Annotated in this window: 55 protein-coding genes and 1 riboswitch (1 of these 56 cut by a window edge); of the genes, 34 read left to right on the top strand and 21 right to left on the bottom strand. The window is 61.3% G+C overall.

The window, feature by feature from the left end; genetic code table 11:
- From ACOQOQ_RS16525 to ACOQOQ_RS16500, 6 genes are all read right to left on the bottom strand, one after another.
- Positions 1 to 2,683 carry the 5' portion of an efflux RND transporter permease subunit gene (locus ACOQOQ_RS16525; protein WP_420568073.1) on the bottom strand. The gene continues 518 nt to the left of window position 1, outside the view, so 2,683 of the gene's 3,201 nt are visible here — the first part of the coding sequence; it begins with the start codon at positions 2,681 to 2,683; its stop codon lies off the left edge, out of view.
- Complete coding sequence (locus ACOQOQ_RS16520) at positions 2,676 to 3,638, bottom strand: efflux RND transporter periplasmic adaptor subunit (protein ID WP_420568072.1); 963 nt, start codon at positions 3,636 to 3,638, stop codon at positions 2,676 to 2,678. The genes ACOQOQ_RS16525 and ACOQOQ_RS16520 overlap by 8 nt, the downstream gene beginning before the upstream one ends.
- A gap of 158 nt (positions 3,639 to 3,796) precedes the next feature.
- Positions 3,797 to 4,534 (bottom strand): peptidase, encoded by a 738-nt coding sequence (locus ACOQOQ_RS16515; protein ID WP_420568071.1) that lies wholly within the window; start codon positions 4,532 to 4,534, stop codon positions 3,797 to 3,799.
- 31 nt (positions 4,535 to 4,565) lie between these two features.
- Positions 4,566 to 5,381, bottom strand: coding sequence for a transglutaminase family protein (locus tag ACOQOQ_RS16510; protein ID WP_420568070.1), 816 nt, complete (start codon positions 5,379 to 5,381; stop codon positions 4,566 to 4,568).
- Positions 5,382 to 5,385: 4 nt separating this feature from the next.
- Positions 5,386 to 6,321, bottom strand: a complete 936-nt coding sequence (locus ACOQOQ_RS16505; RefSeq protein ID WP_420568069.1) for an alpha-E domain-containing protein — start codon at positions 6,319 to 6,321, stop codon at positions 5,386 to 5,388.
- 4 nt (positions 6,322 to 6,325) lie between these two features.
- Positions 6,326 to 7,756 (bottom strand): circularly permuted type 2 ATP-grasp protein, encoded by a 1,431-nt coding sequence (locus ACOQOQ_RS16500; protein WP_420568068.1) that lies wholly within the window; start codon positions 7,754 to 7,756, stop codon positions 6,326 to 6,328.
- A 239-nt stretch (positions 7,757 to 7,995) separates the two neighbouring features.
- On the opposite strand from ACOQOQ_RS16500, the gene glpD reads away from it, so the two are divergent.
- The 3 genes from glpD to ACOQOQ_RS16485 all read left to right on the top strand — a co-directional run bounded on the left by glpD (position 7,996) and on the right by ACOQOQ_RS16485 (position 11,643).
- A complete protein-coding gene (gene glpD / locus ACOQOQ_RS16495; RefSeq protein ID WP_420568067.1) occupies positions 7,996 to 9,540 on the top strand; it encodes a glycerol-3-phosphate dehydrogenase in 1,545 nt (514 codons plus the stop codon).
- A gap of 38 nt (positions 9,541 to 9,578) precedes the next feature.
- Positions 9,579 to 11,069 (top strand): glycerol kinase GlpK, encoded by a 1,491-nt coding sequence (gene glpK / locus ACOQOQ_RS16490; protein WP_420568066.1) that lies wholly within the window; start codon positions 9,579 to 9,581, stop codon positions 11,067 to 11,069.
- A gap of 64 nt (positions 11,070 to 11,133) precedes the next feature.
- Positions 11,134 to 11,643 (top strand): alkylphosphonate utilization protein, encoded by a 510-nt coding sequence (locus ACOQOQ_RS16485; protein WP_420568065.1) that lies wholly within the window; start codon positions 11,134 to 11,136, stop codon positions 11,641 to 11,643.
- Positions 11,644 to 11,711: 68 nt separating this feature from the next.
- On the opposite strand, the gene ACOQOQ_RS16480 is transcribed toward ACOQOQ_RS16485, so the two are convergent.
- Positions 11,712 to 13,247 carry an acetolactate synthase large subunit gene (locus ACOQOQ_RS16480; protein WP_420568064.1) on the bottom strand — a complete coding sequence of 512 codons (1,536 nt, stop codon included), beginning with the start codon at positions 13,245 to 13,247 and terminating at the stop codon, positions 11,712 to 11,714.
- A 73-nt stretch (positions 13,248 to 13,320) separates the two neighbouring features.
- Positions 13,321 to 15,033 (bottom strand): methionine--tRNA ligase, encoded by a 1,713-nt coding sequence (gene metG, locus ACOQOQ_RS16475; RefSeq protein ID WP_420568063.1) that lies wholly within the window; start codon positions 15,031 to 15,033, stop codon positions 13,321 to 13,323.
- A gap of 192 nt (positions 15,034 to 15,225) precedes the next feature.
- Here metG and ACOQOQ_RS16470 point away from each other — a divergent pair, with 192 nt between their 5' ends.
- From ACOQOQ_RS16470 to ACOQOQ_RS16460, 3 genes are all read left to right on the top strand, one after another.
- Complete coding sequence (locus tag ACOQOQ_RS16470; RefSeq protein ID WP_420568062.1) at positions 15,226 to 15,657, top strand: hypothetical protein; 432 nt, start codon at positions 15,226 to 15,228, stop codon at positions 15,655 to 15,657.
- Between the two features lie 91 nt (positions 15,658 to 15,748).
- Positions 15,749 to 16,795, top strand: a complete 1,047-nt coding sequence (locus ACOQOQ_RS16465) for an aldo/keto reductase (protein WP_420568061.1) — start codon at positions 15,749 to 15,751, stop codon at positions 16,793 to 16,795.
- Between the two features lie 71 nt (positions 16,796 to 16,866).
- Positions 16,867 to 17,766, top strand: a complete 900-nt coding sequence (locus ACOQOQ_RS16460; protein ID WP_420568060.1) for an EamA family transporter — start codon at positions 16,867 to 16,869, stop codon at positions 17,764 to 17,766.
- On the opposite strand, the gene ACOQOQ_RS16455 is transcribed toward ACOQOQ_RS16460, so the two are convergent.
- Both ACOQOQ_RS16455 and ACOQOQ_RS16450 read right to left on the bottom strand, forming a co-directional pair.
- On the bottom strand, positions 17,729 to 18,436 hold the full coding sequence (locus ACOQOQ_RS16455; protein WP_420568059.1) for an NUDIX hydrolase: 708 nt from the start codon (positions 18,434 to 18,436) through the stop codon (positions 17,729 to 17,731). The two genes, ACOQOQ_RS16460 and ACOQOQ_RS16455, sit on opposite strands and share 38 nt — an antisense overlap.
- A gap of 21 nt (positions 18,437 to 18,457) precedes the next feature.
- Positions 18,458 to 18,844, bottom strand: a complete 387-nt coding sequence (locus tag ACOQOQ_RS16450) for a DUF983 domain-containing protein (RefSeq protein ID WP_420568058.1) — start codon at positions 18,842 to 18,844, stop codon at positions 18,458 to 18,460.
- Between the two features lie 252 nt (positions 18,845 to 19,096).
- On the opposite strand from ACOQOQ_RS16450, the gene ACOQOQ_RS16445 reads away from it, so the two are divergent.
- The 4 genes from ACOQOQ_RS16445 (at position 19,097) to ACOQOQ_RS16430 (ending at position 21,206) form a co-directional block, all read left to right on the top strand.
- Positions 19,097 to 19,669 carry an EF-hand domain-containing protein gene (locus ACOQOQ_RS16445; RefSeq protein ID WP_420568057.1) on the top strand — a complete coding sequence of 191 codons (573 nt, stop codon included), beginning with the start codon at positions 19,097 to 19,099 and terminating at the stop codon, positions 19,667 to 19,669.
- 75 nt (positions 19,670 to 19,744) lie between these two features.
- A complete protein-coding gene (locus ACOQOQ_RS16440) occupies positions 19,745 to 20,329 on the top strand; it encodes an RNA polymerase sigma factor (protein ID WP_420568056.1) in 585 nt (194 codons plus the stop codon).
- The gene (locus ACOQOQ_RS16435) at positions 20,322 to 20,690 is read left to right on the top strand and encodes a dihydroorotate dehydrogenase (RefSeq protein WP_420568055.1); all 369 of its coding nucleotides are present in this window, start codon (positions 20,322 to 20,324) and stop codon (positions 20,688 to 20,690) included. The genes ACOQOQ_RS16440 and ACOQOQ_RS16435 overlap by 8 nt, the downstream gene beginning before the upstream one ends.
- A gap of 3 nt (positions 20,691 to 20,693) precedes the next feature.
- Positions 20,694 to 21,206: a periplasmic heavy metal sensor gene (locus ACOQOQ_RS16430; RefSeq protein ID WP_420568054.1), complete on the top strand. Its 513-nt coding sequence runs from the start codon at positions 20,694 to 20,696 to the stop codon at positions 21,204 to 21,206.
- A gap of 33 nt (positions 21,207 to 21,239) precedes the next feature.
- Here the strand turns inward: ACOQOQ_RS16430 and ACOQOQ_RS16425 are convergent, their stop codons facing one another.
- On the bottom strand, positions 21,240 to 22,667 hold the full coding sequence (locus ACOQOQ_RS16425; protein WP_420568053.1) for a diguanylate cyclase domain-containing protein: 1,428 nt from the start codon (positions 22,665 to 22,667) through the stop codon (positions 21,240 to 21,242).
- A 114-nt stretch (positions 22,668 to 22,781) separates the two neighbouring features.
- Here ACOQOQ_RS16425 and ACOQOQ_RS16420 point away from each other — a divergent pair, with 114 nt between their 5' ends.
- Positions 22,782 to 23,066 carry a DUF3572 domain-containing protein gene (locus tag ACOQOQ_RS16420; protein WP_420568052.1) on the top strand — a complete coding sequence of 95 codons (285 nt, stop codon included), beginning with the start codon at positions 22,782 to 22,784 and terminating at the stop codon, positions 23,064 to 23,066.
- A 1-nt stretch (position 23,067) separates the two neighbouring features.
- On the opposite strand, the gene ACOQOQ_RS16415 is transcribed toward ACOQOQ_RS16420, so the two are convergent.
- Positions 23,068 to 23,523, bottom strand: a complete 456-nt coding sequence (locus ACOQOQ_RS16415) for a MarR family winged helix-turn-helix transcriptional regulator (protein ID WP_420568051.1) — start codon at positions 23,521 to 23,523, stop codon at positions 23,068 to 23,070.
- A gap of 113 nt (positions 23,524 to 23,636) precedes the next feature.
- Between ACOQOQ_RS16415 and ACOQOQ_RS16410 the strand changes: the two genes are divergently transcribed.
- The 4 genes from ACOQOQ_RS16410 (at position 23,637) to ACOQOQ_RS16395 (ending at position 27,815) form a co-directional block, all read left to right on the top strand.
- Positions 23,637 to 24,332: an HAD family hydrolase gene (locus ACOQOQ_RS16410; protein WP_420568050.1), complete on the top strand. Its 696-nt coding sequence runs from the start codon at positions 23,637 to 23,639 to the stop codon at positions 24,330 to 24,332.
- Between the two features lie 87 nt (positions 24,333 to 24,419).
- Entirely contained in the window at positions 24,420 to 26,192 is a 1,773-nt protein-coding gene (locus tag ACOQOQ_RS16405) for a hypothetical protein (protein WP_420568049.1), read from the top strand.
- A gap of 68 nt (positions 26,193 to 26,260) precedes the next feature.
- The gene (locus ACOQOQ_RS16400) at positions 26,261 to 26,848 is read left to right on the top strand and encodes a heme NO-binding domain-containing protein (RefSeq protein WP_420568048.1); all 588 of its coding nucleotides are present in this window, start codon (positions 26,261 to 26,263) and stop codon (positions 26,846 to 26,848) included.
- A gap of 1 nt (position 26,849) precedes the next feature.
- A complete protein-coding gene (locus ACOQOQ_RS16395) occupies positions 26,850 to 27,815 on the top strand; it encodes a diguanylate cyclase domain-containing protein (protein ID WP_420568047.1) in 966 nt (321 codons plus the stop codon).
- Positions 27,816 to 27,868: 53 nt separating this feature from the next.
- On the opposite strand, the gene ACOQOQ_RS16390 is transcribed toward ACOQOQ_RS16395, so the two are convergent.
- Complete coding sequence (locus tag ACOQOQ_RS16390; RefSeq protein WP_420568046.1) at positions 27,869 to 29,590, bottom strand: hypothetical protein; 1,722 nt, start codon at positions 29,588 to 29,590, stop codon at positions 27,869 to 27,871.
- Between the two features lie 137 nt (positions 29,591 to 29,727).
- Between ACOQOQ_RS16390 and ACOQOQ_RS16385 the strand changes: the two genes are divergently transcribed.
- On the top strand, positions 29,728 to 30,405 hold the full coding sequence (locus ACOQOQ_RS16385) for a thiamine diphosphokinase (protein ID WP_420568045.1): 678 nt from the start codon (positions 29,728 to 29,730) through the stop codon (positions 30,403 to 30,405).
- Here the strand turns inward: ACOQOQ_RS16385 and ACOQOQ_RS16380 are convergent.
- A complete protein-coding gene (locus ACOQOQ_RS16380; RefSeq protein WP_420568044.1) occupies positions 30,386 to 31,759 on the bottom strand; it encodes an L-serine ammonia-lyase in 1,374 nt (457 codons plus the stop codon). The two genes, ACOQOQ_RS16385 and ACOQOQ_RS16380, sit on opposite strands and share 20 nt — an antisense overlap.
- A 181-nt stretch (positions 31,760 to 31,940) precedes the next feature.
- Between ACOQOQ_RS16380 and rpiA the strand changes: the two genes are divergently transcribed.
- From rpiA to ACOQOQ_RS16345, 7 genes are all read left to right on the top strand, one after another.
- Positions 31,941 to 32,729 carry a ribose-5-phosphate isomerase RpiA gene (rpiA, locus tag ACOQOQ_RS16375; protein WP_420568043.1) on the top strand — a complete coding sequence of 263 codons (789 nt, stop codon included), beginning with the start codon at positions 31,941 to 31,943 and terminating at the stop codon, positions 32,727 to 32,729.
- Between the two features lie 37 nt (positions 32,730 to 32,766).
- Complete coding sequence (locus ACOQOQ_RS16370; RefSeq protein WP_420568042.1) at positions 32,767 to 33,300, top strand: hypothetical protein; 534 nt, start codon at positions 32,767 to 32,769, stop codon at positions 33,298 to 33,300.
- A gap of 37 nt (positions 33,301 to 33,337) precedes the next feature.
- Positions 33,338 to 34,702, top strand: coding sequence for a glutathione-disulfide reductase (gor, locus tag ACOQOQ_RS16365; protein ID WP_420568041.1), 1,365 nt, complete (start codon positions 33,338 to 33,340; stop codon positions 34,700 to 34,702).
- Between the two features lie 74 nt (positions 34,703 to 34,776).
- A complete protein-coding gene (gene hflK / locus ACOQOQ_RS16360; RefSeq protein ID WP_420568040.1) occupies positions 34,777 to 35,922 on the top strand; it encodes an FtsH protease activity modulator HflK in 1,146 nt (381 codons plus the stop codon).
- Between the two features lie 3 nt (positions 35,923 to 35,925).
- Positions 35,926 to 36,804, top strand: coding sequence for a protease modulator HflC (gene hflC, locus ACOQOQ_RS16355; RefSeq protein ID WP_420568039.1), 879 nt, complete (start codon positions 35,926 to 35,928; stop codon positions 36,802 to 36,804).
- Complete coding sequence (locus tag ACOQOQ_RS16350) at positions 36,801 to 36,998, top strand: DUF2065 family protein (RefSeq protein ID WP_420568038.1); 198 nt, start codon at positions 36,801 to 36,803, stop codon at positions 36,996 to 36,998. The genes hflC and ACOQOQ_RS16350 overlap by 4 nt, the downstream gene beginning before the upstream one ends.
- Positions 36,999 to 37,203: 205 nt before the next feature.
- Positions 37,204 to 38,667: a DegQ family serine endoprotease gene (locus ACOQOQ_RS16345; protein ID WP_420568037.1), complete on the top strand. Its 1,464-nt coding sequence runs from the start codon at positions 37,204 to 37,206 to the stop codon at positions 38,665 to 38,667.
- A gap of 70 nt (positions 38,668 to 38,737) precedes the next feature.
- On the opposite strand, the gene ACOQOQ_RS16340 is transcribed toward ACOQOQ_RS16345, so the two are convergent.
- Positions 38,738 to 39,265, bottom strand: coding sequence for a peptidoglycan-binding domain-containing protein (locus ACOQOQ_RS16340; RefSeq protein WP_420568036.1), 528 nt, complete (start codon positions 39,263 to 39,265; stop codon positions 38,738 to 38,740).
- A gap of 179 nt (positions 39,266 to 39,444) precedes the next feature.
- Here ACOQOQ_RS16340 and ACOQOQ_RS16335 point away from each other — a divergent pair, with 179 nt between their 5' ends.
- Positions 39,445 to 39,768, top strand: coding sequence for a 2Fe-2S iron-sulfur cluster-binding protein (locus ACOQOQ_RS16335; RefSeq protein WP_420568035.1), 324 nt, complete (start codon positions 39,445 to 39,447; stop codon positions 39,766 to 39,768).
- Complete coding sequence (locus tag ACOQOQ_RS16330) at positions 39,768 to 40,475, top strand: FG-GAP repeat domain-containing protein (RefSeq protein ID WP_420568034.1); 708 nt, start codon at positions 39,768 to 39,770, stop codon at positions 40,473 to 40,475. Before ACOQOQ_RS16335 ends, ACOQOQ_RS16330 begins: the two co-directional genes overlap by 1 nt.
- A gap of 7 nt (positions 40,476 to 40,482) precedes the next feature.
- On the opposite strand, the gene ACOQOQ_RS16325 is transcribed toward ACOQOQ_RS16330, so the two are convergent.
- Together ACOQOQ_RS16325 and purD are read right to left on the bottom strand one after the other, a co-directional pair.
- Complete coding sequence (locus ACOQOQ_RS16325) at positions 40,483 to 41,082, bottom strand: LuxR C-terminal-related transcriptional regulator (protein WP_420568033.1); 600 nt, start codon at positions 41,080 to 41,082, stop codon at positions 40,483 to 40,485.
- 116 nt (positions 41,083 to 41,198) lie between these two features.
- Entirely contained in the window at positions 41,199 to 42,461 is a 1,263-nt protein-coding gene (purD, locus tag ACOQOQ_RS16320) for a phosphoribosylamine--glycine ligase (RefSeq protein ID WP_420568032.1), read from the bottom strand.
- A gap of 73 nt (positions 42,462 to 42,534) precedes the next feature.
- Here purD and xseA point away from each other — a divergent pair, with 73 nt between their 5' ends.
- Positions 42,535 to 44,094, top strand: coding sequence for an exodeoxyribonuclease VII large subunit (gene xseA, locus ACOQOQ_RS16315; protein ID WP_420568031.1), 1,560 nt, complete (start codon positions 42,535 to 42,537; stop codon positions 44,092 to 44,094).
- Between the two features lie 9 nt (positions 44,095 to 44,103).
- Here the strand turns inward: xseA and ACOQOQ_RS16310 are convergent, their stop codons facing one another.
- Positions 44,104 to 45,123, bottom strand: a complete 1,020-nt coding sequence (locus ACOQOQ_RS16310) for an alkane 1-monooxygenase (RefSeq protein WP_420568030.1) — start codon at positions 45,121 to 45,123, stop codon at positions 44,104 to 44,106.
- 142 nt (positions 45,124 to 45,265) lie between these two features.
- Positions 45,266 to 45,655, bottom strand: coding sequence for a hypothetical protein (locus ACOQOQ_RS16305; RefSeq protein ID WP_420568029.1), 390 nt, complete (start codon positions 45,653 to 45,655; stop codon positions 45,266 to 45,268).
- Between the two features lie 112 nt (positions 45,656 to 45,767).
- Between ACOQOQ_RS16305 and ACOQOQ_RS16300 the strand changes: the two genes are divergently transcribed.
- From ACOQOQ_RS16300 to ACOQOQ_RS16280, 5 genes are all read left to right on the top strand, one after another.
- Positions 45,768 to 46,400: a lysoplasmalogenase family protein gene (locus tag ACOQOQ_RS16300; protein WP_420568028.1), complete on the top strand. Its 633-nt coding sequence runs from the start codon at positions 45,768 to 45,770 to the stop codon at positions 46,398 to 46,400.
- 57 nt (positions 46,401 to 46,457) lie between these two features.
- Positions 46,458 to 47,573 (top strand): signal recognition particle-docking protein FtsY, encoded by a 1,116-nt coding sequence (gene ftsY / locus ACOQOQ_RS16295; protein ID WP_420568027.1) that lies wholly within the window; start codon positions 46,458 to 46,460, stop codon positions 47,571 to 47,573.
- Positions 47,574 to 47,796: 223 nt separating this feature from the next.
- Entirely contained in the window at positions 47,797 to 48,231 is a 435-nt protein-coding gene (locus tag ACOQOQ_RS16290) for a hypothetical protein (protein ID WP_420568026.1), read from the top strand.
- Positions 48,228 to 49,130 (top strand): EamA family transporter, encoded by a 903-nt coding sequence (locus ACOQOQ_RS16285; protein WP_420568025.1) that lies wholly within the window; start codon positions 48,228 to 48,230, stop codon positions 49,128 to 49,130. The genes ACOQOQ_RS16290 and ACOQOQ_RS16285 overlap by 4 nt, the downstream gene beginning before the upstream one ends.
- Positions 49,131 to 49,132: 2 nt before the next feature.
- A complete protein-coding gene (locus ACOQOQ_RS16280; RefSeq protein ID WP_420568024.1) occupies positions 49,133 to 49,744 on the top strand; it encodes an inner membrane-spanning protein YciB in 612 nt (203 codons plus the stop codon).
- 70 nt (positions 49,745 to 49,814) lie between these two features.
- Here ACOQOQ_RS16280 and ACOQOQ_RS16275 read toward each other — a convergent pair whose 3' ends face one another.
- The gene (locus ACOQOQ_RS16275; RefSeq protein ID WP_420568023.1) at positions 49,815 to 50,522 is read right to left on the bottom strand and encodes a glutathione S-transferase N-terminal domain-containing protein; all 708 of its coding nucleotides are present in this window, start codon (positions 50,520 to 50,522) and stop codon (positions 49,815 to 49,817) included.
- A 22-nt stretch (positions 50,523 to 50,544) separates the two neighbouring features.
- A complete protein-coding gene (locus ACOQOQ_RS16270) occupies positions 50,545 to 51,483 on the bottom strand; it encodes a DUF726 domain-containing protein (RefSeq protein ID WP_420568022.1) in 939 nt (312 codons plus the stop codon).
- Positions 51,484 to 51,595: 112 nt separating this feature from the next.
- A riboswitch (SAM riboswitch) is annotated at positions 51,596 to 51,672 on the top strand.
- A gap of 61 nt (positions 51,673 to 51,733) precedes the next feature.
- Between ACOQOQ_RS16270 and ACOQOQ_RS16265 the strand changes: the two genes are divergently transcribed.
- From ACOQOQ_RS16265 to ACOQOQ_RS16255, 3 genes are all read left to right on the top strand, one after another.
- Complete coding sequence (locus ACOQOQ_RS16265; RefSeq protein ID WP_420568021.1) at positions 51,734 to 52,915, top strand: aminotransferase class I/II-fold pyridoxal phosphate-dependent enzyme; 1,182 nt, start codon at positions 51,734 to 51,736, stop codon at positions 52,913 to 52,915.
- 115 nt (positions 52,916 to 53,030) lie between these two features.
- Positions 53,031 to 54,128: a GTP cyclohydrolase FolE2 gene (gene folE2 / locus ACOQOQ_RS16260; protein WP_420568020.1), complete on the top strand. Its 1,098-nt coding sequence runs from the start codon at positions 53,031 to 53,033 to the stop codon at positions 54,126 to 54,128.
- 250 nt (positions 54,129 to 54,378) lie between these two features.
- On the top strand, positions 54,379 to 54,942 hold the full coding sequence (locus ACOQOQ_RS16255) for a hypothetical protein (protein WP_420568019.1): 564 nt from the start codon (positions 54,379 to 54,381) through the stop codon (positions 54,940 to 54,942).
- Positions 54,943 to 54,949 lie beyond the last annotated feature (7 nt).

The raw sequence follows: 54,949 nt of genomic DNA, 5'->3' as shown, positions 1-54,949 counted from the left end.
ACTCGTCCTCGGGTTGCCCATAAAGGCTGATGGCGGGCTTGGTGCCTTCGGCCCAGTCCATGTCATCCAGTGCGGCGGCGACGTCGATCATGCCGTATAGCGGCGCTTCGAAGTTTCCGGCCAGCTCGGCTGTGACCATTTCGGCATAGCGGCCATTGTGACGGAAGATCGGGAAGGAGGCGTATTCTTCGCTGACCTCGATCACGTCGCCCAGTTCCACGACGCCGCGCGCGCCGGGCAGGACGTTGGCGGGGATGGGCGTGGACAGAAAGGTTTCATCCAGCACGCGCAGGCCCTTGTCCCGTTTGATCATGATCGGGATGGGGTGGCGCCCCTCGCCGCGGTGCGAATAGCCCACGGTTTGGCCAGCATTCAGCAGGGCGATCGTGTCGAACACATCCTGTTCCTGGACCTGGAAAAATTCCAGATTGTCAGTGTTGACCGTGGCGCGCAGGCGGCGCGGCTGGGTGCCAAAGCTGTCGTCCACATCCACCACGTAGGGCACGGTTTCAAAGGCCGCACGGATCTTGGTGGCCGCTTCACGGCGCGCCTCGGGGGTGGGGCCATAGACCTCGGCCAGCAGCGTCGCCATCACCGGGGGGCCGGGTGGGGGTTCAACCGTTTTCAGGCTGGTTCCGGCGGGTACGTCGATCTGGTTGATCATCTGGCGGATCTCCAGCGCCAATTCGTGGCTGGAGCGTTCGCGGTCATGTTTCGGCGTTAGCAGGATCTGCACGTCACCCATATGAGGCCGTTCGCGCAGATAGTAGTGCCGCACCAAGCCGTTGAAATTAAAGGGCGCGGCGGAACCGGCATGGGTCTGGGCCGAGACGACCTCGGGCAGGTCCATCACCATGCGCGCGATGGATTGGGCCACGGCGTCGGTCTGTTCCACGCTGGTGCCCTCGGGCATGTCGATGACCACGGACAGTTCGGATTTATTGTCAAAGGGCAGCAGTTTGACGGTCACGTCCTTGGTGTAAAGCGCGCCCAAAGAGCCGAAGGACAGCACCGCCGTGATCAGAAGAAAGCTCAGGCTGATGCCCTTGGATTTCAGGATCGGGCGCGCGATGGCGGCATAGGCGCGGCCCATCACACCGCCGTCATGACCACCGTGATCACCGCCTTCGGCATGGGCCGGGGCCTTGCCCGCAACCTTGAGCATCAGCCAGGGCGTGATCATCACGGCCACGAAAAAGCTAAAGATCATCGCGGCACTGGCATTCGACGGAATGGGCGACATATAGGGCCCCATCAGCCCCGACACGAACAGCATCGGCAGCAGGGCGGCCACAACGGTCAGCGTGGCGACGATGGTGGGGTTGCCCACCTCGGCCACCGCGTCAATCGCAGCCTGCTTGCGCTCGCGTCCGTCCTTCATGCCCCAGTGGCGGGCGATGTTTTCGATCACCACGATGGCGTCATCGACCAGAATCCCGATCGAGAAGATCAGCGCGAACAGCGACACCCTGTTCAGCGTGTAGCCCATGATCCAGGCCGCAAACAGCGTCAGCAGAATGGTCACGGGGATGACAATCGCCACCACGATGGACTCGCGCCAGCCGATGGCCAGCAGCACCAAGCCGATGATCGACACGGTTGCCAGACCAAGGTGGAACAGCAGCTCGTTGGCCTTTTCATCGGCGGTTTCGCCATAGTCGCGGGTGATCTGAACCTCGATCGTGTCGGGGATCAGGTGGCCCTCGGCCATGTGAACCTTGTGCAGGATTTCCTCGGCGACGACGACGGCATTGGCGCCTGCACGCTTGGCCACGGCCAGGGTGACGGCGGGCGCGCGGTAAATCTGCCCATCATGTTTGGAGACATTGGCGGTGATCTGGTCCGAGGTATCCCCGATGAATTCCACATCCGCCACGTCACTGACATAGACAGGGCGCGCATCGCGGGTGGTGACCAGCAGGCTGGCGATCTCGGCCGGGGTGGTCAGGGTTTCGCCCGCCACAAGGTCGATCATCTGGCCGCCATCCCGCAGCTTGCCGGTGTTCAGGGACTTGTTCGCGCCCTGCACCTTGCCCGCCAGCTGTTGCAGCGTCACGCCATACAGCGCCAGCCGGTCCGGGTCGGGGGTGACGCGGATCGCCTCGGGGGCTTCTCCGACCAGATAGGTCAGGCCCACATCGCCGATTTTGGACACCTCGGCGCGCAGCTCGCGCGCGATGCGGGTCAGGTCATTGGCCGTGATGTCGTCATGTCCCGGTTTGGGCGACAAAGTCAGCGAGACAATCGCCACGTCATCAATCCCGCGCCCCACGATCAGCGGTTCGGGGATGCCCACGGGGATGCGATCCATATTGGCGCGGATCTTGTCATGCACCCGCAGGATGGCCGCATCCGCCGAGGTGCCCACCACGAAACGCGCGGTAACCATGGCGCCGTCATCCTCGGTTTGCGAGTAGACATGCTCAACGCCATTGATGCCCTTGACGATGGTCTCCATCGGTTCGGTGACCAGTTTGACGGCGTCAGGCGCCTTCAGGCCGGGGGCCTGCATGTGGATGTCTACCAGCGGAACCGAGATTTGCGGCTCTTCTTCGCGGGGCAAGGTGATCAGCGCCACGATCCCCACGGCCAAAGCGGCGATGATGAACAGCGGCGTCAGCGGAGAGGTGATGAAAGCGCGCGTCAGCCCGCCCGCAATGCCCAGTTTTTGCGGCTCACTCATGGCTGGCCTCTTTGGCATCGGTCAGCACGTCACCTGCGTTCAGGCCGGTCAGAATTTCCACCATGCCATCCTGGGCCACGCCAGGAACGACAGTTTTAAGGATCGGGGCTCCACCCTGAAGAACAGCTACGAAATCAAGGCCTTGGCGTGTGATCAGCTTGTCCTGTGGGATCACCAAGGCCATGCGTTCCCCGACCGGGATGCGCACGAGAACACGCGCATCGACAAAGGTATCGGGCAGACCAGCAACCTCGACATCGGCGATCACACGGCCGTTTTCGATCTGGGGATAGACGCGCACCAATGTGCCGGTCGCGCCCTCGATCTGGATGTCGGCGCCGACCTGAAGCGCGGTGGCGTGGCGCTCGGGGATGGCAAGGCGCAGGAAGAACCCGCCACCACCAACTGTGGCTACGGCCTCGCCCGGCATCAGAACAGCGCCCTTGGTGACGGGTACGTCCAGCACACGGCCCGCAGCAGGGGCCAGAACGGTGCCCTCGGCGGCTTGTTGTTCAATGACGCGGCGGTTGGCGGTTGTGGCCTCGATCTGGCCGGTCAGAACCTCGACCTGGGTGCGCAGGGCGTCCAGCCGCTGCACGGTGGTGACGCCGCGCGCCAACAGCTCTTCTCCGCGGGTCAGTTCAGCCTCGGCGTTCTCCAGCTGCGAGTTCAGCGACTGCAGCTGCGCATCAATCGCGCCCAGTTGAAAGTTCAGCTTTTCATCCACAATCCGGGCTAAGGCCTGTCCGGCAGTGACCTGATCGCCCTCGGTCACCTCAAGCGCAACCAGTGTGCCGCCGATCCGGGCACGGGCGGGAACGCGGTCGCGCGCTTCGATCCGGCCATAGACAGCTTTCCATTCAGTGACAGGAGTTGGGGCCAGCGGGGTGTCCGACTGGGCCATCGAGGCCAGCGGCAGCAGACCAAGCGCCAGGGCTTTCAGCAGAGGTTTCATCGTCGGGGTCCTTTCGGCTTGGGTTGCAAGCTTACACATTCTGAAAAAAGAATATGTTATGGCGACTGAAATATCAAGCCCCCACGCATACACCCGGAAAATACTGTTACGAGTCGTGCCACGCACGGTGACCCGGCGCTTTGCGATAGGTCAAGCGGTCAGTCGCTGAACGTAAACTCGGGCAGGACGGTAAAGGCTTCGCGCAGCGCATCGCCCCATCCGCTGGAAATTTCGTTGAAATAAGGGTCATCCGCATCAACCCGGAAGGTGCGGCCGATCTTCATGCTGTCCTTTTCATAGACATGCACGTCCAGCGGCGGCGCAACAGACAGGTTTGCCTTTATGGTCGAGTCAAAGCTGACCAGCAGTAACTTGATCGCTGCTTCGAAGGACATATCCGGGTCATAGGCACGCAGGATGATCGGACGGCCGTATTTCGTCTCGCCAATCTGGAAGAAGGGCGTATCTGCGCCGGCCTCGACAAAATTGCCCTCGGGATAGATCAGGAACAGGCGCATTTCGCCGTCACCGACCTGACCGCCCACCAACAGCGTGGCGTTGAAGGCGCTGTCGGCGCGCTGGCCGGCATCCGCGTTTGCGGCAATCACCTCTTTCAGCGTGCGCCCCACCAGTGTGGCCACCTGGAACATCGAACTGGCCGATAGAATATCTGGGTCACGCTCGGCCACCTCTTTCGAGCGTTCTGACAGGATGCTGATCACCGCCTGAGTGGTGGCCAGATTGCCCGCGCTCATGATGGTGATGGCGCGCTCGCCCGGGATTTCCCACGTTGTCATCTTTTTGAACGTCGAGATATTGTCCACACCCGCATTGGTGCGGGTATCGGACATGAAGACCATTCCTTTGTTCAGACACAGGCCAACGCAGTAAGTCATGTTCGTCGAATCCGATTCCTAAGTGCTGCCTCTATTGATCAGTCTGACTCTGAACTTTCAAGGCGACGTGAAGATCTTCGGACCCCGAGCCATGCCGGATACCATGAACAGGCGCGGCGTCGCGGTAATCGCGGCCCACGGCCACGCGGACGTAGCGGTCATCGGGGCAGATCGCGTTCGAGACATCAAAACCGACCCAGCCCAGGCCCTCGATCCAGACTTCGGCCCAGGCGTGGGTTGCGTCCTGCTCTTCCTGGCCATCGATCATCAGGTACCCCGAGACATAGCGCGCCGGTAGCCCGAACAAGCGGGCGGCGGTGATCATGATATGAGCGTGGTCCTGACAGACGCCGTGACCTGCTGACAGGGCGGCCTCGGCGGTGGTGGCTGAATCCGTGTGGCCGGTTTCATAGCGGACCTTGGCAGCAATGGCCGCGGTCAGGCGATGCATATGGGCCAGCGGGGCCTCGTCCGGTTTAGGCTTTGTGTCCGCGACCAGCTTGCGCAGAGCCTTGCCAGGCGTGGTCAGCGGCGTTGTTGCCTCGTACAGCCACAGCGGTGTGTGGGTCTTGTGAGTGCCCACCACGCCGGCACGATCTTCGACAGACACGGTGCCCGCGCAGGAGATGGTGACCGAGGTCGCCTCGGGGTCCACAAGGATCAGATCGACGTGATTGCCATACTCGTCATCAAAGCTCAGCTGCCGCGTGGCACCTTCGATCTGGGTGGCCCATTGTTGTACCAGTTGGCCGTGGCCATCGCGGGGTTTTAGCCGCAGTTGGAGCAGGGCGTAAGAATCGGGGCTGTCGTAAGTATATGTGGATACGTGGGAAATATTCAGAATCATGAGCCTAGCCGTAAAAGCGGAAGTCTTGTTCGATCTGGCTGGCCAGCATCGCGGTTTCGTGGATCGAGCTTTCCAGATACTCGTGCAGCCCCTCGTCGAATACATCCACAACGGCGCGGTCCCTGAACCGGGCGACGCAGGTTTCCGCCTGGTCCTGGCAGGGCAGGCGGGAGCCGTATTCGTTTTCCAGCAGGGCCAGGTTTTCCTGGATCTTGCCATGACAGAAGGCCAGGCTGCGCGGCATCCGGCGGTCAAGGATCAGAAAGTCGGCAATGGCGCTGGGCGTGGGATCGCCGCCATGCAGCCAGGTAAACGAGCGTTCTGCACCGACCGAGCGCAGGATATTCTCCCATTGGGTGTTGTCCACTGACGAGCCCACGAACGAGGCCGAGGGCAGCAGCACATAGTATTTCACATCCAGAATCCGCGCCGTGTTGTCAGCACGCTCCAGAAATGTGCCAAGGCGGCAGAAATTATAGATATCGTTGCGCAGCATCGTGCCGTGCAATGTCCCGCGCACGATGGCGGTGCGGTTGCGGATCTCGGCCAATACCTGCGCCAGGTTTTTCTCGGTTACCGGGCGGGCAAGCAGGGCCTTCATCGTCATCCAGTATTCGTTGACGGCCTCCCAGACCTCGGCAGACAAGGCCGTGCGGACCAGCCGCGCGTTTGACCGCGCCAGTCCAATCGCAGACAACACCGAGGACGGATTATCCCCATCCCGCAGCAGGAAATTGATGACATTGCGCGCCTCGAAATCCTGAAATTTCTCTTCGTACAGAAACCGAATACCGGCCGTGTTGATCACGCTTTCCCACTCGTCTTCGCCCGTGCGGGTCAAAGAGATGCGCCAGCCCGCGTCCAGCAGGCGCGCGGTGTTTTCGCAGCGTTCGATATAGCGGAACATCCAAAAGAGGCCGCCAGCGGTTTTTCCCAGCATCGTCTTAGTCCCCCAGCACCCATGTGTCCTTGGTTCCGCCACCCTGTGACGAGTTCACTACCAAAGAGCCTTCTTTCAACGCCACACGGGTCAGGCCGCCCGGCGTGATGTGCACCTTGCCGGGCGACACCAGAACAAAGGGCCGCAGATCCACATGCCGCGGCGCCAGGCCCTTTTTGGCCATGATCGGCACGGTGGACAGGGCCAGCGTCGGCTGCGCGATATAGTTCCAGGGCTTGGCGCGCAGTTTCTTTTCGAACGCGGCCAGTTCGCGCTTGCTGGCGGCGGGGCCGACCAACATGCCATAGCCGCCTGATCCGTGGACCTCTTTCACCACCAGTTCGGGCAGGTTATCCAACACGTATTTCAGGCTGTCCTCTTCAGAGCAACGCCAGGTTGGCACGTTTTGCAGGATCGCTTTTTCGCCCGTATAGAACTCAACGATATCAGGCATGTAGGAATACAGCGCCTTGTCATCCGCGATCCCGGTGCCCGGCGCATTGGCGATGGTGATGCCGCCCGCGCGATAGACATCCATGATGCCCGGAACGCCCAACATTGAATCCGGGTTGAAGTTCAGCGGATCCAAATAGTCATCATCCACGCGGCGATACAGCACGTCGATCGCCTTGAAACCGCGGGTGGTGCGCATGCAGACCCGTCCGTCCACGATCCGCAGGTCATGAGATTCGACCAGTTCAGCCCCCATCTGATCGGCCAGGAAGGCGTGCTCGAAATAGGCCGAATTATAAATCCCCGGCGTCAGCACCGCGACCTCAGGGCGATCCCCGTTAAAGGCAGGCGGCGCACAAGCGGCCAGAGACCGACGCAGGCTTTGCGGATACGAGGAAACCGGCCGCACCTTAAGCTTGGTGAACAACTCGGGGAACATCTGCAGCATGGTTTCCCGGTTTTCCAGCATATAGCTGACCCCCGAGGGCGTGCGGGCGTTATCCTCGAGCACGTAAAATTCGTTCTCGCCTGTGCGCACCAGATCGGTGCCGACGATATGCGTGTATACTCCGCCGGGTGGGTTCACACCGACCATCTGGGGCAGAAACGCCTCGTTCTTGGCGATCAGGTCTTTGGGGACGCGCCCGGCACGCAGGATTTCCTGACGGTGATAGATGTCATACAAAAAAGCGTTGATGGCGCGGACACGCTGTTCGATCCCTTGTTCCAATCGCGCCCATTCGCGGGCGGATATAATGCGTGGCACAATGTCAAAGGGGATCAGACGTTCGTCTGCCTCCTGTTGGCCATACACATTGAATGTAATACCGATCCGGCGAAAGAACGCTTCGGCTTCTTGCGATTTATTGCGCAGATGCTTGAGGTCTTCCTGGCCGAACCATTCGCTATAGAGGCTGTACGGATCGCGCGGCGCGCCGGAACCGTCGTACATCTCGTCAAAAAAGCTTGGTTTCGTGTCCATGATCCCGCGTGTGTCGAGAGTTGAAAGTGTTTCGATTTGATGACGCCAATTCAGGATGTACAAGAGAGAGGCGTCTAAATTGTTGGCAGGGTCCGGCGTGTCGCCTAATTTTTAATCATTCGGGTCTGGGCGCGCACGGTGACAGTTTCGTGAAACCTGCGTGGATGACGTTGCGCGCTGCTTGACCGGCGCGGTGCAGCGGCGCAGGTAGGAAAAGATCTGAGCCCACGGAGAGACAGATGGACGACATTTACGATCTGTTCGTGATCGGTGGCGGCGTGAATGGTTGCGGCATCGCCCGTGACGCAGCCGGGCGGGGTTTGCGCGTGGCCCTGGCCGAGAAGGGCGATCTTGCGGGCGCGACCTCGTCTGCCTCGACCAAACTGTTCCACGGCGGGCTGCGGTATCTTGAATATTTTGAATTCCGCCTTGTGCGCGAGGCCCTGATCGAGCGCGAGCACCTGCTGGCCGCCATGCCTCATATCGCCTGGCCGATGCGCTTTGTCCTACCGCTTTCGCGCGATATGCGGTTTGAGGGCGAGACACCCACCTCGCGTTTGCTTAGCCGCGTGATGCCCTGGCTGAAGGGGCGGCGCCCCGACTGGATCATCCGTATGGGTCTGTTCCTGTATGACCACATGGGCGGCCGGAAAATGCTGCCGCCGACCCGCAGCCTGAGCTTGGCCGAAGACCCCGCGGGGGATGCGCTGCAACCGCAGTTTGCCCGCGCTTTTGAATATTCGGATGTCTGGGTGCAGGATTCGCGCCTTGTTGTTCTGAATGCGCGCGACGCTCAGGCCAGGGGTGCTCAGATCATGGTGGGCACGCGGGTGCTGTCGGCGCGGCGTGCGGACGATCTGTGGGTGATTGAGACCGATCAGGGCACATATCGCGCCCGCGCCCTGGTGAATGCTGCTGGCCCCTGGGTGCGGCAGGTTCTGGGCCAGACCGGAGTTCGCTCGGCCGCGCGGGTGCGGTTGGTGCGGGGCAGCCATATCTTAGTGCCGCGTATCGCTGATCATGATCGGTGTTATTTCCTGCAGGGGCCCGATGGGCGGATCATATTTGCCATCCCCTTTGAGCAGGACTTTACCATGATCGGCACCACGGACATGGACCACGAAGATCCGGACACACCCCCGACCCTGACCGGAGCAGAGCGTGATTACCTGCTGGAATTCATCAACCGTTATCTGGCCAAGCCTCTGACAGAGAATGATATTATTCACAGTTTTGCGGGGGTCAGGCCGCTTTATGATGACGGGGCCAGTGCGGCGCAGGCGGCGACGCGGGATTACGTGTTGGAACTGGACAGCGATGGCGCGCCGCTTTTGTCGGTGTTCGGCGGCAAGATCACCACCTATCGAAAACTGGCCGAGCACGCGCTGGAGAAACTGGCACCCAGCTTTCCCCGGATGTCTGGGGCTTGGACCGCTCGCGCGCCCTTGCCCGGTGGCGATTTTCCCGTGGCTCAGGCCGCGTCCCGTACCGATGCCCTGAGGGCTGACTATCCCTTTCTCAGCGCGCGCGATGCGCAACGGATGTTCCGGGCCTATGGCACGGACGCGTCCGGGATACTGGGTGACGCCAAAACCCGCGCTGATCTGGGCCGTGATTTCGGCGCTGGCCTGTCCGAGGCCGAGCTGCGCTGGATGGTCACCCACGAATTCGCCCGCACCACCGAGGACGTTCTGTGGCGGCGCTCGAAACTGGGGCTGGTGATGACGCCCGAACAAATCGAAGGGGTTGCCAAGTTCCTTAGCGAAAGACTGGCCCCCGCCTGATTTCTGCGCCAGATTGGACGTATGAGGGAGGGCACAAGATGGCACCGCAAGCAGGCTATATTCTGGCGCTGGATCAGGGAACGACGTCCTCGCGGGCGATCGTATTTGACGCACAGATGCAGGTGGTTTCTGTCGGGCAAGAGGAATTTGCCCAGCATTTTCCCGCCTCGGGCTGGGTCGAGCACGCCCCCGAAGACCTGTGGCAAACCACGTGCCGCTCGGCCCGGGACGCGCTGGCGCAGGCTGGCCTAAGCGCTGCCGACATTGCTGGCATCGGCATCACCAACCAGCGCGAAACCACGCTGCTGTGGGATGCCGAAACCGGAGAATGCCTGCACAACGCCATTGTCTGGCAGGACCGGCGCACCGCCGATATTTGCGCCCAACTGCGCGACGCCGGACACGAGGACATGATCCGGAAAAGCACGGGCCTGCTGCTGGATCCGTATTTCTCGGCCACGAAACTGAAATGGCTGCTGGATAACGTCGAAGGTGCCCGCGCGCGGGCCGAGGAAGGAAAGCTGCGCTTTGGCACTGTTGACAGCTTTCTGATCTGGAAACTGACCGAGGGCCGTGTGCACGCCACCGATGCCACCAACGCGGCGCGCACCATGTTGTATGATCTGCACAGCGGCGATTGGAGCCCGCAGATATGCGAATTGCTGGATATTCCCATGTCCCTGTTGCCGCAGATTAAGGACTGCGCCGCCGACTATGGCGTGACCGCGTTGCTGGGCGGGCAGACGCCCATTCTGGGGGTCGCAGGGGACCAGCAGGCTGCGACCATCGGGCAGGCCTGTTTTCAGCCGGGGATGATGAAATCCACTTATGGAACGGGTTGTTTTGCGCTGCTCAATACCGGGGACACGCCGGTTCTGTCCGAAAACCGTCTGCTGACCACTGTGGCCTATCAACTGGACGGGCAGCGGACCTATGCCTTGGAGGGCGCGATTTTCATTGCCGGAGCGGTGGTGCAATGGCTGCGCGATGGGTTGGGGATCATTGAAAAGGCCAGCCAGACAGGCCATCTGGCTGAAACCGCGGATCCCGAACAAGACCTTGTGATCGTACCCGCCTTCACCGGCCTTGGGGCGCCCTATTGGTCACCGGAGACGCGCGGGGCGGTGTTTGGACTGACGCGCAACTCGGGGCCGGCCGAGTTTGCCCGCGCGGCCCTGCAAAGCGTTGGTCTGCAAACCCGTGACCTGCTGGAGGCGATGCAGGCCGATTGGCCCGGCGCGGCCAGTACGGTGCTGCGGGTTGACGGGGGTATGGCGGCCTCGGATTGGGCGATGCAGTACCTCTCGGGCATTCTGGGTGCGCCGGTTGACCGGCCGCAAGTGCTTGAAACCACGGCCAAAGGCGCCGCTTGGCTGGCGGGTATGCACGCGGGGATATACCCCGATCAGGCTGGCTTTGCCGCTCAGTGGCAGGCCGAGCGCCGGTTTGAGCCGGACATGAAAGCGGATGAACGTGACGCTGCCTATGCCCGCTGGAAACGCGCCGTAAGCGCCGCGATGCAGGTCTGAGAGGTTTCGCTCGACAGGCCCGGCGCAAGCAGCAATAAGGGCGGCATAACCTTTGGAGACCCTCATGACCTGCCAGCTTTGCGGCGCCAGCGACGCCACCGAAACCTCTGTTCTGCCGCGCGACGAGACGGTCCTGCTGTGCCAGACCTGCGCCGAAGGGGTCAGCGATAAACCCGTGGACGGCCCCCATTGGCAATGCCTGAACGACGCGATCTGGAGTACTGAGCCCGCCGTTCAGGTTCTGGCCTGGAGGTTGCTGCACAAACTGGACGCCGCCTGGGCAAATGACCTGCTGGACATCGCCTATCTGGAGCCCGAGGTGCTGGCCTGGGCCGAGGCCGGCCAAAGCGACGAGCCGGACGTTGTCCACCGCGATTCAAACGGGACGGTTCTGGCCTCGGGGGATACGGTTGTGTTGATCAAGGACCTGTCGGTCAAAGGGGCAGGCTTTACCGCCAAGCGGGGCACGGCAGTGCGCAATATTTCCTTGGTATCGGACAATGCCGATCATATCGAGGGCCGTGTCGAGGGCCAGCGCATCGTGATCCTGACGCAGTTTGTCAAAAAATCCTGAGCGAGGGGCGCTGCCCCTCTGCGCTGCGCGCATTCACCCCGGAGTAATTGCGAGCAAAGAAGCGGGTTTTAGATCAGAAGCTCGATCAGGCTTGGGCCGGGGGTGGCGTTGGCGCGGTTGATTTGCGCGATCAGGGTTTCGATCGTTTCTGCGCGGGTGGCGGGGATGCCGAAGCCTTTGGCGATGGAGAGCCAGTCGGGTACGGGGCGGTCGAGGTTGAAAAGTTCGTCTGCGGCGGCGCCCATCGTGGCCCCGACGGCGGCCATCTCGCCTTGCAGGATTGCGTAGCTGTTGTTTGACAGGATCACGGTGGTGACATTCAGCCCTTCGCGGGCCTGTGTCCAGAGGCCTTGGAGGGTGTAGAGGGCGGAGCCGTCGGCTTGCAGGGCGACCACCCGCCGGTCAGGGCAGGCCACAGCGGCGCCGGTGGCCATCGGGATGCCAAGGCCTATCGAGCCACCGTTCAGGTGAAGGTAGTCATGTGGGGCGGCTGTCCAGAACGAGGGTAAAAGCGCGCGGCCGTAGCTGACGCTTTCGTCTACGATAATCGCGTTTTCCGGCAGGGTTTGCTGGATGGCCGCGCCCAGAAGCTCGGGGGTTGGCGTGCCCGTCGGGGTTCCGTGGTCGGGGGTTTGCGGCTCGGGCGCAGCCGTTTTCGCGCCGACGGCCTGGGCGATGGCATCCAGCGCGGCCAGGTGATCCTGATCGGGGCGGGTGACCATATGGCAGGTGCAGCCCTCGGGCATCGGGGTGTTGGGTTTGCCGGGATAGGCAAAGAAGTTCACCGGTTCGCGCGCACCGATCTGGATGATCTGTTCGGTGCCGGCCAAGGTCTTGATCGAGAGGTCCACGTTATAGGGGATACGTTCAATCGGGACACGGCCGCGGCCCGCTTGAAGGCGGGGGATTTGCGACAGGGTCATCAGGCGCGCGCCGGTTTTGTGGGCGATGCGGCCAGCGATTTCCAGCGGGGCCTCGCGCAGGGCGCGGTTGGACAGCAGCAGCACGGTTTTCTTGCCGTTGCTCAGCATTTGCGCGGCGCGGTCCACGGCCAGGCCAGTGGGGCCTGTGGGGGCGGCGGGGGGCAGGTAGTCGGCGGTTTGGCCGCCTTCGGTCCAGGCCGCATCCGAGGGAAGGATCAGCGAGGCCACGCCGGGGGCTTCCATACTGGCGCGGATACCCTCCATCGCGTCGGCGGACACACGGGCCGGATCGTTGCTGCGGCGAGTCCAGATAGACAGGGTTTGCGCCAGCGCGGTGGTGTCCGCGGTCAGCGGCGGGTCCAGCGCGACGATGCTGTCGGCCTGATCGCCAATGAGGTTCAGCACGGGGGTATTTGCACGGCGCGCGTTGTGCAGGTTGGCCATCCCATTGGTCAGGCCGGGGCCGCAATGCAGCAAGGTCACGGCGGGTTTGTCCATCATCCGGCCATAGCCGTCGGCGGCGCCGGTCACAACGCCCTCGAACAGGCCCAGAACGCAGCGCATCCCCGGGTGACGATCCAGAGCGGCGACGAAATGCATCTCGGATGTGCCGGGATTGGCGAAACATGTGTCGATGCCTGCGTTCAGCAGGCTTTGGACAAGGGCCTCTGCGCCGTTCATGAAAAAACTCCCTCTCGTTTCCGAAAGGGAGTTTGCATGTTTCTGCGCTGGGGCCAAGCGTGCCGTCAGGTCGTTAGGTCCGCACTCCGGCGAACCGTTCCTGCCAGTCCTCGCGCTGCTCGTCCGTGATCTTGCCGAACAGCACGTCGGGCACGGTGAAGGCGTGGCCAGCTGGCAGGGCGCTCAGCGCGGCGGGGACGTCATCGGGCCAGCTGTCGTCGGTCGTCTGCATCGCGGCCAGCATCGCAGCCGAGGCATCGGGGATGAAGGGCGCGGACAGAACGGCGTAAAGACGGATCAGGTTCAGGCCCAGACGGACCTGTGCGGCCGCCTGTTCGGGGTCGGTTTTGAAGGTCGACCACGGGGCTGCGGCTTGCAGGTATTCGTTGCCCGCCACCCAGATAGAGCGCAATTCCTGCGCGGCTTTGCGGACCTCTTTGTCCTCCATGAACTGCTCATAGGCGCGGATCTTGGTGGTCAGATCGGCGATCAGCGCCTCTTCGGCGTCACCGAAACTGCCGCCTTCGGGCACGGCTTCGGTGAATTTCGAGCGACAGAACTTGGTGATCCGGCTGACAAAGTTGCCCAGCACGTCGGCCAGGTCCTTGTTGACGGAGCCTTGGAAGTTTTCCCAGGTGAATTCACTGTCCGAGCTTTCGGGGGCGTGGCTCAGCAGCCACCAGCGCCAGTAATCAGCGGGCAGGATTTCCAGCGCCTGATCCATGAACACACCGCGCCCGCGCGAGGTGCTGAACTGGCCGCCATCATAGTTCAGGTAGTTGAAGGATTTGATGTAGTCGACCAGCTTCCACGGCTCGCCGCAACCCAGCATCGTGGCGGGGAAGGACAGCGTGTGGAAGGGCACGTTATCCTTGCCCATGAACTGGGTATAGGTCACGTCATCGGCGCCTTTGTCGGTGCGCCACCAGCGGGCCCAGTCGTCGCCCTTGCCCGCATTCACCCATTCCTGAGCGCAGGCGATATATTCGATGGGAGCATCGAACCAGACATAGAAAACCTTGCCCTCCATGCCGGGCCAGTCCGCGTCGCCCTTCTTGACGGGAATGCCCCAGTCCAGATCACGGGTGATGCCGCGATCCTGCAGCCCGTCGCCGTCGTTCAGCCATTTCTTGGCGATCGAGGTGGTCAGAACCGGCCAGCCCTCGCGGGTGTCGATCCACTCTTCCAGCTGGTCCTTCATTTTGGACTGGCACAGATACAGGTGTTTGGTCTCGCGCATTTCCAGATCCGTCGAGCCCGAGATAGTGGAGTGCGGGTTGATCAGCTCGACCGGGTCCAGCTGCTTGGTGCAGTTATCACATTGATCGCCGCGGGCGCTTTCGAAACCGCAGTTGGGGCAGGTGCCCTCGATATAGCGGTCGGGCAGGAAGCGGCCATCGGCCTTGGAATACATCTGGTTTTCAGTGACTTCCCGGATCAGGCCCTGCTCGGCCAGTTTGCCGGCCAGATGTTGCGTCAGTGCGTGGTTTTCTGCACTGGAGGAGCGGCCGAAATGATCAAAGGACAGGCGGAAACCATCGGCGATCTTGGCTTGAACCTCGTGCATCTCGGCGCAGTATTCGGCGACGGGCTGGCCGGCCTTGGCGGCGGCCAGTTCGGCGGGGGTGCCGTGTTCGTCGGTCGAGCAAAGGAACAGAACCTCGTTGCCGCGCGCGCGCTGGTAGCGGGCGAAAAGGTCCGCCGGCAACTGCGAGCCCACAAGATTGCCCAGATGCTTGATCCCGTTGATGTAGGGGATTGCCGAGGTGATCAGATGACGTGCCATATGCGCTTGCCCTTCGATGCGTTTGATGCCTCCTTTAGCGCAAGGAACACGGGTGTTCCAGCACCCATGAGCCGTTCTGGCGAAAGCAAAGCGTTCCGCGCAGCATCAGCGCAGACACCAGCAAAAGAAAAAATATTCTTGCATTCATATATTCGCGTGTATGGTGAGGCTTGCGAATAGGGAGGATATCGCATGAAAAAACTAGTATTTGCTGCAATGCTGGCCTTAGCACCCGCCGCCGGTTGGGCCAAAGGTGTCATGCACAACATTGCTGTCCACGTGAACAGCGGAGACGCCAAAGTCATGAATATGGCGTTGAACAATGTTGAAAACGTTGCGGCCTATTACGCCGAACAAGGGGATGAAGTGACCATCGAGGTCGTTGCCTACGGGCCCGGCCTGAACATGCTGATCGCCGGAAAAAGCCCGGTCTCTGACCGGATCAAAACCATGTCTCTTGCCAACGAAAAACTGACCTTTGCCGCTTGTGGGAACACTCACCGCAAGATGAGCAAGAAAGCAGGTAAGAATATCGAACTGATGGAAGAGGCCACAATGGTCACTTCCGGCGTCGTGCGCCTGGTTCAACTGCAAGAGCAGGGCTTTGCCTACGTGCGCCCGTAAGCGCGCTTTAAAACTTTGAAACGACTTACTGCCCCGGCTGGCCTTTTGCGCTGACCGGGGTATGTTCCGTTCAGCAGCAAAGGATTTTTACATGCAGATGAATTCGTTGGGCCGTACGGGATTGCAGGTTTCCGAACTGTGCCTTGGTACCATGACCTTTGGCACCCAAACCTCCGAGGCCGAGGGCCACGCCCAGATCGACATGGCGCTGGAGCGCGGGATCAATTTTGTGGACACGGCCGAAATGTACCCGGTGAACCCTGTGTCCAAGGAAACCGTGGGCCGCACCGAGGAAATCATCGGCACTTGGCACGCGGCCAACCCTGCGCGGCGGGGGGATTACATTCTGGCGACCAAGCATTCCGGCGAGGGGCTGAAGGCCGTTCGCGATGGCGCCCCGATTACCGCGAAAACAATTGCCAGCACGATCGAGGGCTCGCTGCGGCGCTTGCAGACGGATTATATCGACCTCTACCAGTTTCATTGGCCGAACCGCGGCAGCTATATGTTCCGCAAGAACTGGAGCTATGATCCGTCCCGTCAGTCGCGCGCAAAAACCGTGGCCAACATGGAGGAATGTCTGGAGGCGCTGAAAGTCCAGGTCGAAAAGGGCAACATCCGCCACTTTGGCCTGTCCAACGAAAGCGCCTGGGGCTGCACCATGTGGTCGATGACGGCCGAGCGTATCGGCGGGCCGCGCCCTGCCTCGGTTCAGAACGAATATTCGCTGCTGTGCCGCCTGTTTGACACCGACATGGCCGAGATGACCGCGAATGAGGACGTGGGCCTGTTGTCTTTCTCGCCTCTGGCCGCAGGTCTGTTGACCGGCAAGTATCAGGGTGGAGCACTTCCTGACGGATCGCGCAAAACGCTTGTGCCTGAATTGGGCGGACGCAACACAGATCGAGTTTATCCCGCGGTACAGGCTTATCTGGATGTCGCCGCGCGCCACGGTCTGGATCCGGTGCACATGGCGCTGGCTTGGTGCTGTACGCGGCCTTTCATGACCTCGGTGATCTTCGGGGCGACCTCTTTGGCGCAGTTGGAACATATTCTGGACGGGGCGGATGTAACGCTAAGCGCCGACGTTCTGGCCGAGCTGGACAAAGTGCACAAGGCGCATCCCATGCCCTTCTAAGGGATGCCTTTTACGCGTATTACCGAACGGCCGGGGCATGTGTCCCGGCCTTTTTGATTGGATGAGCAAGCATGAGCTGGGTTCTGATTTCCATTGCGGCCGCGGCGTTTCAAACGCTCAGGTTCATGCTGCAAAAACTGCTGGCCATGGGCAGCTTGTCTGCGGGTGGGGCGACCTTGGCGCGCTTTTTGTTCTCGGCGCCCTTCGTGGTGATCATGGCGGGGGCTTACCTGTCATGGCAAGGGCAGGGTCTGCCTGCGGTTGGGGCCTGGTTCGTGCCCTACGCGCTGTCCGGTGCGATCGCGCAGATTTTGGCCACTTGGTGCGTGGTGGTGCTGTTTGCGCAGCGCAATTTCGCGGTCGGCATCACGTTCAAGAAAACCGAGACGGTTCAGACCGCGCTGGTGGGGTTCATCGTTCTGGGTGATCGGATCTCGGTCGGGGGATTGGTGGCCATCTTGTTGGGGCTGGTCGGGGTGCTGGTGCTGTCAGACCAGAAGGGCGGGCAAGCGGCGGGCCTGAAACGTTTCCTGAATAAGGGCGCCGGGCTGGGAGTATTGTCAGGGGCGTTTTTTGCCGTGTCCGCCGTGGCCTATCGTGGCGCCACGTTAGAGGTGGCCAGTGACGATCCGCTGATGCGGGCCTTGGTGGCGCTGGGCTGCGTGACGACCACGCAGGCGCTGGGCCTGGGTCTGTGGCTGCGCTGGCGCGAACCGGGCGAATTTACCCGAGTGCTGGGATCGTGGCGTACCTCTGTGTGGATGGGGCTTGCCTCGCTGGGGGGCTCGCTTGGGTGGTTCACCGCCTTCACGCTAATGAACGCGGCCTATGTCTTTGCGGTTGGGCAGGTTGAGGTGATATTCTCGATCGCGGCTTCGATGTTGTTTTTCAAGGAAAAAATATCCCGGCGCGAGGTCACCGGGATCGTTTTGATCAGTGCGAGCGTCCTGTCATTGGTCCTACTCCTTTAAGGCGCAGGAACAGGTTTGCCTCTTCATTATTCTTGAAATAGGGCACGCTTTCGGGCGGTGTCATGTCGTGAGCGCGGGCGGCGACCTCGGCCAGAACGACCTCGGTGATGAAAGGCAGATCGAACTCGCGTACCTTGGGCAGCGGGATCCATTGCAGATGAGAAAGCTCGTCACAGGCCGCGTCGAAATTGTCCAGGTCGCTGGCAATCTCGTCCGCGTCGATCAGGAAAAACCGAGCGTCAAAGCGGCGGGGCCGACCCGGTGGCGTGATCGCCCGGAACACGAATTGCAGCGGATGAGCGGCGGGCAGATGGCCGGTGGCGGCAAAGCTGGTCCAATCGGCAGGCGGGGTGATGTCCCATTCGCCTTTCTGGCCCAGGATCAGGCCGGTTTCTTCCCACAGCTCGCGGATCGCGGCGACGGACAGGGCGTGCGAAAGGTCCTCGGCCGCATCTTCGCGCAGACGTTCACGGCATACATCCGGCATATGCGAGGCCAGCGGGATGCCTGCATCTTCGGCATCCACGGCGCCGCCTGGAAACACGAACTTGTTGGGCATGAAGGCCGCCTTGGCCCCACGCTGTCCCATCAAAACATGTGGATCTGTCGTCCGTTCCCGCAACACGATCACCGTGGCCGCGTTGCGAAGCGCGGTTTTATCAATAGTCATAGTTCCTCCCTCGCAGGAGGCCTAACCCGTTCCACCGAACCCGTGCATTCCACGCGCCCATTGGAACCCGATCGTGGCCCCCTTCAACCGAGGTAGAAGGTAGAGCGACATCAGCACGGTGCCAATAGCGAAGATAGTAAACAGGATCAGCGGATCGGGTCGCCAGGTCTGAAAGACGACGAACATCAAAGGCACCATGATCTTGCCCACGATCAAAATCGTCAGGTAGGCCGGGCCGTCATCTGCACGGTGGTGGTGAAACTCTTCCTTGCAGACCGGGCAGGCCTTGCGCACGGACAGATAGCCCTTGAGCATTGGCCCGTTGCCGCAAGAAGGGCACTTGCGTTTCCAGCCGTTGACAAGTGCCGGCCAGGTCGCGCGCTCCTCGATGTAGGCGGTGTCAGTCATGGTTCCCTCGCGTATCCATAGACCGGATAAAGTGGGGAACACTGTCAACAATTTAAAGCCGACGCTTTGTCCTTGCGTCCCGATGTCGCAAATCTGTGAGGAATGGCGATTTTCAAATGGCGTTCACAGGGGCGTGAACTATTCGAATTTTTGCATTTTTGCCGACGGAAACCCCGGCGGCCCCCGTTTAGTGATCAGAAAACAGGCCAACGGGCCGGTTTCTCGAGCAAGGTTAAAACTGGAGAAGACAACATGAAACGTGCAATTCTGATCTCGACCGCTGCGGTGTTGACCCTGACCATTGGCGCAGGCAGCGCAATGGCCTTTGGCAAGGACCGCATGGGGGGGCACCACGGCCCGCGCGGCCCGATGTTCAACTTCGAAGAGGTCGACGCAAATTCGGACGGTAAGATCACGCCCGAGGAGATCGCTGCCCATGCCAAGGCACGCTTTGACGAGCAGGATGCCAACGGTGATGGTGCCCTGAGCGCCGAGGAAATCACCGCCTTCATGCAGGCCAAGCAGGCCGAGCGCATGACCAAACGCGCCAAGCACATGATCGTTGATCGCGACGCCAATGACGATGGCGTGCTGAGCTTCGAGGAAATGCAGCCGATGCAGAAAGGTCGGATGTTTGACCGTCTTGACGCTGACGAGGACGGGGCAATCTCGGCCGAGGAATTCGCCAAGCTGCAAAAACGTATGGAACGGCACGGTTATGGAGAAGGCAAGATGATGCGTCACGGTGAAGGTTTCGGCCCCGGTAAAGGTCAGGGCCAGGGTCAAAGCTATGGGGCTGGTCAGCGCCCGATGCCCGCCGAATAATCCATCCGGATTTCACAAAGATTGCGCCGGGCAGGGATTGCCCGGCGCACGCCGAAAGGATACGGCAAAAGGACGATGACCATGCCCTTTGACGCCTTCGCGGATGTTTCCGATGATGCGCTGTTGGTGCTTTTTGCCAACGGTGATCCGGATGCCGCGCGCGCGCTGAACGTGCGGCTGACACCTCGGGCCTTTGGGCAGGCGATGCGGATGCTGAACGATCGGGCCGAGGCCGAGGACGTTGCTCAGGAAGCCATGTTGCGCCTGTGGAAGATCGCACCCGACTGGCGCCAGGGCGAAGCAAAGGTAACTACATGGCTGTACCGCGTGGTTGCCAACCTGTGTACCGACCGCCTGCGCAAGGGGCGGGGGGTTGATCTGGACTCGGTTCCCGAACCCGAGGATGACCAGATCAGCGCCGAGGGTGCATTGCAGCAGCAGGCCAGGATGGCCGCGTTGCGGGATGCTTTGGCGCAATTGCCGGACCGGCAGCAGCAGGCGGTGACGCTGCGCCATATCGAAGGGCTGGCAAATCCACAGATCGCCGAGATCATGGGGATTAGCACCGAGGCGGTTGAAAGTCTGACCGCAAGAGGAAAACGTTCGCTTGGCGGTATTCTGGCCGACCGGCGCGCAGAACTGGGGTATACCGATGGCTGAGATGGACAAGAATTCTGATCTTTTCGTGCTGGATGACCTGTTCGCTCAGGCGCGTTCCCAGGACGCAACACCTGCGCCTGATTTCATGGAGCGCGTGCTGCAGGACGCCCTGCAAGCGCAGGCAGCCGCTGCCGCAGCGCCCCAGCGTCCGCGCGCGTCTTGGTTCCGTCAGTTTTCTGCGGCGGTCGGAGGCTGGCCCGCCATGGCCGGTTTGGCTACTGCTGGCGTGGCGGGGCTGTGGATCGGGGTCAACCCGCCCAGCGCCATTGAAACAACCACCGAAAACCTGCTGGGCACCAGCTCGGATCTCTATCTGGTCGATTTGATGCCCTCTTATGATTTCACCCTGACCGAGGGGTAGGATATGACTGAACCTTTTGATAATAATCCTAAAAAAACCGGAACCGGGATGCGTCCCTGGCTGAAGGTGGTGCTTTTCACCTCGTTGGCGCTGAACCTGGCTGTGGCTGGCGTGGTCATCGGCGCTGCGGTGAAATACGGACCCAGGGATGGGCCGCGACCGCCGCGTGTGGACATGATGATGGGTCCTTATACCCATGCGCTTAGCCATAAGGATCGGCGTGCGATTGGTGAACAGCTGCGCCGCGAATACCGGGCCGAGCGTCCCTCGCGCGCGCAGGTGCAGGCGCAGTTCGATCAGGTGCTTTCAGCCCTGCAAGCGCAGCCCTTTGACCCCGAGGCGCTTGGGGACCTGCTGCAAAATCAGTTGGCGGCCGGACAAGAGCGTCAGGCCATCGGGCAGCGGCTGCTGCTGCAAAGGCTGACCGCCATGAGCGATGCAGAACGCGCCGAATTTGCCGAACGCCTGGAGGATGGGCTGCGAAACCGCAGACATTTAGGTCCGAGCAAGTACTGATTTCAGTGAAATTCACCCTTCAGGGGCCGATTGCTACATCCGTGGCTGGTCCAATGTCGTGACTTGGTTGCGGCCAAGGTTCTTGGCCCCGTAAAGCGCCTGGTCGGCGCGGGTCAGCAACAATTCCGCCGGGTCCTCGGCGGGTTGCGTGGGTGTGGTTTGGCGTCCTGCCGCGGGCTGTCCCGAGGGCATGGCCATGGCCAAACCGATGCTTACCGTCACCGGAACCGGCTGGCGCAGGCCGGGAATGGTCACCGGAGTTTCAGAGACGATCCGGCACAGGTGCTGCGCGGCTTGCTGAGCCTCTTGCAGGCTCAGTCCGGGGATCGCGATCATGAATTCCTCGCCGCCAATGCGCGCCACCAGATCGTCTGATCCCACAGCACCCAGCAGACGGCGCGCGATCTCGGTCAGGACGGCATCGCCAGCTGCGTGGCCATATTGATCATTGATCCGTTTGAAATGATCCAGATCCGCAAGCATCAACGCAAGGCTGGACCGTCCCTCGATCGCGGTGCTTATCAGGCGCCCAAGTTCGGGCATGGCATAGCGACGGTTGTGCAATCCGGTCAGCGGGTCGATCAGCGCCGCGTGCAGGCCGTCCTGAAGGCGTTTGTGCATCTGGTCGGCGCGCGCCTTGCGGCGCAGCAGTTGGTCCAGACGCAGCGAAATTTCGACAGGGTCAAAGTCACCGCGCATCACGTCATGAGCCCCCAGATCCAGCATCTGCGCGGCGGGCTCGGCAGCTTCGTTCGGTACGTAGATCAGAAAGCGGGACCGCCGATACCCCGGCTGCGCGCCCAGCGTGGCCAGCAGCGACGCGCCGAAATCGCCTTGGTCCTGGCTGGACGAGGCGATCAGTATCACGTCGGGCACCATACCGCGCCCGAAATCACGCGGCAGACTGCGGGGGGAATACAGTGAATATCGATAGGGGCGCTCTTTTTGCAGGCGCTTGATCCACGTCAGCCCGCAGGCGACATCTTCGGACAGAACCGCGATATGCGACGCGCGGGCAAAGCGCCGGGTGGGCTCGGCAAATCCGGTCGAGGCTTCGGCCTGAGAATGCAGTAACCGGTCGTCGCGGCTGGTGCCGCTGCGCAACAGGCTGCGCAGACGCGCCAGCAACAGGCGGGGGTCGGCTTGCCGGGCCAACACGTCATCCGCCCCGGCGGCCAGAATTTCCAAACGGCGCGCGCGATCCTCGGTGCATTCCAAAACGACCAGGGCAACGTCGCCCAATTTGGGGTGCCTGCGCAGTGACTGGCAAAACTGGCTGGCGCTCATGTCTGGCAGGGTCGAGGCCAGCAGCACGATGTCGGGTTGCGTCTGTCCCAACAGCTCTAATCCCTCTGCCCCGGTTGCAGCCTGACAGACATCGTAGAATGCGGCGCAAAGTCTGACCCGAAGGCTTATTCGGTTGGTGGCAATCCCGTCGATTATGAGAATTCTACCGGGCATGAGGGTACAGGATACTCTGGCAAAGGCCCTGTGCAGGGCGATAACTTGATAACTCCTTTATTTTCTGGGATTGGTTAAGAAACAGTAACCAATTTAGTAACAAGGCGAGCGATCATGGCCCTGAGGCAGGAAACAGCCGAAACCCTGGCGCTTGGCGCGTTGGAATGGCTGGTCGGAAACGAGGAGCTTTTGCCGATCTTCCTGGGGTCCACCGGAGCGGGTCTGGATGACATCCGCGCGGGCGCCACGGATCCCGAATTCCTGGGTTCGGTTCTGGATTTTCTGTTGATGGACGACGCCTGGGTCACCGCCTTTTGCGATGCCAAATCACTGCCCTATGATCAGTTGATGCAGGTGCGCGCTGCGCTGCCCGGCGGGCAGGCGGTGCACTGGACCTGAGTTACAGGGTCTTCAGCGGAATATCGGCCGAATCCTCTATCTTGGACAGGATCCGCCACAGCTCGTCTGCTTCGTCCCCTGTCAGGATGTTAGCCAGGATTTCCGAATTCTTACGGGCAAACGGCGTGGCTTTGGCGATCGCGTCGCGGCCCTGATCGCTCAGGACTACCTGCCGCGTGCGCTTGTCCTCGGTGCCCGAGCTGCGCCCCAGCAGACCGTCCTCTTCCATTTTGCGCAGGGCGCGGCTGGTGGCGGTGCGATCGATCCCAACAAACTCGGCGATGTCAGATGGTTGTGACAAATCCTCGTTACCTACGGCCAGCAGGATACACCATGTTGTCCGGCTAAGCCCCAGTGTTTTTAACTGCTCGTCCAGCCGCCGTTCTTGCAGGCGGGCCGCTACGGACAGGTGGTAGCTAAGCGATTGGTGAAGCCGGTAAGGATCGTTCTTTTGCATGGCGATAAGGGGCCCGAACAGGCGCGGAAAGTCAAGCAATCGCGGCGTTGAGCGGGCTTGCCAATTGTCACGGGGCACGGCAGGTTCGGCGCAAATATATCATGAGGCAGAACATGCACATCAAAGGTCTGTTGTTCGACAAAGACGGAACCTTGTTCGATTTCCGCGCCACCTGGGATACCTGGGCGGCGCAGATGATCCACGAGCTGGCAGGCCATGACGATGCGCAGATCGCTCAGGTGGCGGCGGCGGTGCGGTTTGATCTGGAAACGGGCGGGTTTCACGCCGACAGCCCCTTTATTGCCGGCACTAACGCCGAGGTTTCCGAGGCTATTGCGCAGGCCGTGCCGCATCTGTCAGTCCTGCAGATCGAGCTGTTTCTTGAACAACGCGTGGGCGAGGCGACGCTGGCGCCTGCGGTTGATCTGGCTCCGTACCTTAACGGTCTGCGCGGGCAGGGGCTGCGGTTGGGCGTGATGACCAATGACAGCGAATTCGGCGCGCGCACCCAGTTGGATCAGGTGGGGGTGACGGCGCTGTTTCACTTCATTGCTGGCTATGACAGCGGGTTCGGGGCCAAACCCTCGCCCGATCCGCTGCTGGCCTTTGCCGATCAGATGAAGCTGCCGCCCGAAAGCGTGGTGATGGTGGGTGACAGCACCCATGATTTGCTGGCCGGGCGCCGTGCGGGAATGCGGACGGTGGGTGTGCTGACCGGCACCGCCCCAACCGAAGAGCTTGCGCCGCTGGCCGACATCGTCCTGCCGGACATCGGGCATATTCCCGGTTGGCTGAACAGCCTTTCGTGACCTGACGGCTTTGCTTGGGGTTTGGCGCGGTTGCGGGGCTGCGCTAAGGTGTTGTGTAAAGGCGCGCCAATATCCAAGGAGAGACGCATGAAACAGGCACAAGATTGGAGCCGCACCCGGCTGGCGATGGCGGGCGTTGGAGGTGTGGGCGGATTATCTCTGTGGGCGTTGGTCGAGCTTCTGCCCGATCTGATCGACAACGCGCGCTTGCTTTTAGTGCTGTTCATCGTGGTCATCGGGTTTTTCGTGGTGCTGATGTCCTTGGTCGGGCCCAACCCTGTGCGCCGTTCGGTTTTGCCGGCGCTGGGCCTTTCTTCGGTGGTGGCTATGCTGTCGCTTTTAGCCAGTTTTCGATTTGCCGCGCTTGAGCCTTTTGTGGACGCCGTCCACCCTGCCGCTGCGGTGTTCATCATCTATCTTGTGGCCACGCCCTTTATCTCGGTCCGGCTCGAGCACGGCAGGGCCCATCAGCTGGATTATGACAAGCTTTTCCAGACCGCCTGGGGCATGATCGTGCGCGCGCTGGCGGCCGTATTGTTTACCTGGCTGTTCTGGGGCGTCGTGTTCCTTAGCGATGCCCTGCTGGGGCTGGTCGGCCTTAATATCATCGAAGAAATCCTGGAAATCGAGGCGATGCCCTTCGTGATTAACGGCACTGTTCTGGGGCTGGCCATCGCGGTGGCGCATGAATGGCGCGCGTATGTTTCGCCCCACTTGGTGCTGCGCCTTTTCCGCCTGCTGGTGCCCGTTGTGGTGCCCATACTGGCGCTGTTCCTTGTGGCCTTGGTGCTAAGCGGGCTGGACGACGCGTGGAAGTTTTTCTCGGAAACCGCGCTGCTGACTGGCGTCGCAATCGGGGGAATTACGCTGGTGACGGTCTCGGTGGATCGGGATGCGGGGCATCAGGTGACCTTGCGGTGGATGGTCTGGATGGTGCGGGCATTGGCCGTGCTGCTGCTGCCCGTCGCGCTTCTGGCATTGTGGGGGATCAGCGTGCGGGTGCTGCAATATGGCTGGACGCCGCCTCGGGTGTTGGCCGCACTGTGCGTGGTAAATGTCTTGATCTATGGGTTGGTTTACGCCGTGCTGGCGCTTTCGCGCGGCGCCTGGATGGAGCGTTTGCGCCGTGCCAATGTGGCGCTGGCGTTGTGGTCGCTGGCGCTGGCGGCGCTTTGGCTGACCCCGGTGATGGATGCAGAAAAGCTTTCGGCCGATGCGCAGCTGGAACGCATCCTCGAGGGGCGCGCCACCCCCGATCAGGCCGCCGTATGGGAGCTGACGCACGAATGGGGGCGTGCTGGCCAACAGGCGCTTGATACGCTGCGCACCACAGCTGATTATCCGGCACGCACGCAAATCCTGGCTCTGATCGAGCGGGCCGAACAGTCGGACTCGCAGTGGGATTTTCAAGACGAGATCAAGCAGCAAAAAGTCCCTGAGCAGGCGCAAGAACTGCTTGCGATGGTCCCGGTTTATCCCGAGGGTCAATCACTGCCGCAGAGGGCCTTTGAAGGGCTCCATTCCTATCAGATGGGTCGCGTCAGAAAAGGATGCGAGACCCTGACCGACGACGGCGCACCCGGTTGCCTGTTCCTGATCGTGCCCTTCCACCCTGAATCGGGCCTGACCGAGGGGCTGCTGATCTACAAAACGGACCGCGATACGCTGGAGGTGCGCGGCTATTGGCTGGAAGACGGCGTCCTGGTGGGTGGTGTTCGTCCGGGCACCCTGATCCCAGGGACACGCGAAGATATCGCTGAGACCGCTTTGCGGGATATTCGGGAAGGTAACTATGAAATCAAGCCCGCTCAGGTAAATGTCTTGACCTTGGGTGATACCGCGATATTCCCTAACAATTAGAGCTATTGAGGGAATTTTAAGAGCTCTTCTGGCAGGTTCCCGAGTGAAGTTTAATAGTGGTGACGTTTATGCACGGGCTGATCAATCGCGCGATACAATGTTTTGTGCGCGATACTTACGGAAATGAACTCTGGTTCGATGTCGCGCGGCGCGCCTCTCTAAGCGATGCCACATTCGAAGCAATGCTGATCTATGACGACAAGCTGACCGATAAGGTCATGACCGAGCTGGCGCAGATCCTGAACAAGGCTCAACCCGAGGTGCTGGAGGATCTGGGCACCTACCTTGTCTCGCATCCCAATGTCGAGGCGCTGCGCAGGTTGCTGCGTTTCGGGGGGATCAGCTTCATGGAGTTTCTGCACTCGCTGGATGATCTGCCTGACCGGGCGCGGATGGCGGTCTCGGACCTTGAGCTGCCCGAGCTTGAACTGGTCGAGGAAGATCCGTCGCGCATGCATCTGCATGTCCGCTCGCGCTATGACGGGTTCGGCGCCGTGATGCTGGGCGTACTTCGGACGATGGCGGATGACTATGGCGCGCTGGTGCTGCTGGATATGCGCCACATCGGCCCCGGCGAGGATATTATTGATATCTCACTGGTCGAAACGGCCTTTGCTGAAGGGCGCAGTTTCACCCTTAGCGCAGGGCATGAGTAAAATGAGCGCCTGGTCCCAATCCGATCTGGCTGCCTGCATGGACACGCTGTGCCCGATGCATCTGATCCTGAACGAGCAGGGGGGCATCGTTCACGCGGGCCCGACCTTACATAAACTTCGGCACGGAATGACCCTGCCGGGAATGGATGTGCTGGACCTGTTTGATGTTATCCGGCCCAAGCTGGTGACCGCCCCTGCGCTTTTGGCCCGGCAAGGCGAAAAGCTGCACCTGCAATTCCGGGCAGAGCCGCAAACCGTGCTCAAAGGTGTGCTCAGCCAATGTGGCAAGTTGTATCTGCTGAACCTGTCCTTTGGCATCTCGGTGTTGGAAAGCATCCGCGATTATGAGCTGACGAACGCAGATTTCGCGCCCACCGACATGATGATCGAGATGCTCTATCTGATCGAAGCGAAATCCGCCGCGATGGAGGCCAGCCGGACCCTGAACCAGCGCTTGCAAGGCGCCAAGATCGCCGCCGAGGAACAGGCCTTTACAGATACGCTTACCGGGCTGAAGAACCGGCGCGCAATGGATCATGTTCTGTCTCGTCTGATCACCGCGGACAGGCCATTTGCCCTGATGCATCTGGACCTGGATTTCTTCAAGGCGGTCAATGACACAATGGGGCATGCAGCCGGGGACCACGTTCTTCAGCATATCGCACAGATCATGGTCGATGAGGTTCGTGAACAAGACACCGTCGCGCGCGTAGGTGGCGATGAGTTTGTGCTGATTTTTCAGAATGTTGAGGGGCGCGAAACGCTGGCTCGCATTGCTGCACGTTTGATCGAGAAAATGGAAAAACCGATCCCCTTTGGGGGGCAGGACTGTACTGTTTCCGCGAGCATCGGCATCGTTTTGTCTGCCGATTACGATACACCGACCGCCGCCACGCTTTTGAACGACGCGGATGAGGCGCTTTATGCCTCAAAGCGCAAAGGGCGTGCTTGCTATAGCTTCTATTGAAAAAGACCCGGCGTGCGGCCGGGCCTTTTTAGCGGTTTCATTGGGGGCGGGCGTTAGCCTGCGGCGCGCGCGTCGGGTTTGAAGCCGATCAGTTCGTCGGACACGGTGAAACGGCCGCCCTTCAGCTTCTCGATCTTGCCGTCGCGCAGCAACTGTCCAAACGAGCGCAGGCCATCCTCGCGGGTGAACTGATATTCTTCGACCTGGCGGGCCTTGTTCATAAGTTGCGGCCGCGAGAATTTCTGGCGCCCTTCAACGTAAGACATGTAGGCAGCGGCGGCTTCCATCACGTCGGACAGATCCTTGACACCGACCTGCGCTGCAAACTCGGCAAAGCTGGATGCCGAGGGCTGGCCGGACTGGGCCGCGGGTTGCGGGGCGTCGTCCTCAAGCGACACACGGCGCGGACGCACAACGCGGGCTTCCGGGGTGGGATCCGCAGCGTCAACGCGCTGCTCGGCCACCAGTTTCAGCGGTGCGGGTTTCTTGGCCGGACGCTGCGAGTGTTCGGGTTGTGCCTCGGCGGCGCGGGGGCGACGCGGGCGCACCACGCTTTTCAAATCGTCGCGATAGGCGTCCAGGCTGTCGTCGCCTTGCCCCAGGCCACCGCCTGCTTCGGTTTCAGCGCGGGTTGCTTCGACAGCGGCGCGCAGATGCGCGATGGCGCTGCGGCGATGGGCACCTTCGGGGCGATCCATTTCCTCGGCCGCCTTGTTCATCAGACGCGAGACATCGGTATCACCGCTTGCCGCGGCGGGCGCAGGTTCGGGTTCAGGGGCTTCGGCGGGTTCCTCGGTCTCGGCGAAGATCGAGCTTAGATCGTCGTCTTCGGCGTCTGGTGTATCGGTCAGTCGGGTCAGGTTCAGCTCGGCTTCAACCTCGGCCAGTTCGCGCAACAGATCCTCTTCGTCTGCGTCCGACAGTGACTTGTCCGAGGCTGCCGCAGCGGGTTCGGTCTGGATCTGGCCATCGGCGACGGCGGCTTCATAGTCGTCGCGCTTCATGCGGATCACACGCGCGGCAGGCGCTTCGGGCGCTTCCGGAGCGGACTCGGCGATGTCTTCGGCCAGTTGCGGATCTTCAACCGACAACTCGTCGATGGCCTCGGCCAATGCCGGTTCGGCCTCGGCAATTTCTTGCACCAGATCCTCGGCGTGCTCGTCCTCGCTATAATCAGCGGTGGGCTCGGATTCGGAGACATTGCGGCTGACGACGGCGCGGATACGCGACAGTTTGTCGGCGACGCTTTCTTCGTCAAATTTCGGAGCAGGCGCTGGGGCGGGGGCAGGCTCTTCGATGATCTCTTCGACGATTTCGGCCTGCACCGGTTCAGCCTGCTCAGGTTCAGCTTGCTCAGGTTCGGCCTGAACAGGAGCTTCGGCAACAGCTTCCTCGATTGGGGCGGAAATGGCAGGCTCTTCCGTCACCACGTCTTTTGCCACAGGTGCGTCCTGGGCTGCGGGCGCTTCAATCGGGGCCGCAACAGCCGTCGTCGCGGCGGCAGGAGCTTCGGCGGCAGGCGCGGTCGGGCGCAACACGATCGAGCCGCTTTCCTCGCGCGCTTCGACTTGGCGGGCCATTTTGTGTTCGGCGATACGGGCCAGCATATCGGCGTCCGGGGTCGGCGGTTCAGCGCCAAAGAAACGGTCGTCGGCTGCAAGGTCACGGAAGTATTCCGCGATGTCCTTCATCATATCGAACGAGTCGTCGAAGCCCTCAAGCGTACATGAAAATGTGCCATAGGAGACTGTCAGAATTTTGTTCGTGTTAACCATGACTACTCGCTTCCTCATTCGTTTGGTCTATTGTTTACCACGTGGAACCAGACCAAAGCGGAACGAATCTTGGGTTTTTACTGTATCATTTCGTGGCAACATTGTGATCATTGTCGTTAACGGGCACTAAACTGCATATGAAACAGCCGTTTTTTCACTCAGAACGCGCGGTGACGCTGATCGGGGCGGGTACCGTATGCGCCGATCGTCTGGCGTTGGCGCGGTCGCTGGCGCCGGTGATTGTTTCCGCGGATGGCGGGACCGATGCGGCCTTGGCGCATGGGCTGATGCCCGAAGCGGTGGTCGGAGACATGGACTCGATCAGCGCTCAGGCGCGGGCGAAACTGCCGGCCCAGCGGATTTGCCAAATCTCCGAGCAAGACAGCACTGATTTCGACAAGGCCTTGCGCAATATCGCGGCCCCTCTGGTGATCGGCGTGGGATTCGAGGGCGACCGAATTGACCACATGTTGGCCTGCTATTCGGTGCTGGTGCAGCGGCATGTACTGCCCTGCGTGCTGCTGAGCGGGGCGCAGATTGTGTTTCACGCTCCGCCCGATCTGGCGCTGGACCTGGCGCCCGGCACACTGGTTTCCCTGTTTCCCATGGCACGGGTGTCCGGGCGTTCCACAGGGTTGAAGTGGCCTGTTGATGGGCTGGAAATGGCGCCGAACGGGCGGGTTGGCACCTCGAACCGGGCCACCGGGCCAGTGCGGCTGCAGATGGACGGGCCGGGGATGCTGGTGATCTTGCCCGTGGAAACGCTGCCGCTGGTCGCCAAGGCTTTGGCCGAGCCTAACAGTTCGGCACGTTGACGGCCAACCCCCCCAGCGAGGTTTCCTTATAGTGTTCGTGCATGTCGCGGCCGGTTTGGCGCATGGTTTCAATCGCGGCGTCCAGCGGGACGAAATGCTGCCCATCCCCGCGCAGGGCCAGTGAGGCAGCAGAGACGGCCTTGATTGCGCCCAGCCCGTTGCGCTCGATACAAGGCACTTGCACCAGACCTTTGACCGGATCGCAGGTCATGCCCAGATGATGCTCCAGCGCGATCTCGGCGGCGTTTTCGACCTGCTCGGGCGAGCCGCCCATCACGGCGCACAGCCCCGCAGCAGCCATGGCGGCGGCTGATCCGACCTCGGCCTGACAGCCCGCTTCGGCGCCCGAGATCGAGGCATTATACTTGATCAGCCCGCCGATCGCCGCCGCTGTCAGCAGGAAGTCGTCAATCCCAGAGGCCGTAGCGCCGGGCACATGATCCAGCCAATAGCGGATGACGGCAGGAAGCACCCCGGCGGCGCCATTGGTGGGTGCGGTGACAACCTGCCCACCGGCGGCGTTTTCCTCGTTCACGGCGATGGCATAGGTGCTGATCCAGTCATTCACCGTGTGCGGCGCCGACATATTCAGGCCCCGTTCGGCCAGCAACGCTTGATGGATCAGCTTGGCCCTGCGCCGGACGTTGAGCCCGCCGGGCAGGGTGCCCTCGGCCTCCAGTCCACGGGTGATGCAAGCGTTCATGACCTCCCACAGGCGGGCCAAGCCCTGTTTCATCTGCGCATCGCCTGCCCGAGAGACCTCGTTCGCGGCCTTCATCTGGGCGATGGTTTTGCCCGAGGTCGCGGCCATTTCCAGCATCTCGGCCGCCGAGTGAAAGGGAAAAGGGACGGGCGGGCCGTGGTCGGTATCCTCGCCCCGGTCCAGCTCGGCCTGGGTCAGTACAAAGCCTCCGCCAACGGAATAATAGGTCTCTTGCAGGGTGACATCGCCCTGTGCATCGGTGGCCATCAGTTGCAGCGCGTTGGCGTGGCCGGGCAGCGGCGTGTCATAGTCAAAGATCAAATCCACACGCGGGTCGAACTGCAACGCGCCAAGGTCGTCATGTGTGATCGTGCACGTGGCGTTGATCTGCGCCAGCGCAGCCTCAGCCCGATCATGGTCATAGGTCTGAGGCGCAAATCCAGCCAGTCCCAGGATCGTGGCGCGGTCGGTGGCATGCCCGACCCCGGTGAAGGCCAGGGACCCGTGCAGACTGGCGCGCAGACCGGCAAACTCGAACGGCGAGGCGCGCATCTGCTCAAGGAACCGGGCAGCTGCCACCATCGGTCCCATCGTGTGGGACGAGGACGGGCCGACACCGACCTTGAACATATCGAAAACGGACAGGAACATCGCGCACCTTTGCTGTTTGGAGCAGCATAACACCGTCACCCCAAGGTGCCGCGCGGCGATTTGCGACGGTTTGGAGCAAAAATGCGCATTTGGGCCACGTGGCAGCGCAGCGGCGCGATTGCCCCTCGCGCCCGGCCTGTATCTTTCCTATAAGCGTTCCAAAATCAACGGAGTCGCTGCCATGACCGGAGAATTGTCGCCCATCGACAAGGCCAAATTTGTCGCCGCCAAACGTGCGGTGGATTTCATCGAAGACGGAATGAAAGTGGGGCTGGGCACAGGCTCGACCGCGGCGTGGATGGTGCGCTGTCTGGGCGAGCGTGTGCAGAACGAAGGCCTGCGTATCAAGGGTGTGCCGACCTCGACCCGTACGGCTGTTCTGGCCGCCGAAGTTGGGATCGAAGTGATTAGCCTGGACGAGGCCAAATGGCTGGACATCACCATTGACGGCGCCGACGAATTCGACGGCGATTTCAACCTGATCAAGGGGGGCGGTGGTGCCCATCTGCAGGAAAAGGTCGTGGCAACGGCCAGCGACCGCATGGTGGTGATCACCGATGCCAGCAAAGAGGTGGAAACACTGGGCGCATTCCCCCTGCCGGTCGAGGTCATCCCCTTCGGTTGGCAGACCTCCAAGGCCCTGATCGAAGAGTTGCTGATCTCGATGGACGTAATGGGGCGCGAGACGACCTTGCGCATGAATGGTGATGCGGCCTTTGTCACGGACGAGGGCAACTACATCGTCGATCTGCACCTGAACCGTATCGGGAACGCCCGCCAATTGGCGATGGCGCTGAATCAGATCCCCGGTGTGGTTGAAAACGGGCTGTTCATTGATATCTGTGACACGGTGGTCATCGGTTACGGTGACGGCCGTGTGGAAACGCGCGATATCAATGAAGGCACCATGCAGGCCGAACGACTGGAATTTGTCGAGTCGGAAAACCTGTTCCGGGACCTGTCGGACTAGGAAGTCAGTCCAGCGTCAAAAGGGAGCTAGACGCCAGATGTTTCAGAAAATCGCATCGGCCCTGATTGGTCGGGCGGAGCGCCGTTTGGGCGTTTCGCTGGACTATGCGCGCCAGATCGCGCGGACGGATTTCGGCCTGCTGCAACGCTATAACCGGATTTTCGGGTTCCTGGATCCCAACCGGCACGTGCCGCCCCAAGCCTATCACGCGGCCCGTCTGCGCGGGGCGCTGGCGGCTGATTGCGGCACCTGCGTTCAGGCCGAGATCAGCCTGGCCCGCAAGGCCGGATTGGGCGCCGAACTGATCGATCAGATCCTGGCGGGGCAGGGGGCGCTGATCGTGGACGATCTGGCGGCCGTCATGGCCCTGTCTGACGCCGTCGTGTATCGCCGCGAGGATGACGCCGATGCGCGCGATTCAGTGCTCCGCGCCTATGGCCAAAAAGGGCTGATTGAGCTGTCCTATGCCATGAACGGCGCGGCCCTTCTGCCAGGGATCAAACGGGCGATGGGTTATGCCACGACCTGTGATCTGGACATCCTTCGCAAAAGTGCGGCCCACGCCGGGTGAGCGGTAAGAATGAAATGAGAAGAACGGAAAACCAAAGATGAGCAGCTTTGACTATGACCTGTTTGTGATTGGCGGCGGCTCGGGTGGGGTGCGCGCTGCTCGTGTCGCGGCGGGCGATGCGGGGGCCAAGGTGGCGCTTGCCGAGGAAGACCGTTACGGCGGTACCTGCGTGATCCGGGGTTGTGTGCCCAAGAAGCTGATGGTTTTCGCCAGCGAATATTCAGGCATTGCGGATGATGCGGCGGCCTATGGCTGGGACGTTAGCTTGGGTGACTTCAACTGGGGCCGGTTCAAGACCAAACTGCACACGGAACTGGACCGACTGGAAGGCATCTATCGCAGCTTGCTGAAGGGCTCGGGCGTGGACAGCTTTGACGCCCGCGCGCGGGTGGTGGATGCCCACACGGTTGAACTGTCGACCGGCGAGCGCAAGACCGCCAAACATATCCTTCTGGCGATGGGTGGACGTCCCGTAAAACCTGATCTGCCGGGGGCCGAGCTGGCGATTACCTCGAACGATATCTTCCATCTGGAGCAGATGCCGCAGAATATCCTGATCCTTGGTGGCGGTTATATTGCCTGCGAATTTGCCGGCATTCTGAATGGTCTGGGCGTCGAGGTCACGCAATATTACCGCGGCGCGCAAGTGCTGCGTGGCTTTGACGAAGAGGCCCGCGGACTGGTCGCCGAGGAAATGATCCAGCGCGGCGTGAACCTGCATCTGGGCACGAACGTCCTGTCGATGGAAAAGACCGAAGATGGCAAGATCAAGGTCAAGGCCACCAATGGTGACGAGAACATCTTTGATCAGGTGATGTTCGCCACGGGCCGCGCACCCAACACTGATGACATGGGCCTGGAAGAGGTCGGCGTGAAGCTTGGCCGGGGCGGTCAGGTGCTGGTGGATGACTATGGCCAGACCGAGGTGCCCTCGATCTACGCCGTGGGCGACGTGACCGACCGGGTGAACCTGACCCCTGTGGCGATCCGCGAAGGCATGGCCTTTGTCGAAACTGTCTTCAAGGGCAACCCGACCAAACCCGATCACGAGCTGATCCCGACCGCCATTTTCACGCAGCCTGAATTTGGCACCGTGGGCCTGAGCGAAGAGGCGGCGCGAGATGCGGGCCCGATCGAGGTTTACTGTACTTCGTTCAAACCGATGCAGACGGCCTTTGCCGGACGCACAGAACGTGTGATGATGAAACTGGTGGTGTGCGCCGATACCCGCCGTGTGCTGGGCTGTCATATCGTGGCCCCCGGCGCGGGCGAGATGATCCAGCTGGCTGGGATCGCGGTGAAAATGGGCGCGACCAAAGAAGATTTCGACCGGACTGTGGCGGTTCACCCCACCATGTCCGAGGAAATTGTGACCATGAAGGCCCCCGTTCGGACGGCCTGAACTTGAAAAAGTCGCCGCGCTGCACACTTTAAAGGGCAGCACGGCACAACGAATAACAAGAGGAACACTGGTTTATGGCTGGGAATTCTGGCGGCCCTTGGGGCGGCGGTGGAAACAGGGGAGGAGGCGGTGACGACAATCGCCCCAACAATGGCGGAGGGCGCCGTCCGCAGGACGACAACCCCCAGATCCCCGAGATCGACGAGCTGATGAAAAAAGGCCAAGAGCAATTGCGCGTCCTGATGGGCGGCGGTGGCGGTGGCCAGGGGCGTGGCCGCTCGGGCGGTGGCTCGGGTGGACCCAAGTTTACCAAAGGCACGCTGACGCTGGGCGCGCTGGTGCTGGCCGGGCTGTGGGCCTTCAGCAGCTTCTACACTGTCAAACCCGAAGAACAGTCGGTTGAATTGTTGCTGGGCAAATATAACGCCACCGGCAACCCCGGTCTGAACTTCGCGCCGTGGCCCCTGGTGACGGCAGAGGTGGTGAACGTCACCTCGGAGCGGACGGAAAACGTGGGCGTGGCTCGCGGTGCCCAGGATACCGGGCTGATGCTGACCACCGATGCAAACATCGTGGACATCGATTTCCAGGTGGTTTGGAACATCAACGATCCGGCAAAACTGCTGTTCAACCTTCGCGACTCGCGCGCGACAGTGCAGGCCGTATCTGAATCGGTCATGCGCGAGATCATCGCGGCCAGCAATCTGGCGCCGATCCTGAACCGTGACCGTGGTCTGATCGCCGACACCGCGCGTGAAAGCATTCAGGCAACGCTGGACGAATACGAAAGCGGTATCAACATCGTTCGTGTGAACCTTGAAAAAGCCGACCCGCCGCGCGAAGTGATCGACAGCTTCCGTGAAGTGCAGGCCGCCGAACAGGAACGTGACCGGTTGGAGCGTCAGGCCGATGCCTATGCCAACCGCGTTTTGGCCGAAGCACGCGGTGAAGCCGCCCAGAAACTGGAAGAGGCCGAAGCCTATCGCGCGCAGGTCGTGAACGATGCCTTGGGTGAAGCCAGCCGCTTCACCTCGGTTCTGGAAGAATACCAGAAAGCGCCCGAAGTGACCCGCAAGCGTCTGTACCTGGAAACCATGGAAAAGGTTCTGGGTGACGTGGACAAGACCATTCTGGACCAGGGGATCATCGGCGAAGGCGGATCCGGCGTTGTGCCCTATCTGCCGCTGAATGAAACCCGTCGCTCGACCGGGGGGAACTAAGCCATGAACAAGACAACATTTATTCTGCCTGTTGTGGTTATCGTGATTGCCGGGATTTTGTCCTCGGTCTTCGTGGTGGACGAACGTGAAAGGGCGCTGGTGCTGCAGTTCGGTCAGATCAAGGCCGTGAAAAAAGACCCGGGCCTGAACTTCAAGATCCCGCTGATCCAAGAGGTCGTGACCTATGACGACCGGATCCTGTCGCTGGATACTGAAACCATCGAGGTGACCCCCTCGGATGATCGTCGTCTGGTCGTGGACGCCTTTGCGCGCTACCGCATCGCCGACGTGGTTCAGTTCCGTCAAGCGGTTGGCGTGGGCGGTTTGCGTCTGGCCGAGGACCGCCTGTCCTCGATCCTGAACGCGCAAATCCGCGAGGTTCTGGGTGCCGATCAGGTGACCTCGGATACGATCCTGTCGTCTGACCGTCGCGAGCTGATGGTGCGGATCCGGGATCAGGCCCGTGCCGCTGCGGTCAGCCTGGGCTTGGACGTGGTGGACGTGCGTCTGAAACAGACCAACCTGCCTGCTCAGAACCTGAACGCCACCTTCGCCCGGATGCGGGCCGAGCGCGAACGCGAAGCCGCAGACGAGATCGCCCGTGGTAACGAAGCGGCGCAGCGTGTGCGCGCGCTGGCCGATCGTACCGTGGTGGAAACCCTGTCCGAGGCCGAGCGTGAAGCGCAGGTGACCCGTGGTGAAGCCGACGCGAAACGCAACGGCATCTTTGCCGAAGCCTATGGCGCGGATACTGAATTCTTTGCCTTCTATCGCTCGCTTCAGGCCTATGAAAGCGCGCTGACGGGTGGGAATTCCTCGATGGTGATGACACCGGACAGCGAGTTTTTCGAGTATCTGAAAACCGACACCGTCGCGCAATGATCGCGGCGGCATGCCTGGCCCTAGGGCTTGTGCTGATTGTCGAGGGGCTGGCCTATGCGCTGGCCCCTTCGCTTATTGAGCAGATGCTGGCGGCCTTGCGCGCCCTGCGCGAAGATCAACGCCGTATGTTGGGTCTTGTGGCGTTGGGCTTGGGTCTGGTGCTTGTGTGGGTCGGTAAATCTTTGGGGGCCTGAGCAAGGATGAAAAGCTGGGGCGCTGCCCCAGACCCCGGAGTATTGGCCGAGCAAAGAAGCGCGATTGGCCGGCTGTGGATCACTGGCGGTTCACGGCCAGTTGAGGGCTTGCGAGAGGGTTTGAGTTGCCATCCAGCGCATAGAGGTGAATGGTAGGGCAAGTGTCGGGTCCGGAGCCCGGCCTGTTCCTAAGATCAAAGGAGAGATGGGAGTGAGCAGTCAGGCAATTTCTGTTCCGTATCGTGGACACGGACTGCAGGCCTTGTGGCTTGGGGTTGTGGCCCTGGTGATGGTTGTGGTGCAGGCGGCGAGTGCGCAGGCGCGTCCAGATAGTTTGGCCGATCTGGCCGAGAAGATCAGCCCCTCGGTGGTGAATATCACGACCTCGACCGTGGTGGCCGGGCAATCGGGCGGTGCGCCCATTGTACCCGAAGGCAGCCCCTTCGAAGATTTCTTTCGCGAGTTTCAAGACCAGAATCGCGGTGATGGCGACCGTCCGCGCCGCAGCTCGGCGCTGGGCTCGGGGTTCGTGATCTCCGAGGACGGATATATCGTCACCAATGATCACGTGATCAAACAGGCCGACGAAATCGTCATCGAATTTTTCAGCGGAGAAGAGCTGACCGCCAAGGTGATTGGTACCGACCCAAAAACCGACATCGCCCTTCTGAAAGTCGAGACAGACGAGCCGCTGAATTACGTGACCTTTGGCGACAGTGATGCCTCTCGGGTTGGGGATTGGGTGCTGGCCATGGGTAACCCGCTGGGGCAGGGGTTCTCGGTCTCTGCGGGTATCGTATCGGCGCGCAACCGGTCGCTGTCAGGCAGTTATGACGACTACATCCAGACTGACGCGGCGATCAACCGGGGCAACTCGGGCGGGCCGCTGTTCAACATGGACGGCGAGGTGATCGGCGTGAACACTGCGATCCTGTCGCCCAATGGCGGCTCGATCGGGATCGGTTTCTCGATGGCGTCTAACGTGGTGACGCGGGTCGTGGACCAGTTGAAAGAGTTCGGCGAGACACGCCGCGGCTGGCTGGGTGTGAGCATTCAGGATGTCACCGCAGATGTGGCTGAAGCACTGGGTCTTGAGGATACAGCCGGTGTGCTGGTCACCGATGTGCCCGATGGTCCGGCCAAGAAGGCCGGGATCGTTCAGGGCGACGTGATCCTTAGTTTTGATGGGGTCGAGGTCGTGGACACCCGCGCCCTGGTGCGCCAGGTCGGCAACACTGCGGTTGGCAAGGCCGTGCGTGTGACCATCTTCCGTGATGGCAAGACCCAGACCATCAAGGTTACCCTTGGCCGCCGTGAAGAGGCCGAGGCCGTGCGCACTGCCGCCCCCGCGCCCGAAGAAGCTGAAGAACCCAAAGAAATGCTGGGCCTGACGCTGAGCCCTCTGACCGAGGAGTTGCGCGGCGAGCTGCAGTTGCCGAAAACCGCGATGGGTCTGGTGGTGATGGATGTGGATCAAACCTCGGAGGCCTTTGAAAAAGGTCTGCGTGCGGGCGACCTGATCACCGAAGCCGGTCAGCAGAAACTGGAAAACACCGGCGATCTGAAGGCCCGCGTCGACGAGGCTTTGGAGGCTGGTCGCAAGTCGCTGTTGCTGCTGATCCGCCGTGGCGGCGAGCCTCGGTTCGTGGCGCTGTCCATTCGGGACTAACGGGTCTTTCCCAAAAAGATACCCCGGAAACACAATGGGCCGCCCCTTGGGGCGGTCCTTTCATTTGGGGTCATTCTTGCCGCTCGACCTCGATCAGGCCAAGCTTGCGGGCCGCGGCGGTGGACAGAATGCCCGAATCCAGCCCCTGAGGCGCCTGGTATTTGCGAATGGCCGCGCGGGTTGGGCCGTCCATCACGCCGGTGACGGGCCCCCTGTACAGGCTGCGGGCCGCCAAAGCGCGCTGAACCGACGCGATAAACTCGGGTGTTTGCTGGGGCGGGCAGGGGGCCTGAAACCAGGTGTCCTTGCGCTCGCGCAGGATGCGCTGCTGGGTCTCGGTCTTATAGATCGCCGGCTGGATCACATGGCCTTCGGTGGTGACCTGCGCGGGCTGAAGCATGATCTGCTGGGTCACGGTCTCGATCACCGCGGGCGTGGTGTGCTTACCCCAGCAGGTGCCGGGGGCCGCGCCGGGTGGGCCTTCGGCAAAAGTGCGGGTCACCTGCGGTTCACCGGACATGTCGGGCAACGCCGTGTTGCATGCGGTAAGAACACAGGCGGCCAGAACACAAAGGGCCGGGACTGGGAAAGGGATCATCTGCTCGGGTGCCTTCTGCGGCTTGTTTCCCTAAGTCTACCCGGTTTTGAATTCTGGGGAAAGTGTGGGCATTCGGGCCGTTCACGGGGTATTTCACGCAAAAGGGACTGGTTAATTCCGGGCAGCTTGGCTAGGAAGTTGGCTGACAGTGACAACTGAAGACCCGAGGAGGCCGCCAGATGGCGAAAATCACCTACATCGAGCATAACGGCACCGAACACGTTGTGGACGTGGCCAATGGTCTGAGCGTCATGGAAGGCGCGCGCGACAACAATATTCCAGGTATCGAGGCAGATTGCGGTGGCGCGTGTGCGTGTTCGACATGCCACGTCTATGTTGATCCGGCTTGGGTGGACAAGCTGCCCGCCAAGGACGACATGGAAGAGGACATGCTGGATTTTGCCTACGAGCCTGATCCCGCGCGGTCGCGCCTGACCTGCCAGGTGAAGGTCTCGGACGAATTGGACGGTCTGATCGTCCACATGCCCGAAAAGCAGATCTGATGCTGCGCAGCCTGCGTATGCTGGTCTGGGCGGGGCTGATGGCCTTGCCCGGCAGTTTTGCGCAGGCGCAGATCGTCTCGGCCCAGTTCATTCAGCCGGTCGATCGCTACCACCATGATATTCTGGGCGACACGCCGGAATGGGGCGGGATGCGGATGCACCTGGCCAATGGGCGTGCGATCACCGTGACCTTACCACAGTCCAAGATATTCGAGGATATCACGCCTCGGTTGGTGGACGTGGACGGGGATGGCGACCCCGAGGTGATCGCCGTGGAAACCACCGATACCCTTGGCGCACGCCTGACCATTTGGGACGAAACCGGCGTGATCGCCGCGACCCCCAATATCGGCCGCCGCAATCGCTGGCTGGCGCCTATTGGCGCGGCGGATCTGGATGGGGACGGCAAGGTCGAGATCGCCTATATCGACCGCCCACACCTGGCGCGCCTGCTGCGCGTTTGGCGTTTTGAGCAGGGTCAGCTGAAACTGGTGGCGGAAAAGGACGGGCTGACCAATCACCGCATCGGTGATGCCGAGATTTTCAGTGGCCTGAGGGACTGCGGCGATGGCCCGCAAATGATCACTGTGAACAGCAACTGGTCGCGTCTGATGGCCTCGGTCCTTACGGGTGGCAATATTCGGACGCAGGACATTGGCCCATACCATGGCCCTGCAAGCCTTACCGCGGCCCTGGCCTGCCGCTGATCCCGTCCTATTGGCCCGAGTTCACCACATGCGGCCCGGCCAGTGTGCCCAGCGATTGGAACAGGCTGGCGGTATTAGTCGCGCGGAATTTCTTGAGCAAACGGCCGCGGTGGACCTCGACCGTGCGATAGGACATGCCCAGGATCAGGGCGATTTCCTTGCTGGTCTTGCCTTCCCCCATCAGCGAAAAAACCTCGCGTTCGCGACGGGTTAGCGGTTGATAGGGGCGGGATTTGGATAGGTCGGCAAAGCTCCAGATGGCGCGTTGTAGAGGATCATCGGGGGTAAAGCTGTGGCCGCGCACCCGGACCCAGAACATCTGCCCATCCTTGCGCGCCATCACCCGTTCGTCCCAATAGCCGGTGTTTTCCTGCAGGTCCTTTACACCGCGATTGCGGATGTTGGCGAACTCTTCTTCGGACGGGTACAGGATGTTGAACAGGTGGTCCTGCAGCTCGCTCCGGTCATAACCGAACATCGCCGCAAAGGTGGGGTTGCAGTCCCGGATCACACGGTTTTCGGTCACCACCAGCCCGATCGGGGCATGGGCGAACATCAGCTCCATGAAATCGCCGGTGGCATAGGCCTGATCAACGAGTTCGGTCATGGTGTGCGCAAATCCTTTGGGGCGTTTCGCGCCATGATAGGCTTAGCGACAAGGATGCGCAAATGGCGTTTCAAAGGGCGTGGCCGGCCCGCAATACGGGCCAGCCGAGGGTTGTTTTACAGCGCGCGCCAGCCGATGTCGCGGCGGCAGAAGCCTTCGGGCCAGTCAATCTGATCGACCATGGCATAAGCGCGATCGGCAGCCTGGCGCAGGCTGTCCCCGCGCGCGGTGACGTTCAGAACGCGCCCGCCGGTGGCGACGATCTGGCCGTCCTTGGAACTGGTGCCCGCGTGGAAACACATTTCCGAGGACGTCTCGGGAAGGTTGCCCAGCCCGTTGATAACGCTGCCTTTTTCATAGGTTCCGGGATACCCGTTCGCGGCCATCACAACGGTCATCGCGTGATCATCGGCCCAGTTCACCGTGGCCTCTGACAGGCGGCCCTCGGCGCAGGCTTGCATCAGGTCCAGAGCCTGAGCGCCCAGACGCAGCATCAGCACCTGGCATTCGGGATCGCCGAACCGGACGTTGTACTCCACCAGGCGCGGCTGGCCGTCCTTGATCATCAGGCCGGCATACAGAACGCCCTGATAGGGCATGCCCTTGTCGGCCATCGCCTTCATGGTGGGGCGGATGATCTCGTTCATCGCTTTCTCGGCAATCTCATCGGACAGTACGGGGGCCGGGGAATAGGCACCCATACCGCCGGTGTTCAGGCCGGTGTCACCCTCGCCGACGCGCTTGTGGTCCTGCGCGGTGCCGATGGGCAGGCAATCCTCGCCATCGACCAGAATGAAATACGAGGCTTCCTCGCCTTCCATGAATTCCTCGATCACGACCTCGGCGCCAGCGGCCCCAAACTCGCCGCCGAACATGTCGTCGATGGCGTCAAGCGCGGTCTGCTCGTCCATCGCGACGATCACGCCCTTACCAGCGGCCAGCCCGTCGGCCTTGACCACGATGGGCGCGCCGTTTTCACGGATATGCGCCTTGGCGGCGTCCGCGTCGGTGAAATGGCCATAGCCTGCGGTGGGTGCATTGGCGATGTCGCAGATTTCCTTGGTGAAGCTCTTCGACGCCTCCAGCCGCGCGGCATCCTTGGACGGGCCAAACACACTGAAACCCGCATTGCGCAGATCATCGGCAACCCCTGCGGCCAGCGGCGCCTCGGGGCCGACGATCACGAAATCAATCGCGTTTTCCTCGGCGAAATTTACCACGGCGACACCGTTTTCGATGTCCAGGCTGGCGCAATCGGCGATGGCGGCGATCCCGGCGTTACCCGGCGCCACGATCAGCTTGTCACATTTGGGGTTCTGCATGACGGCCCATGCCAATGCGTGTTCGCGTCCGCCGCCGCCCAGGATGAGGATATTCATGCCATGTCTCCGCTTGGCCTCTCGTTTGGGGCGTTCTAAGGTGGCTGGCGCACGGATACAAGTCAGGCCCCACATGTCGGAACTTTTTGATCAGGCCCCCGAAGGCCAAAACGCCCCGGAATTCAGCGTGTCCGAGATCTCGGGCGTGGTGAAACGCATGATCGAGGGCGAGTTCTCCCATGTCCGCATCCGCGGTGAGGTGGGGCGCGTGTCTCTGCCCCGATCCGGCCACGTCTATATGGATCTGAAGGATGACCGCGCCGTTCTGGCCGGTGTGATCTGGAAGGGCGTCGCTGCAAAGCTGACCACCCGTCCCGAGGAGGGCATGGAGGTCGTCGCCACCGGCCGTCTGACCACCTTCCCGGGCCAATCCAAATATCAGATGGTGATCGAGGACATCAAACCCGCCGGCATGGGCGCGCTGATGGCCATGCTGGAGAAACGCAAGGCCGCGCTGGCCGCCGAAGGGTTGTTTGCCCCCGAACGCAAACGCCCGCTGCCCTATTTGCCCGAGGTGATCGGGGTTGTGACCTCGCCCTCTGGCGCAGTGATCCGCGATATTTTGCACCGTCTGCGCGACCGGTTCCCGCGCAAGGTGCTGATCTGGCCCGTTGCCGTGCAGGGCCAGAAATGTGCGCCCGAAGTGGCTAATGCGATCCGGGGTTTCAACGCGCTGACGCCGGGCGGGTCGCTGCCCCGGCCGGACCTGCTGATCGTCGCGCGCGGGGGCGGCTCGATCGAGGATCTGTGGGGCTTCAACGAAGAAGAGGTCGCCCGCGCCGCCGCGGCTTCGGACATCCCGCTGATTTCAGCGGTGGGGCATGAAACGGATACCACCCTGATCGACTATGTGTCGGACAAACGCGCGCCCACGCCCACCGCAGCGGCCGAGCTGGCCGTTCCCGTCCGGTTGGAGCTTATGGGCTGGCTGGATCAGCAAAACGCCCGCCTCAGCCGCGCCCTGACCCAAGGGATCTCCCAGCGCGGGCAACGTCTGCGCGATCTTGGCCGCGCGTTGCCCCGTGCCGAAACGCTGCTGGAGGGACCGCGCCAGAAAATGGACGTCTGGGGGGATCGGCTGCCGCAAGGGTTGATCCGTTCGGTGCAATTGCGCCGTGTGAAACTGTCCGAGGCCTCGGGCGGGTTGCGCGCCTCGGCGCTGAGGCGACAGATCGAAACCGAAAAACGCCGCCTTGCCGAATTGTCTCCGCGTCTGGATGCGGGTCTGTCCCGCACGGTTGCCGCCAAGTCCGAGGCTTTACGCCTGCGAGCAGAACGGTTGAAGACCGGCCCCATAGACGCTGATATCAAACGAAAATACCAGAATTTTGACAATGTCGCTCAGCGTTTTTCACAAGCCGCATCCCGCCAGACGGACACCTGGCGCAAGAACATCGACCGTCTGGATCACCTGCGCGAGACGTTGGGGTATAAGGCGACGTTGCAACGCGGATATGCGGTTGTCCGCGGGGATGGCGCAGTTGTGACAACCTCGAAAGCGGCGAAAAAAGCCAAGGCGCTTGAGATTGAGTTCGCGGATGGCACGCTTGCCCTGGACGACGGCGGGAAACCCGCATCCAAGCCCGCACGCAAGTCACCGTCCAAACCACCCGAACAAGGCAGCCTGTTCTAGTCTATCGGATCAGACCGTTTTGATCGCCTTGACCCGTGGATCCATCATGCGGCGCCACAGGGGTGGAATCAGGGCGATCACCGCCATGACGGGCAGTGAATAGGGCAAAACGGGCATCTCTGCGTCCAGTCGCAAAGCCGGGAAATGCCGCCCCGGATGCATATGATGGTCTGAATGTCTTGGGGCGTTCAGCATCATCGCGCTGGAGCCTAAATGCGGGCTGTTCCACGAATCCTGGGGGCCGACAGGTTGGGGTTTGCCATCAGGCTTCAGCGCCCGGCGCAGCCCGTAATGTTGTACGTAATCGGCCAGGAAAATCTGGATTTGGGCATAGACCGCCACGGCCACCACGACGCCAATTCCAGCCGCACCGCCGACCGCCCACGATAAGCCAAGGGATGTAAGGGACCAAAATAGATAGATAAAATAGGGGTTATGGTTTTTCGCTGGGTGTTTCGCGCGGCGACGCAGGGCTTTTTCTGCCCGCAGACCAGCGACAAAAGACCCGCGCCACGCCTTGGCAAAGAAACGCCAAAACCCCGTGCCTTGCGGGGCCGAATTGGGGTCAGCCGCAGTGCCCACATGGACATGATGCACCAGCCGATGCGCCGAGGCATGGTGCCCGATCAGCAGCGTCGCGTAGGTCATGACGCCCAATGCGCGAAGTCCCCGGTTGGGGCGATGAATAAGCTCGTGGGCGTTGGGGTGGCCGATCTGGCCGAAAAACAGGCCAAAGCCGATCAGCAGCCCGATACGCTCGGGGAAAATCAGATAGGGCGCCGAGGAAATCGCCCAGACGGCCAATGTCAGCATCGGCAAGTGAAGCAAACCCAGCGCAGTCAGCAGGGCGTCTCCGGTGGGGAATTCTGAGCCTATCCGGCGGGCGGCTTGGCCATGGGCCAGACGATCCACGGCATAGCACCCGGCCGACATCACGATAAGCCCGGTCCAGACAAGGGGGCCTCCGACAAGGGCGGCCAGGCTTAGGCACGTGGTTGGCAACAGCGTGGCGAAGGCAAAAAGATACACGCGCAGCTCCGGTGCGGGGGAAACCTTGTTTCATGCATCCTAGGCAGGCAAATCGCACACGGAAAGCAAAAAGCCAAAATTGTTGGAAAAGGATAAGCTTGGGGGGCTTGGGCCCGCCTAATCTTCAAACCAAGTTGTAATATCAAACGCCAACGTCAGGGCCCATGCACATCATTGGCTGCTCGCTCTGACGGGTTTCGTACAGGATGGTGCCCCCTGTGACGCCTTCAAAACGTGCGATCAGCCCAGCAGGTTTGTCGAAGAAGCTCCAGCATTGAGGATCGGGCCGGTCTTCGTAAACAAAGCAGATTTGCCCGGCTTCCTCGTACCACTTCCCGTCCTTGCAGCGTCCATCCAGAAAGGACCATCTTACGCGGCGGTTGGGCAGGTATTCCTCGGCGCCATAGGGCTGACCGGATTCGGCGAAGTAAAAGGTTTTGTCCCGCGTATAGGCATCAAATTCGTCGCCGTTCATCGGGGTTTCGGCCAGCGCAGGCGTGGCAAGGGAAAAAAGAAAAAGATAATGTCTCATACGCTGAGAGTGACCTTGGATTTACGGTTTTGCCAAGTCACAAATCCGCGCGGGGCCGATTTCGGTGGATTTGCGCGGACCCATGGTTAGGCTGACCAATAAAGGAGGCCCCATGAACATCCTGATCCTGCTGGGCGCTGCGATGGCGCTGATTTATGGCGTGTGGTTTTGCTGGCGCACAGAAAGCTGGCCACGAAGCCTGATCAAGACTGCAGCCGTGGTGCTGCCAGCCATCGCGCTTGGCCATGCGGGGCTGCCGGGATTGGCGCTGGCGGGGCTGTGGGCCTGTGCGCTGGGGGATTTTCTGTTGTCGCGGCCGGGCGAGTCCATTCTGAAAGCCGGGATTGGGGCCTTTGCCCTGGGGCACGTGCTTTATGTGCTGGCTTTTGTCACCGTCCTGCCGGTGGGGGCGCCCGACCTGCTGTTCTGGGGCGTGGCCGCGGCGCTGATTGGGTTGGGCCTGTCGACCGAGCGATGGTTGGCCCCTCATACCGGCGAGCTGCGCGGGGTGGTGCGGGGCTACGTGGTGCTGATCCTGGCGATGGGCGTGGCCGCCGCACTGCCATGGGAGGGACGCGGATGGGTGCTGGCCGGGGCGCTTTGCTTTGTCGCCTCTGACCTGATTCTGTCCACGCAACTGTTCCTGGGGCGCAGCTCGCGGCTGGGCGCGCATGCCATCTGGGCGCTGTATTGGGGCGCACAGGCGCTGATCATGACCGGGTTCTACGTCTTTGCCGCGCCCTGAGGGCTTCCATTGCCCAGCCAGAATGGCTAGTTGGGATGAAACACTTTCGGAGGTTCCATGTCCTTTTTCGGCAAGCTGAAACAACGCCTGACCCGTTCGTCATCCAAGCTCGATCAGGGGCTGGACGCGATTGTCGAGGACGGCGGTGTCGAAGAAGAAGTGACCGAGGTTGAAAAGGCGGCGCCCGAACCCGCGCCCGAACCCGCGCCGGAAATTACCCCTGACCCCGTGGCTGAACCAATCCCGGAACCTGCGCCTGCGCCGGAAGTCGCGAAACCCGACCCCAAACCCGGCATCATCGGCCGTCTTCTTGGCCGCGACGAGAGCCGCACCGTCGTCCGTCGCACCTTGGACGATGACATGCTGGAACAGCTCGAAGAGCTGCTGATCGCCTCGGATATGGGGGTGGATACCGCGCTGCGGGTGACGGCCAATATCGCCGAGGGGCGGTTCGGCAAAAAAGTCTCGACCACCGAGATCAAGACTATTTTGGCCGAGGAAATCGCGCGCGTGATGGAGCCCGTTGCCAAACCGCTGCCATTGTACCCCAAGAAACCGCAGGTCGTGCTGGTTGTGGGCGTGAACGGCTCGGGCAAAACCACGACGATCGGCAAGCTGGCCAGCCAATTCAAAGCGGCCGGCAAGAACGTGGTGATCGCGGCGGGCGATACCTTCCGCGCGGCGGCGGTCGAGCAGCTGCAAGTCTGGGGCGACCGGGCTGGCGTGCCGGTTCTGACCGCCCCCGAGGGCAGCGATCCGGCCAGCCTGGCCTTTGATGCGATGACCAAGGCCGAGGCCGACGGGGCCGACCTGCTGATGATCGACACTGCGGGCCGTCTGCAAAACCGCGCTGACCTGATGGAGGAGCTGGCCAAGATCGTCCGGGTCATCCGCAAAAAGGACGAAACCGCGCCGCATAACACTCTGCTGGTGCTGGACGCGACGACGGGCCAGAACGCGCTGAGTCAGGTCAAGACGTTCCAGGAATTGGCCGATGTCTCGGGGTTGGTGATGACCAAGCTGGACGGCACGGCGAAGGGCGGCGTTCTGGTGGCGCTTGCCGACAAGTTCGGGCTGCCCATTCATGCCATCGGTGTGGGCGAGCAGATTGACGATCTGGCCCCCTTTGATCCGACCGATTTCGCCCGCGCGCTGACCGGTTTAGAGGACTGAATCGGGGCCAATTTCCGTTCAGGACAAAAGCCACAGGATTCCCCCAGTTTATCCCCCGGTTTATCCCCAGATAATCCACATGAGTCCGGTTGCGCCGGCCCCCCGCCCGAGTCAGAAATTCAGGACTTGGACAATAGGGGCGTGATTCCTGCTGGGGATTCGCTCTTGTAATCAGGGGTTTCCGGCGCTTTGCCGTGCCCCGATAGGCGCGGACGGCACGGATATGCTTGAGATTTTCGAGACCCTGAAATCCCAATCCGAATGGGGCGAAACCGGGCTGTTCGAGGCCATGGATGACCTGATGCAATGGGCCCGCGTCGACAGCGATTGGGACGATGGCGCCTGGCCCGACGGCCGCGTGGTTTGCGCCGAATGCGTGCTGACCTTGCATGACGATGTGGTCGGCATGGGCCGCGTGATCTGGGACAGCCACGTCGAAGATTGTCCGCCGCGCGTCACCCATCTGTGCGTGACGCCCTCGCATCGTTCAGACTTTGTGATCGACAGCATTCAGGACAGCCTGATCGAAGCCTACGCCCTGCAACCCGTTGGCGGTGACCTGATCTGCAGGCTTGACGGCTCGACCATGGATCTGGCGGATCCGGCGGCTGCGATGGCCAAGGGCGTATCCGGACTTGTTCAACTGCGCATGATATGAGCGCCTGGCTGATCAGCCTGGAGGGCACCGAGGCAGGCCACCAGGTCGCTTTGGTCCTGGCCTTGCTGGCAGCCCTGCTGCATGCGGTGTTCGGCGCCTTGCAAAAGGGGCGGCACGATCCGTGGCTGTCGCGCGGCGCGATCGATCTGTCCTATACGCTGCTGGCCGCACCCTTTGCCCTGTTCGTCGTTCCCTGGCCCGAGCCGCACATGTGGCCGATCTTTGCCATCGTTTGGGTTATCCACACGGTCTATAAGACGATGCAGGCCATGGCCTATAGCCGGGGAGCCTATACGGTGGTCTATCCAGTGGTACGCGGCACGGGGCCGTTTTTCACGGTGATTGGCGCCTATTTGCTGTTTGACGAGACTTTTACGCTGACACAATGGCTGGGTGTTGCAGTGCTGCTGAGCGGGATTTTCGGACTGGCGGTGTACAATTATCTCAAGCTGCAGGTGGATCGGGCCACGCTTGGCTCGGCGTTGATGCTGGCGGTGATGACCGGGAGCCTGGTTGCGGCCTATACGACCTATGACGCCTATGGTATTCGCGCCACTGCGGACCCATTTACCTTTCTGGCGTGGTTCTTTCTGATCGACGGGTTGTTCATGCCGGTTGTGGCTGGGGTACGCTGGCGCTCGATGGCGCAGACCCCCGCGTTGGGGCCCCTGGCCGTGCGGGGGGTAAGCGGGGCGATCGTGGCCTTCCTGAGCTTCGGCTCGATCATGTTGGCCACGCGATTGGACAAGGTAGGCGAGGCCGCGGTGTTGCGCGAAACCTCGACCGTATTTGCGGCCCTGATTGGTTGGGTCGTGCTGAAGGAAACCGTGGGCCCGCGGCGGCTGGCCCTGATGGCACTGATCGCGGCCGGCGCCGTGATCGTCGAAATGGGAGGCTGAGCATGGCCGAAAAGATCAATCCGATGCTGAAAACCGGGCTGGAGCTGGGCCCCGTGGTTCTGTTCTTTGCCGCCTATTTGTGGCTCAAGGACCGGATATTCACCATAGGCGGCACTGAATACGAGGGCTTTATCCTGGTTACCGCAGGGTTCATCCCGGTCATGCTGATCTCGACCTTGCTGCTGTGGAAACTGACGGGACATCTGTCGAAAATGCAGATCGTCACTTTGGTGCTGGTGGTGGTTTTCGGCGGGCTGTCGGTTTGGTTGAACGACGACCGGTTTTTCAAAATGAAACCGACGCTGATCTATGTGCTGTTCGGCGCAGCCCTGGGCATCGGGCTTCTGCGCGGTGAAAGCTATCTGCAAAGCGTGATGGACGCGGCCTTGCCCTTGAAGGACGAGGGCTGGATGGTGCTGACGCGCAGGCTGTGCGCGTTTTTCTTCGCTCTGGCCGTGCTGAACGAGATTATCTGGCGCACGCAAACCACTGAAATCTGGGTGTATTTCAAGACCTTCGGCCTGACAGCTGCGATATTCTTGTTCTTCATGACCCAAGGCGGGGTGTTCAAACGCTACTCGATCGCTGAGGACGGGGATGAGGGTGAAGCGTAAAATTGCCGGCCTCGCGCTAAGGTGAGAGGCCGGGATTTGAGTATTTGAAGAGCAAAGAACGGGGCTTGGGTTACCCTTTTTGGCCGAACAAGACCTTTTGCGCCTTTTTGCTGTCCTGTAGGTTCTTTCGCTTGTCTGCTGCCAAGGCGCGGCCTTTTTGAACCGCGGGGCGGGCGCCGACCTCGTCCAGCCAGCGTTTCAGGTGGGGTTTGTCGTCAAGCGTCTGTTCCTGCCCTTCCCAGAGCGAGGCCCAGGGCCAGATAGCCATGTCAGCGATCGAGTAGAAATCCCCCGCCACGTATTGGTTGTCCGCCAGTTGGGTGTCCAAAACGCGGTACAGGCGGCTGACCTCGTTGCGATAGCGGTCCTTGGCATAGGGCAAATCGTTCGGCGGCTCCATCGAGGGGGCGTATTTCAGGAAATGGTGCGCCTGGCCGGCCATCGGGCCGACGCCGCCCATCTGCCACATAAGCCACTGGTCCACGGCGATGCGGTCGCGTTGGGTCGGGCCGCAGAACTGGCCGGTCTTGCGGGCCAGATATTGCAGGATCGCGCCGCTTTCGAAGACTGAAATCGGCTCACCATCAGGGCCATCGGGATCGATGATCGCGGGCATCCTGTTATTGGGGGCGATTTTCAGGAATTCGGGGTCGAACTGATCGCCGGCACCGATATTCACCAGATGCAGGTTGTAGGGCAGGTTCATCTCTTCCAGGGCAATAGAGATTTTCCATCCATTGGGTGTGGGCCAGTAAAACAGGTCGATCGGATTGGTCATGTGGGCTCCCCTTCGTTAGGGGTCATGATGGGGCATTCGGAGGCAATGGCAAGGCGGGTTTTGCGGGCATGACGGGACGGAACCGGGACCAGCGGGGGTGCATTTCATCTGGCAGGGCGGCGCGGAGCATACCGAAGGGGTGCCGGTGTGGTTCGAAAAGCAAGGCGCGATACAGGTCAAAGACGCCGGGCCGCAGGTAGGCGGACCAGTGACAGACGCGGCGCTGGGCCGGGGCCAGGCGCAGCCCGCGCGAGGCCAGCGCGGACAGTGTGTCGGGATCATCCAGCTGGATCGACAGCAGGTTGGGCGCCTTTGGGGGGGCGCTGCCCATGATGCGATCCGGTTTGGGCGTGCGGATCAACCGCTCCAGCAAGAAATCATACAGGTCGTTTTCACGGCTTGTGATGTTGAACACCTCGGCGGTGCGACCGGCAGGGGATTGCAGGGCGGCCTGGGCTGCCTTGCGATACTCGGCCGGGGCCAGCAGCAGAATGCGGTTCAGGCTGTTATGGGCGGTGTGGGGCAGGGCGGACAGGATCACGCGCGCCCCCATCGAGTGACCGATCAGGTGGATGGGACGGTGCGGGGCCCGCATGTGCAGCTGATTGATCAGCGTGGACAGAAGATGGCCCGCCTGCTGGGCCTGATCAAAGGCATTCCACAGGGATCCCAGCGCGTTCCAGCCAAAGGCGATGCCCAGACCGGGGGCTGGATCATGCTGTCCGAACCCCAGGGCGCGCGGCCAGCTAAGCGCCTTCCAATCGAGCGGCGCGTCAGCGATGGACAGGATATGCCGGTGCGGGCAGTCAGAGCCTGCGCCGGGGGCAAAACGAAACCCGTGGATCATGATGACCACCGGCCCCTCGCCATCGGCGGCGCGGGTGATGCTGGGCCAGGGTGGGCGGTGCGACTGGTGCAGGCGCAGCCCGTCCGGCGTGGCATTGATCCGTAGAAGCGCCATTCCCCCGACCCCTCAACACGTTCCTGCGGTTTGATTAGGCAAAGAGTGCGAAATGCCTGTGAATATGCAGTTACAGCTGCGTGACGGTTGACGCGCGTGCAGGCTGGGCTTATCAGGCGGGCGTGGCGATTTGTTACCGGATTGCGGGCCACGTAAAATATGCTGCTAAAAGGTCAGGATGAGAGAGCCCCTTTCGCTTGACCGCGTACGGGGTTTTTTTATTGGCCGGCAGGGCCAGAAGGACAGACAGATGAACGACAGCTGGAAGAAACGCACCAAACTGGTACATGGCGGCACGCGCCGCAGCCAATACAACGAGGTCTCCGAGGCCGTATTCCTGACCCAGGGCTTTGTCTATGACACGGCCGAGCAGGCGGAAGCGCGCTTTGTCGAAAGCGGCCCGGACGAGTTCATCTATGCGCGTTATGGCAACCCGACCATGGCCATGTTCGAGGATCGTATCTCGGGTTATCTGGGGTACGAGGATGCCTTTGCCTGTGCGTCCGGCATGGCCGCCGTGAATGCGGCACTTACGGCGCTGCTGAAGGCGGGCGATCACGTGGTGGCCTCGCGCGCGCTGTTTGGTTCGTGTCTTTACGTGCTCGAGGAAATCCTGACCCGTTTCGGGGTGCATGTGACGCTGGTTGACGGCACCGATAACGAGGCCTGGGCTGGCGCCATCACGGAACAGACGACGCTGGTGTTCCTGGAATCGATCTCGAACCCGACGCTGGAAGTGATTGACCTGAAATACGTCTGCGATCTGGCCCATTCGGTGGGGGCGCTGGTGGTCGTGGACGATGCGATGGCCACGCCGGTGTTTTCCTATGCCAAATCCTGCGGCGTGGACATTGCCGTTGTTTCAACCACCAAGCACGTGGACGGGCAGGGGCGCATGCTGGGCGGTATCATCTGCGGATCGAAAGACCTGATCCGGGGCCCGATCGAGACCTATATCAAGCATACCGGCGGCGCGATGAACCCGTTCACCGCCTGGACCCACCTGAAAGCACTGGAAACCATGGAGCTGCGCGTGCGGTCCCAGGCGGAAGGCGCGTTGAAGATCGCCGAGGCACTGACCGGCCATCCAAAACTGGAAACCGTGCGCTATCCCACCCACAGGGGGCACCCGCAGCACGAACTGGCGCTATCGCAAGCGCCCGCCGGCGGTACCGTGCTGGCATTCGAGGTGAAGGGTGGCAAAACCGCCTGTTTCAACTTCCTTAACGCGCTGGAGATCATCACGATTTCCAACAACTTCGCTGATGCCAAGTCGATCGCCACGCACCCGGCCACGACCACGCATCAGCGTCTGCCGCAAGAGCAGAAGGATACGCTGGGTATCTCGGATGGCTTGGTACGTCTGTCGATCGGCCTTGAAGACCACGATGACCTGCTGGCCGATATCCTGAATGGGCTTGAGCAGGCGTAAGGGACAAAAACAACTGATCCAGAACGCGCTTTGCAGCGTATTCCCTTTCGATGATGGAAATTTTCCGCAAGAGTGACTAAGTTACTCTTCCGGAAGGAACCCGAAAGGCCTGACGATGAACATCCACACGCCGGACATGGACAAGGAAATGACCCGCGAAGAGGCCGCACAGGCCTTGGCGCGGCTGCGCGCATGGGCAAAAACCGCCAGTGCCGAGGAAATCGCCGATCTGGATCCGTCTGTTGCGGCGCTGTTGCCGGGGCAGGGGGCGGACTATCCGGCCCTGTCGCGCGAGTATCCTGCCGATTTCACCGTGGATGCGGCCTATAAGGCCGACCTGCCGGACCTGCAGAACGGCCCCGCCAGCCTGATCCGGGGCGCGCAGCGGCAGATTCAGCATGTGGGCATTTCCAATTTCCGCCTGCCGATCCGGTTCCACACCCGCGATAATGGCGATCTGACGCTGGAAACCAGCGTCACCGGCACCGTCAGCCTTGAGGCCGAGAAAAAGGGCATCAACATGTCCCGGATCATGCGGTCGTTTTACAAGCACGCCGAAAAAACATTCAGCTTCGAGGTGATCGAGGCTGCGTTGGATGACTATAAATCCGATCTGGACAGCTTTGACGCCCGTATCCAGATGCGGTTTTCCTATCCGATGAAGGTGGAAAGCCTGCGTTCAGGCCTGTCGGGCTACCAGTATTACGACATCGCGCTTGAGCTGGTCGAAATGGACGGCCTGCGCAAGAAGATCATGCATCTGGACTATGTTTATTCGTCGACCTGCCCCTGCTCGCTGGAACTGAGCGAGCATGCCCGCATGACCCGCGGGCAGTTGGCCACACCGCATTCGCAACGTTCGGTCGCACGCATTTCGATCGAGGTGTCCGAAGGCGATTGTCTGTGGTTCGAAGACCTGATCGAAATGGCCCGTACGGCTGTGCCTACCGAAACCCAGGTGATGGTTAAACGCGAGGACGAGCAGGCGTTTGCCGAGCTGAACGCAGCCAATCCCATCTTTGTCGAAGACGCTGCGCGCTTGTTCTGCGAGCAATTGCACAAGGACCAGCGCATCGGTGATTTCCGCATCGTCGCCAGCCACCAGGAAAGCCTGCACAGCCACGATGCGGTCTCGATCCTGATCGAGGGGGACACGTTTTCGGCCGAAAGCATCGATCCAAAGCTGTTCCAGACCTTGTTTCACGTGGGCTGATTTCGCCAATTGACCCTGCGGAAGTTGCTGAATGACTGCGCAGGTTGATCCGAACTTCTGAATAATTGCTCATTTTCGGTGCGTTTGGGGGCTGGGCCCCCTTGCCAAGCGCGGAATGCTTGGGCGGACGCCCAACCCTGAGGCAAAATCCCAGCGGGAGAAAACGGTTGGCCCGGCGCAACCTGTCGCAGAAGAGTTATCAAATCGTGGCAGAGTTGGCTTGGCCCGACAAACGAAAAGGACAAGTCCGATGATCCATGTGTTGAATCCCTACCAGCTCTCTACCTCCATGTTCCGCCTTGCTGCTTTCACGTTTGAGGCGCAGCTGTCCTTTATGCGCGCGTTCACTCATTTGTCCACGCATGCAAACCCGGCTTTTGTGACACGCGAGGCTATTTTGGCCAAGGCCGAGAAGGACGCCGTAAAAGGCCCCGTCACCAAGAAAATCGCCACGCCCAAGACACCCGCGAAACCAGCGCTGGTCGCGAAAGCCGAAACCCCGGTTAAGGCGGCCCCGAAAAAAACCGCTCGCAAAGCCGCGCCTACGGCGAAAACAGAAGCGACACAGACCAAGCCCCCAGTGGCCAAACAAACTGCGGCTAAGCAACCTGTGGCCAAGACGACCACCGCTGCTACGACCCGTGCCAAAACCGCAGCGCCCAAAGCCGCGCCAACGCCTGCTCCAAAGCTTGCGGCGAAGACGGCAACCAAAACTGCGGCCAAGCCTGTACCCGCTGCCAATGACGAGAGCAAAACCTATCGTGCCCCATCCAAGCCGCCCGCCATGCCCGGCATGGACGATGGCAAAGGTTGATGCCGCA

Origin of the sequence: Thalassovita sp., from assembly GCF_965218685.1 — a bacterium.
In the GTDB taxonomy this organism is placed as follows: domain Bacteria; phylum Pseudomonadota; class Alphaproteobacteria; order Rhodobacterales; family Rhodobacteraceae; genus Thalassobius.
Note: the sequence above shows the minus strand (reverse complement) of the source record. Positions and strands in the feature narration are given on the sequence as shown.

Coding starts and splice junctions, on each gene's coding strand:
- ACOQOQ_RS16520 (WP_420568072.1), bottom strand. CDS start 3,638: ATGAAACCTCTGCTGAAAGCCCTGGCGCTTGGTCTGCTGCCGCTGGCC.
- ACOQOQ_RS16515 (WP_420568071.1), bottom strand. CDS start 4,534: ATGACTTACTGCGTTGGCCTGTGTCTGAACAAAGGAATGGTCTTCATG.
- ACOQOQ_RS16510 (WP_420568070.1), bottom strand. CDS start 5,381: ATGATTCTGAATATTTCCCACGTATCCACATATACTTACGACAGCCCC.
- ACOQOQ_RS16505 (WP_420568069.1), bottom strand. CDS start 6,321: ATGCTGGGAAAAACCGCTGGCGGCCTCTTTTGGATGTTCCGCTATATC.
- ACOQOQ_RS16500 (WP_420568068.1), bottom strand. CDS start 7,756: ATGGACACGAAACCAAGCTTTTTTGACGAGATGTACGACGGTTCCGGC.
- glpD (WP_420568067.1), top strand. CDS start 7,996: ATGGACGACATTTACGATCTGTTCGTGATCGGTGGCGGCGTGAATGGT.
- glpK (WP_420568066.1), top strand. CDS start 9,579: ATGGCACCGCAAGCAGGCTATATTCTGGCGCTGGATCAGGGAACGACG.
- ACOQOQ_RS16485 (WP_420568065.1), top strand. CDS start 11,134: ATGACCTGCCAGCTTTGCGGCGCCAGCGACGCCACCGAAACCTCTGTT.
- ACOQOQ_RS16480 (WP_420568064.1), bottom strand. CDS start 13,247: ATGAACGGCGCAGAGGCCCTTGTCCAAAGCCTGCTGAACGCAGGCATC.
- metG (WP_420568063.1), bottom strand. CDS start 15,033: ATGGCACGTCATCTGATCACCTCGGCAATCCCCTACATCAACGGGATC.
- ACOQOQ_RS16470 (WP_420568062.1), top strand. CDS start 15,226: ATGAAAAAACTAGTATTTGCTGCAATGCTGGCCTTAGCACCCGCCGCC.
- ACOQOQ_RS16465 (WP_420568061.1), top strand. CDS start 15,749: ATGCAGATGAATTCGTTGGGCCGTACGGGATTGCAGGTTTCCGAACTG.
- ACOQOQ_RS16460 (WP_420568060.1), top strand. CDS start 16,867: ATGAGCTGGGTTCTGATTTCCATTGCGGCCGCGGCGTTTCAAACGCTC.
- ACOQOQ_RS16455 (WP_420568059.1), bottom strand. CDS start 18,436: ATGACTATTGATAAAACCGCGCTTCGCAACGCGGCCACGGTGATCGTG.
- ACOQOQ_RS16450 (WP_420568058.1), bottom strand. CDS start 18,844: ATGACTGACACCGCCTACATCGAGGAGCGCGCGACCTGGCCGGCACTT.
- ACOQOQ_RS16445 (WP_420568057.1), top strand. CDS start 19,097: ATGAAACGTGCAATTCTGATCTCGACCGCTGCGGTGTTGACCCTGACC.
- ACOQOQ_RS16440 (WP_420568056.1), top strand. CDS start 19,745: ATGACCATGCCCTTTGACGCCTTCGCGGATGTTTCCGATGATGCGCTG.
- ACOQOQ_RS16435 (WP_420568055.1), top strand. CDS start 20,322: ATGGCTGAGATGGACAAGAATTCTGATCTTTTCGTGCTGGATGACCTG.
- ACOQOQ_RS16430 (WP_420568054.1), top strand. CDS start 20,694: ATGACTGAACCTTTTGATAATAATCCTAAAAAAACCGGAACCGGGATG.
- ACOQOQ_RS16425 (WP_420568053.1), bottom strand. CDS start 22,667: ATGCCCGGTAGAATTCTCATAATCGACGGGATTGCCACCAACCGAATA.
- ACOQOQ_RS16420 (WP_420568052.1), top strand. CDS start 22,782: ATGGCCCTGAGGCAGGAAACAGCCGAAACCCTGGCGCTTGGCGCGTTG.
- ACOQOQ_RS16415 (WP_420568051.1), bottom strand. CDS start 23,523: ATGCAAAAGAACGATCCTTACCGGCTTCACCAATCGCTTAGCTACCAC.
- ACOQOQ_RS16410 (WP_420568050.1), top strand. CDS start 23,637: ATGCACATCAAAGGTCTGTTGTTCGACAAAGACGGAACCTTGTTCGAT.
- ACOQOQ_RS16405 (WP_420568049.1), top strand. CDS start 24,420: ATGAAACAGGCACAAGATTGGAGCCGCACCCGGCTGGCGATGGCGGGC.
- ACOQOQ_RS16400 (WP_420568048.1), top strand. CDS start 26,261: ATGCACGGGCTGATCAATCGCGCGATACAATGTTTTGTGCGCGATACT.
- ACOQOQ_RS16395 (WP_420568047.1), top strand. CDS start 26,850: ATGAGCGCCTGGTCCCAATCCGATCTGGCTGCCTGCATGGACACGCTG.
- ACOQOQ_RS16390 (WP_420568046.1), bottom strand. CDS start 29,590: ATGGTTAACACGAACAAAATTCTGACAGTCTCCTATGGCACATTTTCA.
- ACOQOQ_RS16385 (WP_420568045.1), top strand. CDS start 29,728: ATGAAACAGCCGTTTTTTCACTCAGAACGCGCGGTGACGCTGATCGGG.
- ACOQOQ_RS16380 (WP_420568044.1), bottom strand. CDS start 31,759: ATGTTCCTGTCCGTTTTCGATATGTTCAAGGTCGGTGTCGGCCCGTCC.
- rpiA (WP_420568043.1), top strand. CDS start 31,941: ATGACCGGAGAATTGTCGCCCATCGACAAGGCCAAATTTGTCGCCGCC.
- ACOQOQ_RS16370 (WP_420568042.1), top strand. CDS start 32,767: ATGTTTCAGAAAATCGCATCGGCCCTGATTGGTCGGGCGGAGCGCCGT.
- gor (WP_420568041.1), top strand. CDS start 33,338: ATGAGCAGCTTTGACTATGACCTGTTTGTGATTGGCGGCGGCTCGGGT.
- hflK (WP_420568040.1), top strand. CDS start 34,777: ATGGCTGGGAATTCTGGCGGCCCTTGGGGCGGCGGTGGAAACAGGGGA.
- hflC (WP_420568039.1), top strand. CDS start 35,926: ATGAACAAGACAACATTTATTCTGCCTGTTGTGGTTATCGTGATTGCC.
- ACOQOQ_RS16350 (WP_420568038.1), top strand. CDS start 36,801: ATGATCGCGGCGGCATGCCTGGCCCTAGGGCTTGTGCTGATTGTCGAG.
- ACOQOQ_RS16345 (WP_420568037.1), top strand. CDS start 37,204: ATGGGAGTGAGCAGTCAGGCAATTTCTGTTCCGTATCGTGGACACGGA.
- ACOQOQ_RS16340 (WP_420568036.1), bottom strand. CDS start 39,265: ATGATCCCTTTCCCAGTCCCGGCCCTTTGTGTTCTGGCCGCCTGTGTT.
- ACOQOQ_RS16335 (WP_420568035.1), top strand. CDS start 39,445: ATGGCGAAAATCACCTACATCGAGCATAACGGCACCGAACACGTTGTG.
- ACOQOQ_RS16330 (WP_420568034.1), top strand. CDS start 39,768: ATGCTGCGCAGCCTGCGTATGCTGGTCTGGGCGGGGCTGATGGCCTTG.
- ACOQOQ_RS16325 (WP_420568033.1), bottom strand. CDS start 41,082: ATGACCGAACTCGTTGATCAGGCCTATGCCACCGGCGATTTCATGGAG.
- purD (WP_420568032.1), bottom strand. CDS start 42,461: ATGAATATCCTCATCCTGGGCGGCGGCGGACGCGAACACGCATTGGCA.
- xseA (WP_420568031.1), top strand. CDS start 42,535: ATGTCGGAACTTTTTGATCAGGCCCCCGAAGGCCAAAACGCCCCGGAA.
- ACOQOQ_RS16305 (WP_420568029.1), bottom strand. CDS start 45,655: ATGAGACATTATCTTTTTCTTTTTTCCCTTGCCACGCCTGCGCTGGCC.
- ACOQOQ_RS16300 (WP_420568028.1), top strand. CDS start 45,768: ATGAACATCCTGATCCTGCTGGGCGCTGCGATGGCGCTGATTTATGGC.
- ftsY (WP_420568027.1), top strand. CDS start 46,458: ATGTCCTTTTTCGGCAAGCTGAAACAACGCCTGACCCGTTCGTCATCC.
- ACOQOQ_RS16290 (WP_420568026.1), top strand. CDS start 47,797: ATGCTTGAGATTTTCGAGACCCTGAAATCCCAATCCGAATGGGGCGAA.
- ACOQOQ_RS16285 (WP_420568025.1), top strand. CDS start 48,228: ATGAGCGCCTGGCTGATCAGCCTGGAGGGCACCGAGGCAGGCCACCAG.
- ACOQOQ_RS16280 (WP_420568024.1), top strand. CDS start 49,133: ATGGCCGAAAAGATCAATCCGATGCTGAAAACCGGGCTGGAGCTGGGC.
- ACOQOQ_RS16275 (WP_420568023.1), bottom strand. CDS start 50,522: ATGACCAATCCGATCGACCTGTTTTACTGGCCCACACCCAATGGATGG.
- ACOQOQ_RS16270 (WP_420568022.1), bottom strand. CDS start 51,483: ATGGCGCTTCTACGGATCAATGCCACGCCGGACGGGCTGCGCCTGCAC.
- ACOQOQ_RS16265 (WP_420568021.1), top strand. CDS start 51,734: ATGAACGACAGCTGGAAGAAACGCACCAAACTGGTACATGGCGGCACG.
- folE2 (WP_420568020.1), top strand. CDS start 53,031: ATGAACATCCACACGCCGGACATGGACAAGGAAATGACCCGCGAAGAG.
- ACOQOQ_RS16255 (WP_420568019.1), top strand. CDS start 54,379: ATGATCCATGTGTTGAATCCCTACCAGCTCTCTACCTCCATGTTCCGC.